The following is a 57265-nucleotide window of genomic DNA, read 5'->3' on the forward strand; positions in this document are numbered from 1 at the left end:
ACGGCGGACTTCACGGGCCAGACCAGCAGCACGATGCCGGCGATGAGGGCGAGGACGCCCGAGACGGCGAGCGTGATGCGGATCGACTTGAACAGCGATTTCGCTTCGGAGAGTGGTGCGGACATGGGGGACCCTTTCTGAGAGAATCCTGTGTGGATGACCTCAGAGTAGCGCCGTCCATCCTCGCCGTGGGGCTCATCTCGTGAGGGGACGTCGCGCAGGGTCATGCGCCGATGCGGGGCGTCATGGCAGGATCTACACGTGACTCCCGACGTGGATGCTCGCCTGCGCGAGCTGGTGTCGATGCGTAAGGTGCGGGACCGCATCGACCGCGACTACGCGAAGCCTCTCGACGTGGAGGCTCTCGCTGCCGGGGTGCACCTGTCTGTCGGGCACCTCAGCCGCCGGTTCCGGGAGACCTACGGCGAGTCTCCGTACTCGTATCTCATGACGCGCCGGATCGAGCGGGCGATGGCTCTGCTCCGACGCGGGGACTGTTCGGTCACCGAGGTGTGCTTCGAAGTCGGCTGCTCGTCGCTGGGCACGTTCAGCAGTCGTTTCACGGAGCTGGTGGGTGTCCCACCCAGCGTGTACCGTGAACGCGCCGCCCACGTCGACGGGATCCCCGTCTTCCAGGCCAAGCAGGTCACCCGGCCGATCAGGAATCGAGAAGCGCCGCCCCGCGACGCCCACCTAGCGTGAACACCATGAAGATCAGCATCCACTACGCCTTCCTCCCGCACACCGACGCCGACGCGGCTCTCGCCTTCTATCGCGACGCCCTCGGCTTCGAGGTGCGCAACGACGTCGGATACGACGGCATGCGCTGGCTCACCGTCGGTCCCGAGAACCAGCCGGAGACCTCGATCGTGCTCCACCCGCCGGCGACCGACCCCGGTCTGACCGACGACGAGCGCCGCACGGTGCTCGAGCTCATCGCGAAGGGCAGCTACGGGGCGCTCACGCTCGCCAGCGACGACCTCGATGCCCTCTTCGAGCGGCTGGTCGAGAGCGGCGCCGATGTCGTGCAGGAGCCGATGGATCAGCCGTACGGCGTGCGCGACTGCGCCTTCCGCGACCCCGCGGGCAACCTGCTCCGTATCAACCAAGCCGGCTGAGAGATCAGCCTCGTCTCCGAAGGATGCCGATGACCACCGTCGACCACCCCGCTGACAGCCACGACCTCATCCGCGTTCAGGGTGCACGTGAGAACAACCTCAAGGACGTCAGCGTCGACATCCCGAAACGACGGCTGAGCGTCTTCACCGGCGTTTCGGGATCGGGCAAGAGCTCGCTCGTCTTCGACACCATCGCCGCGGAGTCCCGCCGGATGATCGACGAGACCTACAGTGCCTTCGTCCAGGGGTTCATGCCCTCGGTTCCGCGGCCGGACGTCGATGTGCTCGAGGGTCTGACGACGGCGATCATCGTCGATCAGGAGCGCCTGGGGGCGAACCCGCGATCGACGGTGGGCACCGTGACCGATGCGAACGCGATGCTGCGCATCCTCTTCAGCAAGCTCGGCACCCCCTACATCGGCGGACCGACCGCCTTCTCCTTCAACATCCCCACGCAGCGCGCGAGCGGAGTGATGACCGGCCCCGGCGGTGAGAAGAAGATCGTGAAGGACGCGATCTACCTCGGTGGCATGTGCCCGCGGTGCGAGGGCAGGGGAGCGGTGTCCGACCTCGACCTCGCGCAGATCGTCGACGAGTCCAAGTCCCTCGACGAGGGCGCCATCATGGTGCCGGGGTACACGGCGGACGGCTGGATGGTGAAGGGGTTCTCGCAGTCCGGGTTCTATCCCGGTGACAAGCCCATCGCCCAGTTCTCCGAGAAGCAGCGCCAGCTGTTCCTCTACGGAGAGGTGACGAAGGTCAAGATCGCCGGGATCAACATGACCTACGAGGGACTGATCCCGAAGATCACCAAGTCGATGCTGTCGAAGGACCTCGATGCCCTGCAGCCGCACGTCCGTGCGTTCGTCGAGAGGGTCGCCACCTTCGCGGTGTGCCCGGAATGCGATGGGACCCGTCTGACGGAGGGGGCGCGGTCGTCGAAGATCGACGGCATCAGCATCGCGGATGCCTGCCGCATGCAGGTCACGGATCTCGCTGAGTGGGTGCGCGGGCTCGACCTCCAGGGCGCGGGACCGCTGCTCGACGCCCTGAGCGCGAACCTCGACGCCTTCGTCACCCTCGGGCTCGGGTATCTGAGTCTGGAGCGCCCGTCGGGCACGCTGTCCGGGGGAGAGGCGCAGCGCATCAAGATGCTCCGCCACCTCGGCTCGTCGCTGACCGACGTGACCTACGTGTTCGACGAGCCGACGATCGGCCTGCATCCGCACGACATCCAGCGGATGAACGGCCTGCTCCTCAAACTGCGCGACAAGGGCAACACCGTGCTCGTGGTCGAGCACAAGCCCGAGACGATCGTGATCGCCGACCACGTCGTCGATCTCGGCCCGGGCGCGGGCAGCGCCGGCGGCGAGATCTGCTTCCAGGGCACGGTCGAGGGGCTCAAGAGCAGCGGGACGCGTACGGGGGAGCACCTCGACGACCGCGCCGTGCTCAAGGACGCGGTGCGCGCGGCGGACGGGGCGATCGAGGTGCGTGGTGCGACCGCGAACAACCTCCAGAACGTGGACGTCGATATCCCCACGGGCATCCTGACGGTCGTCACGGGTGTCGCCGGCTCCGGGAAGAGTTCGCTGATCCACGGCTCCGTCTCGAAACTTGATGGAGTCGTGGCGATCGACCAGGGTGCGATCAAGGGTTCGCGTCGGAGCAATCCCGCCACCTACACCGGGCTGCTCGAGCCGATCCGCAAGGCGTTCGCGAAGGCCAATGGCGTCAAGCCGGCGCTGTTCAGCGCGAACTCCGAAGGGGCGTGCCCGACCTGCAAGGGCGCCGGTGTCATCATCACCGAGCTCGGCTTCATGGACACGATCGAGACACCGTGCGAGGACTGTGGAGGAAAGCGCTTCCAGGCCGCGGTTCTCGAGTACAGACTGGCGGGCAAGGACATCACCGAGGTGCTCGATCTGCCGGTGTCCGAAGCGCGGGTGTTCTTCTCGGAGGGTGACGCCAAGATCCCGGCGGTGACGGCGATCCTCGGCCGGCTGGACGATGTCGGTCTCGGGTATCTCTCGCTCGGACAGCCGCTCTCGACCCTGTCCGGCGGTGAGCGTCAGCGCATCAAGCTGGCGATCCAGATGGGGGAGAAGGGCGACGTCTACGTGCTCGACGAGCCGACGACCGGTCTCCACCTCGCTGATGTGCAGAAGATCCTCGGGCTTCTCGACCGTCTCGTCGAGTCGGGCAAGACCGTGATCGTCATCGAGCACCACCAGGCGGTGATGGCTCACGCGGACTGGATCCTCGACATCGGTCCCGGCGCCGGACACGACGGCGGCCGTGTCGTGTTCGAAGGCACGCCCGCGGATCTCGTGGCAGAACGCTCGACGCTCACCGGCGAACATCTCGCGGCCTACGTCGGAGTTTGATCCCCGACGAGCTGAACCGATATATCAGTCCCGTCGAGCGATGATCGTGTAGGTGCAGGGGAGCAGATCGCGCTGGTCTTCCGGCCATGCGTATCCTCCGGGCACCTCCACCATCCGCGGGCTGAATCGCCAGGGGAGTGTGCGGCCTTCATCGACGTGCACGATGCGCAGGCCAGCACCGAGAAGGGCGCCCAGGATCTCGGCGAGCGAGTGCGGCCACTCGTAGGTGCGCGTGTGCGATACGGTGCCGTCGCCCGCGTAGGTGCTCGCGTCGTCCCAGACCTGCGCCGACCCGTCGCCGAAGTACCGATAGCGCGCGGTGAGCGTCTCCGCGTCCTCGTCGAGCGTGTACAGCGCAGGATGCCCGTCGCGGATGAAGAACGTCCCGCCGGGGCGCAACAGCTTCTGGATCTGCTGGGCCCAACGGTCCAGATCGGAGAGCCAGCAGATCGTTCCGATGCTCGTGTAGACGACATCGAAGTCACCGGAGACCGCGGCCCTGGCGTCGAGCACGTCGGTTTCGACCCACTCGGCGTCGACGCCGTGCTCCTCGGCGAAGGCTCGTGCCGTCTCCAGGGCCGGCGCCGAGAAATCGACGCCGGTGACTCGTCGTGCACCGGCGCGCGCCAGCGAGACGGTGTCGGTGCCGATGTGGCACTGCAGGTGGCACACGTCGAGTCCGACGATGGATCGTGCGGGCAGGAAACGCTCGAGCACCGGGACGTCGTGGCGGACGACATCGCTGAGGTGCTCGGGGTCGTCGAACGACTCGCGGTCGTACGACACCGCGTGGAGCGGCACGCGGTCGTCCCAGTTCTCACGATTGGCATCGCGCGCCGCCGACCAGTCGATCTCCACGTGTTCGCCGTTCATGGGGATCAGCCTAGCGAAGCGGATTCCGTTATAACCGATAATGCACATTATGTCAGTTCATGTGAGAACACCCTCTCCCGACAGATTCCGTCCCCGACCCCGTCAAAGATACGGGGGTCGCAACTGGGCCTCCCGGATTCCCCATGTACCCGGAGGCATTGATGACGATCAGAGGATACGCCGCGTCCCTCGCAATCGCGTTGGTCGGGGTAGCGACTCTCTCGGGATGTTCGACGTATACCGCCCCTCTCGACGCGAAGCCGATCGAGGTCGTCGTGCCGGACACGCTCACTGCTCCCGGAGCGAGCGTCGCTGTCGGTGAGACGCTGCGGGTGCCCGGCCTCGCGTACACGGATGACGGAACCGTGTCAGACCGGGAACCCGCAGAGCTCGGCCTCACGGTCACCGACGTGTCCTGGCCCGCTGAAGCGTTGTTCGACCAGTTCGACAACGCTGACGAGTTCGCCGGTTACGAGCCCGTGGTCGTCGCCTTCCAGGTCGACTCCCCCGCTGGTGAGGATCGTCACGGATTCAGTCTCGGAGAGGTCTACGGGGTCCTCTCCGACGGCGAGTACGCCGAGCAGTTGCAGGGCGACTTCGGCATCGAGACCGGCGGGTTTCCGATAGGGCGCGACCTCGATGAGGCCTGCTATCGAGGCGAGGTGCCAGACCCTTGGACCTCCGAACTCGGTTGCGTGGTCATGCTCGTCCCCGACGGGCAGACACTCGACTCTCTCGGATGGGATGCTCTCGGCTTCAACGAGAGCAACCACTTCGCCGCTGACGACCCGAGGTTCCCCTACACGTCCGCACCATTGACGCTCGAGATCTCACAGCCCTCACACCCCTGACAGCCCATCACTAACCCCGGAAAGAGACACCCATGGACCCATACGCACTCGGACAGCTCGTCGTGATCGTCACCATCGTTGCGCTCATCGTGTGGTTGATCGTTCGCGCCATCATCAAGGTCGTGAGATTCAACGTGATCAAGAAGAAGAACGGCGCAGAAGCTGCCCAGCAGTTCTGGGACGCGAAGAAGAAACCCCGTAACTCACGTCGCTGAGAACCGCCATCCGAGAGTCCGACTCACTCGTCTGCGATGGGGACTTCTCCCCTGGTTCCTACGGGGCGTACGTCGTCGGCGTGTGGTTGACTGGCTCGCGGTTCACATTCGTATGCCGATTCATCGGCTCACTCCACGGGGGAAGAAAATGAAACGTCAGATCGCAGCCTGGACTATCGCCGTCGTCGCGGTCCTCGGAATCGCCGGATGCTCCGGCACGCCGAGTGCCGATTCCGACAGCTCGACATCGAGCGAGAGCTCCGCCCCCGCCGAGCAGACCACGGATCAGTCCGTCGCCGACGCCTGCGCATCCGTGGGAAGCCAGATCTCGGGCGTCGCGACCGAGCTGTCCTCGCTCGACATGAGCGCGGCGATGTCCGACCCCGAGGGAACCGTGGCCACGTTCACCGAGACCGTCGATGCGATCGGTGCCGCCGCGGAGTCCGTCTCCAACCAGGAGGTCAAGGATGCCGTGACCGCGGTGCACGAGGACTTCACGTCGCTGCGCGATCTTCTCAAGCGGGTCCTGGTCGATCAGGACACGTCCGCCGCCGCGGAGGCGTCGACGCTCACGACCGACATCCAGGAGTCGACTCAGGCGTTCTCGGCGCTCTGCGCCGGCTGAGCACCCAGATCCTCGGGGCCCGGCGAGCGATTGCGCGCCGGGCCCCGTCGTCTGCGTCGAGGCCGCGGTGACGCGAGTAGCGTGGAAGGGTGACGCACGCTCCCCTCTCCCCCGTCTCGAACCCCGGGTGGCGAGCCTGGCTGATCTGGTCGGTGGGCGTCGCGGCCTACGTCGTCGCCATCACGAACCGCACGTCGTTGGGCGCCGTCGGCGTCGACGCGGCCGATCGTTTCCAGGCGGATGCCTCCACCCTCGCTCTCTTCGCGGTCGTGCAGCTCGCGGTGTACGGGGGTATGCAGATCCCGATCGGTGTACTCCTCGACCGGTACGGCTCGCGTCCGATCATCACGATCGGGATGTTCCTGATGGCGGCGGGTCAGTTGGTGATGGCCTTCTCCCCCAGCATCGGCATCGCGATCTTCGCCCGTGTGCTGCTGGGTGCCGGCGATGCGGCCGTCTTCCCCGCGGTGCTCCGATTGGTCGCGGTGTGGTTCCCCGCCCAACGCGGTCCCGTGATGGTGCAGTTCACGGGCATCATCGGACAGGCGGGGCAACTGGTGGCGCTCGTCCCTCTGGCCGCTCTCCTGCACGCCACGAGCTGGACGATCACATTCGGGAGTATCGCCGGGCTGGGCGTGCTCTTCACGATCCTCGTCGCTCTGGTCATCCGCAACCGCCCCGCCGAGCAGGACACCGATGTGACGGTGAACACCGACACCGGAGTGGTGCGCGTGGTGACCTCGGCGATCGACACCGGTGTCGGCATCCGCGCCGCTTGGGCGCACCCGGGAACGAGGCTCGCGTTCTGGTCGCACTTCACGACTCCGTTCGCGGGTACGGCATTCATCCTGCTCTGGGGAATGCCGTTCCTCACTGCCGCGCAAGGTCTCACGGCGGCACATGCCGCGGGACTCATATCCGTATATGTCGTTGCGGGCATGATCTTCGGTCCGATCATCGGAGACCTCTCGCGTCGGCTCCCGAACCATCGGTCGCTCGCTCTCGTGCTCCCCGCGGTGGGACTGCAACTGATCGCGTGGTGCGCCGTGATCGCATTGCCCGAGGCCGCACCGATCTGGCTGCTCTACGTTCTCGCGATCGCCCTCGCGACCGGTGGCCCGGCGTCGATGATCGCCTTCGACCACGCCCGCACCCATAACCCCTCGCATCGGCTGAGCACCGCCACGGGCGTCACGAACGCGGGAGGATTCATCGCCGCGCTCATCGCGATCTTCCTGATCGGACTGTTGCTCGACCTCCAGGGCGCGGGCACGCCCGAGACCTATTCGCTCGACGCGTTCCGCGTTGCCTTCCTCGCGCCGATCCCGCTCTGGATCATCGGGTGCGTGTTCATCGTGATCGAGCGCAAGCGCACGCGGGTCCGGATGGGACTCGACCCGGAGCGACGTCGCCGCTAGACGCGTCGCCTCCGAACTGTCTATCTCAGACGGCGCGGAGCAGAGGGAGGAAGGTCTCGAGGATGAGCTCGACGCTCACGTGTTCGGGTACCTCGGCGTCACCGGCCTCGAACTCGGCGAGTTCGATCCCGCGCACGGAGCCCGCGGGGAGCGCCGCGAAGATCGACGCGATCTGGTGGGGCAGCATCCCCTCCCCGACGCGATAGGCGGCGGGAATGTACCCGGGCTCGAGCACGTCCCAATCGACGTGGATCCAGACGGGCCGGCCGTCGATGAGCTCGAGAACGCGCTCGGGCGTGCTGTCGGCGGGGGCGAGAACGCGCACTCCGGCGCGGGCGAGGAGGTCACCTTCGGCCGGATCGATGTCACGTCCGCCGACGACGATCACCCGGGTCGGGTCGATCCCCGCGCCGTGTCCGCTGTCCCACAGCCCCAGGCCGCGGCGAGCACCATGCCGCCGAGATAACCGGAATCGGTCGTGTCGGGCGTGTTGAAGTCGCCGTGCGCATCGATCCAGAGCACGACGGCATCCGCGTGCCGCTCCGCGACGGTCGGGAGCGTGCCGAGGCTCGCGGCGCACGTGTTGGTCGCGAGCAGCGGCACGGTCCCGGCGTCGATGGCGCCGGCGACCGCGTCCCGCAGGCCGTGCAGCGTGTCGTTCGCTTCGGGAAGAGCCGTGCTCCAGTCGTCGGTGCGGGAGGGACTCGGCGTGCCGATCGTCGTCGCAGGGGTCCGGAGCAGCGTAGACAGTGCATCGCCGACGCGACGTGCGCCCACGATTGCGCCGTCCGTGCGGTCGGCCACGCGGCCCTGGGAGACGATGAGAGAGAACGCTGCAGGCATCCTCCCACTCTCCCACGCGGCGCGGATGGGGGCCAAAACCGTCCCCGTCACCGCTTTCGTGGCGTCCATCCCGACGGCGAGGTGCCGTCCTGCAGCGCCCGCTCGCGGTCGACCGCGTCGGACCAGCCCTGCGCAGCTCCGTCGCCATCGAAGCCGCCGCGCGCGACGCGCATCCCCACATCGGGGTGATGCATCCGAGGGGCTCCCCCGCGGCGGACCGAGGCGCGCACACTCCAGGCGTCGTCGGCGAAGCCGCCCCCGCGGAACGTGCGGTACTCGTCGTAGCGTGCGGGGTCGAGCAGGTCCCAGCACCACTCCCACACGTTGCCGAGGGTGTCGAACAGGCCGTACAGGTTCGGGATCTTGCCGCCGACCGGTTGCGGGGCCGTCACGCCATCGGCGGCTGTCCAGGCGGCATCCGCGAGCGGCGCGTAGTGGGGGCCCACGGACCCCGCCCGGCACGCGAACTCCCACTCCGCCTCCGTGGGCAACCGGAACCCCTCGGACGAGACGTCCCAGCTGACGTCCTCCCCGTCGAACAGATAGGCGTGCTCGAGCCCTTCCCACTCCGAGAGCGCGTTGCAGAAGTGCACGGCCCGCAGCCAGCTGATGTCGGTCGCCGGTCGGCGGGGATGCGGAGCGGCAGCGTCGAGGACCTCGGCCATCTGCTCCTGGGTCACCGGGTAGACACCGATCTCGAAGGGCTCGAGATCCACCGGACGCTGCGTCTTCGTGCGCGCATCCTGCAGCACGATCGAACCGCCGGGGATGCGGCGCAGTTCGATGTCGCTCGTCACCCCGGAGTCCGCTCGGTCCACACCGGGTACTTCGCGGTCCGGCCATCGCCCGACGACGTGCGCGTGACCCGACGCCGGACCCAGGGGCCGACGTGCTGTCGGTAGTAGGCGAGCCCGCTCGGTCCCGCTCCCCCGCGCTCGCTCGGTGCCCACCAGGTCTCGGGCGGTTCGTACCCCAGCGCGTGCAGCACGCGCGCCGCGACCCGATGATGGCCCGCGGCGTTCATGTGCAGGCGGTCCTCGGACCAGTACGCGCTCTGCGCGAGTTCCCGATCGGGCCAGTTCAGGGCGCGCACCACGTCGGGGCGATCGGCGACGCGTCGCAGCACCGCCTCGGAGAGCTGATCTCCGCGGCGCTGGATCAGGGCCCCCATCGGAAGCTGTCCACTGGGGTTCGCGCCGGAGAGCAGGATCATCGTGACGCCCTCCTCGTCGCATCGGCGGAGAACGCGGCTGAACGCGTCGGCGATGTGCTCGAGGTCGGTGCGCGGTCGGAGCATGTCGTTGCCCCCGCCGTTGAACGACAGATGCGTGGGACGCAGCGCCAGAGCGGGTTCGAGCTGCTGCTCGACAATCGGCCACGCGAGTTTGCCGCGGATCGCGAGATTCGCGTACTGGATCGGATGCCCGGCCGCATCGGCCCACCCCTGGGCGGCGATATCGGCCCACCCGCGCTCGCGGCCGTCGGGAAGAACATCGCCGACCCCCTCGGTGAAGGAGTCCCCGATCGCCACGAAACGCACGTCTGCCATCGGACAAGCCTATTCCTGCGGGACCGGACCCCGTACCGATCCCGCAGGCCCGATCAGGCGCGCTTGTCGAGCAGAGCGCGCACGCGCGGGATGACCTCGCTGCCGTAGAGCTCGATGCTGCGCATCATCGCCTCGTGCGAGAGCGTTCCGGTGGCGTACTTCAGGTCGAATCGGCCCAGCCCGAGGGTGGTGATCGTGTCGGCGATCTTCGCGGCCACCCGGTCGGGAGAACCGGCGTAGATCGCCCCCTCCGGCCCGATGTCGTTCTGGAAGCGGGCACGGCTGTACGCGGGCCAGCCGCGTTCCTTGCCGATCGTGTTGTTCATCGCCTCGAAGCCCGAGTACGCGGCGTCCCATGCCTCCGCATCGGTGTCGGCGATGTGGCCGGGCGAATGAACGGCGATCGGGTGCTTCGTCGTTCCGAAGGAGTCGACCGAGCGGTGATACAGATCGACGAACGGCCGGAATCGCGCGGCCGGGCCGCCGATGATGGCGAGCATGAGACCGAGTCCGTGGCGTGCGACGCGCACCACGGACTCCGGGCTGCCGCCCACACCCACCCAGGTCCGCAGACCCTTCTCCGTCTTCGGGAACACATCCGCGTTCTCGAGCGACGCGCGCATGGACCCGGACCAGGTCACCGGCTGCTCCTTCAGGAGCTCGACAAAGAGCTCGAGCTTCTGCTCGAACAGTGCGTCGTAGTCGCGGAGGTCGAAACCGAACAGCGGGAAGGATTCGATGAACGAGCCGCGACCGAGCACGACCTCCGCGCGACCGTTCGACACGGCATCGAGGGTCGAGAACCGCTCGAACACGCGCACGGGGTCGTCGGAGGACAGAACCGTGACCGCCGTGCCGAGGCGGATGTTCTCGGTGCGCGCGGCGATCGCCGAGAGCACCATCTCGGGAGCCGACACCGCGAACTCCTTGCGGTGGTGCTCCCCTACCCCGAAGAAGTCGACGCCCACGGCATCCGCCATCTCTGCCTGCGCGATGACGTTGCGGATCGTCTGGGCGCCGCTGAGGAGGGTGCCCTCGGCGTCGCGGGTGATGTCGCCGAACGTGTCCAGTCCGAATTCGATGCTCATGTCATGCCTTCCTATTCAGGTGAATGAACATCGCCGGAGTGTCGGACATTCCCGTCATCGTGGAAGCAGCACACCACGCAGGGTGTCGAGACCGACGCCGCCGATGTCGAGCGCACGCTTGTGGAATGCCTTGAACGAGAAGTCCTCGCCCTCCTGCTGCTGAACGGCCTCGCGCACCTGCTCCCAGATGCGCTGTCCGACCTTGTATGACGGAGCCTGCCCCGGCCAGCCCAGGTACCTGTTGACCTCGAACTGCACGAACTGGTCGGACATGTTGACGTTCTGGCGCATGAACTCGAGCGCGTAGTCGGCATCCCACACGCCCGCTCCGTCGAGACGCGGCTTACCGAGGTGCACGCCGATGTCGAGCACGACACGTGCCGCACGCATGCGCTGACCGTCGAGCATCCCCAGCCGGTCGGCCGGGTCGTCGAGGTACCCGAGCTGCTCCATCAGGCGCTCGGCGTAGAGCGCCCACCCCTCGGCGTGACCCGAGGTGCCGGCGAGCAGGCGACGCCAGGAGTTGAGCTCGGAACGGTTGTAGACGGCCTGCGCGATCTGCAGGTGATGACCCGGCACACCCTCGTGGTACACGGTGGTGAGTTCGCGCCAGGTGTCGAACTCCGTCACACCCTCCGGAACGGACCACCACATGCGTCCGGGGCGCGAGAAGTCGTCGGTGGGCCCCGTGTAGTAGATCCCGCCCTCCTGGGTCGGCGCGATCATGCACTCGATCGTGCGGATCGCCTCGGGGATGTCGAAGTGCGAGGCGGCCAGCTCGGCGACGGCGCGGTCGCTCGTCTCCTGCATCCAGCGCTGCAGCGCATCGGTGCCGACCAGTTTGCGCGCGGGATCGGCCTCGAGATGCGCCACGGCTTCTTCGACCGTGGACCCCGGCAGGATCTCGTTCGCGATCGCGGTCTGTTCGGCGACCATCCGGGCGAGTTCCTCGCGTCCCCACTCATAGGTCTCGTCCAGGTCGATCGTGGCTCCGAGGAATCGGCGCGAGTTGAGCGCGTAGAGCTCGCGACCGACCGCGTCGACCTCGGTGGCCTCGGGCACGAGTTCCTCGGCGAGGAACCGTCGCAGTTCGCCGTATGCGACGCGCGCGGCGGCCGAGTTGTCGGCCAGGGTGCGCGCGAGGGATGCCGGAAGCTGGCCGCTCTCGGGCGTGGCATCGGCCACGAAAGCGGCGAAGAAGCCGTCATCAGCCGTGTACCGGTCGATCTGGGTCGCCACCTCGACGACCTGTCGGCGGGCCGGCGTCACTCCGCGCGCGATGCCCTCGCGCAGCGTCTCGGTGTAGCCGCGCAGCGCGTCGGGCACCGCGGCGAGGCGCGTGGCGATGACCGACCAGTCGTCGGCGGATGCCGTGGGCATGAGGTCGAATGCCGAACGCACATCCTGTGCCGGTGAAGCGATGACGTTGAGGTCGCGCAGATGCCAATTCGCCTCGTGGAGTTCCAGCTCGAGACGCAGCTCGGCGCCGAGGTCGGCCTTCGTGACCTCGTCGATCGTGTCGACCGGCTCGAGGGCCGTGAGCGCGTCGAGTGTCTGCCGTGTCGCCGCTGCGATCGCCTCGTGGCCGGCCGGACTCAGATCGCCGAAGCGGTCGTTGACCTCGTCCCGCCCGATGTAGGTGCCGAGCGTCGGAGCCAGCTCGACCAGAGTGTCGACCCAGTCCTCGGCGACCTTGTCGATGGCGGTGGGAGTGCGCGGGATGGAAGTCATGCGATCCACACTAATCCTCGGACGCCGCCGGCCGTGGTCAGTGTGCGGCCTCGTTCCAGTCGTGCCCGCGCCCCACCTGCACGTCGAGCGGCACCGACAGATCCGCGGCGTCGCCCATGCGCGTGCGCACGATGCGCTCGGCGGCATCCCACTCCCCCGGGGCGACCTCGAGCACGAGCTCGTCGTGGATCTGCAGCAGCACCCGCGAGCGGAGCCCTTCGCGGCGGATGTCGTCGTGGATGTGGAACAGCGCGATCTTCATGATGTCGGCGGCGCTGCCCTGGATCGGGGCGTTCAGCGCTGCGCGCTCGGCGTTCTCCCGCAGCACGCGGTTCGGGCTGGCGAGGTCGGGGAACGGGCGACGGCGTCCGAAGATCGTCTCGGTGTAGCCGACCTCCTTGGCCGCGAGAACGGAGGCGCGCAGGTAGTCACGCACGGCGCCGAAGCGCGCGAAGTACTCGATCATGAGCTGCTTCGCCTCGGACTGCTCGATACGCAGCTGCTTCGAGAGGCCGAACGCCGAGAGGCCGTAGACCAGGCCGTACGACATCGCCTTGACCTTGGTGCGCATCGCGGCGGTGACATCGCCCGGCTCGACCCCGAACACCCGAGCGCCGACGAACCGGTGGAGGTCCTCTCCGCTGTTGAAGGCTTCGATCAGGCCCTCATCGCCCGACAGATGCGCCATGATGCGCATCTCGATCTGGGAGTAGTCGGCCGTGAGCAGCGCTTCGTAGCCGTCGCCGACCTGGAACGCGCTGCGGATGCGCCGCGATTCCTCGGTGCGCACCGGAATGTTCTGCAGATTCGGGTCGGTGCTCGAGAGCCGCCCGGTCTGGCTTCCGGTCTGCACGTAGGTCGTGTGGATGCGCGCGTCGTCGCCGATCGCCGTGTCGAGCGACTCGATGATCTGACGCAGTTTGGTGGCCTCGCGGTGCTGCAGCAGCAGGTTGAGGAACGGGTGCGGGTTCGACTCCTGCAGGTCGGCGAGCACGGCGGCATCCGTCGAGTAGCCCGTCTTCGTCTTGCGCGTCTTGGGCAGCTGGAGATCTTCGAAGAGAACCTCCTGCAGTTGCTTGGGCGAGCCGAGGTTGAACTCGCGGCCGACGATGCCGAACGCCTCCTGAGCGATGCCCTCGGCGCGGGTCGCGAGTTCGCCGGAGAACGTCGACAGCACCTCGTGGGAGACCGCGACCCCGGCCAGTTCCATGTCGGCCAGCGCGAGCAGCGTGGGCAGCTCGATGTCGGTCAGCACGGCGGCCACCGACTCGGGGATGTCGTCGCGCAGCGCGGTCGCGACGCGCAGCGCGAACCACGCCTCCTGCGCGGGGGTCGCCCCCTCGGTCTCGGGCACGAGCTGAGACGGGTCGGCCTCGGGGAGCTTCTCACCGAGGTAACGCTCGACCAGGTCGCCGAGAGTCTTGTCGGGGAAGCTCGGGCGCAGGAGCCAGCCGGCGAGGCTCGTGTCGTACGCGAGACCGCCGAGGCGGATGCCTGCTCGGTTCAGCGCCTTCAGCTGACCCTTGGCGTCGTGCAGGACCTTGGGGCGATCGGACTCGAGCCAGGAGCGCAGCTCGTCGGCCGCGGCATCCGTCCAATCGGTCTCGCGAAGCTCAGAGTCGGACGCGACCCCCAGACGGACCGGAAGCCCGCTCTGCGTGAGCACACGGAGCGCGAGCTCGCCCTGCACGGCTTCCGCCCACGTCGCGAGTTCGGCAGCCACCACCTGCTGCGGAACCGGCAGCTCGACCACCGCGGCCGGGTCTTCGGCGACCTCGCCGGCGCCGACGGCTTCGAACACGCGCGGCAGCAGTGTGCGGAACTCGAGGCGCGCGAAGATGTCGCGCACGGCCTGCGCGTCGATGGGAGCGACTGCCAGATCGTCGGGTGCGACGGGGAGCTCGACGTCGGTGAGCAGACGGTTGAGCTTGCGATTGCGGCGCACGTCGTCGATGTGATCGCGCAGGTTCCCTCCGACGACACCCTTGATCTCCTCGGCACGAGCGAGCAGATCGTCGAGCGACCCGAACTGCGTCAACCACTTCACGGCTGTCTTCTCGCCCACCTTGGGCACGCCGGGCAGATTGTCGCTGGTCTCGCCCACGAGCGCGGCGATGTCGGGGTACTGCTCGGGACGCACGCCGTAGCGCTCCTGCACGGTCACCGGGTCGTATCGCTTGAGCTGCGACACGCCCTGCACCGATGGGTACAGCAGCGTGACGTCGTCGTTCACGAGCTGGATGGTGTCGCGATCGCCGGAGACGACGAGCACCTGATAGCCCTGCTCCGCCCCCTGCGACGACAGGGTGGCGAGGATGTCGTCGGCCTCGATGCCCTCTTTCGTGAGCACCGGGATCGACATCGCCGCGAGGCAGTCCTGCAACAGAGGGATCTGACCGCGGAACTCCTGCGGCGTCTCGGACCGCGTCGCCTTGTACTCGGGGTACTCATCGGTGCGGAACGAGTGCCGCGAGGTGTCGAACGCGATCGCCATATGCGTCGGCTGCTCGGCCTTGATGAGGTTCACCAGCATCGACAGGAACCCGTAGATCGCGTTCGTGTGCTGGTTGTCCTTGGTCGTGAAGTTCTCGACCGGCAGCGCGAAGAAGGCGCGATAGGCGAGCGAATGGCCGTCGACGACCATGAGGGTAGGCTTTGCGGAGTCCGTCACCCTGTCAGCCTAACGAGGACCACGGACACGCGCTGAGGAGGATGCATGAGCGACGTCGCGACGAGCGAAGGACTCGAGTGGGCCACGGCCCGTGGAATGGGCGCCCTGGCCGAGAAGATGGGCATCGAGTTCACCGAGTTCAGCATCGAGCGCTCGGTCGGCACGATGCCGGTCGAGGGCAACACCCAGCCGGTGGGCCTTCTGCACGGCGGCGCATACGTGGTGCTCGGCGAGTCACTGGGGTCGATGGCGGCCAATCTGCACGCGGGCCCCGGGCGGCTGGCGGTCGGTGTCGACATCAACGCCACGCACACGCGTTCCGCGACCTCGGGGATCGTGACCGGGGTGTGCACGCCGATTCATCTCGGACGCAGCATCGCGGTGCACGAGATCGTGGTGACCGACGATCAGGGACGCCGCTGCTCGACCATCCGCATCACCAACATGATCAAGGACGCCCCGAAGGCTCGGTGATCCCCTCATCCAGCAGCCGCTGGAAGAGGACGTGGTCTTGCCACTCCCCCGCGATCTCCAGATAGCGCGGGGCGATGCCGATGCGGGTGAAGCCGTTCGCGGCGAGTACCCGCTGGGACGCGGCGTTGTGCAGCAGCGTCGCCGCCTGTACGCGGTGCAGTCCCAGGGAATCGCGCGCGTGGCGGAGCACCGCGGCGACCGCGCGCGTCGCGAGTCCGCGTCGCGTCGAGTCCGCGGCGATCCAGTAGCCCAGATCCCCGCTGAGGAACGGCCCGCGCACGATGCCGTTGAGGTTCATCCTGCCGACGATCCGCTCGTCGGGTGCCGTCACCACGAATCGGATGCTGCGCCCCGTCTGCGCTTCGGCGACGGTGCGGCATACATCCCGCTCCTGCCACTCCTCCGTGAAGAACTCCTCGGAACGAGCGGGTTCCCAGGGAGCGAGGTGGGCGCGATCGGCCGCGTACGCGCGCGCGAGAGCAGCGCCGTCGCCCGTGCGGACCGGACGGAGAGTGTGCTCGGGATCGAGCCGGAACACTACTTCTTCGGAGCGAGCTGCTCGATGATCGCCTTGGCGACGTCCTGCATCGTGAGACGACGATCCATCGACGCCTTCTGGATCCAGCGGAACGCCTCGGGCTCGCTGAGCCCCATCTTCTCGTTCAGCAGGCCCTTGGCGCGATCGACGAGCTTGCGGGTCTCGAAGCGCTCGACCATGTCGGCGACCTCGGCCTCGAGCGTGATGATCTGCTCATGACGCGCCAGTGCGATCTCGATCGCCGGCAGCAGGTCGTTCGGCGTGAACGGCTTGACCACGTAGGCCAGGGCGCCGGCCTCGCTCGCGCGCTCGACGAGCTCCTTCTGGCTGAAGGCGGTCAGCAGCACGACCGGGGCGATGTTGCCCTTGTGCAGCTTCTCGGCGGCGCTGATGCCGTCGAGCTGAGGCATCTTGACGTCCATGATGACGAGGTCGGGACGCAGTTCGGTCGCGAGCGCGACAGCGGTCTCGCCGTCGCCGGCCTCTCCCACCACGTCGAAGCCGTTGTCGCGGAGGATCTCGACGATGTCGAGACGGATCAGCGATTCGTCCTCGGCGACGACGACGCGTCGGGGTGCGGATGACGTGGGCTGTTCAGCCAGTTCTTGCTCGGTCACGTACCCATCCTACTGGAGTGCGTCTCCGCCACGGCCGTGCGCGTCGGCACGGCGTCGGGACGGCTCCTTCTGCGCTACAGTCGTAGTCGCGATACACGGGCCGGCGTGGCGGAATGGCAGACGCGGAGCACTCAAAATGCTTTGTCCGAAAGGGCGTGTGGGTTCGAGTCCCACCGCCGGCACACAGACAGATCGACTCATCCTGCCATGAGTTCGAGTTCCTCGACGACCCGCGGATCGGCGAGGATCCGGAAGTGCCCTCCGGTGTCGAGTCGGACGTTCTTGGCGCCCGGCAGCTCGCTCCCCTCAGGGATGTGCGGGTCGAATCCCGCGTAGATCGAAACGATCCGCGCGTTCGCATCGACACTGCGGGAGAGCGCGACGATGCCCGGATCCTCGGGCGAGAACGCACGCAGGGTGCGCGAGGGGATCCGCCTCGCGTAGCGCGAACCGCGGAACGGCGTCGCGACCGCGAGCATCGCTCGAACGCGAGCGCCCTCCCGCCCGGTCATCACCATCTTCCCGGCCAGTCCCCCTTTGCTATGGGCGACGAGGATCACGTCATGCAGATCGTTCTCGTCCAGATAGCCCTCGACGAGCGCCGCCATCTCTGCGACCGGACGCTGGCTGCGCTCCAGCGTCTCGAGCACGTGAACCCTGTGTCCTCGGTCGTTGAGTCGAGCGACCAGCGGCTCCAGGAATCGCCACGTCTCATAGACACCGGGGAGGATGACCAACGGTGCACGCTCCCCCTCGGCGTAGGCCTCCGCGCTGCTCCGACTCAGGAACGCGCGCGCCTGCCAGTACCCTGCGTAGGCGTAGTCGGCCGCCCACCAGGCTGCCTTGCGGATCGCGCAGTCCGTCATCGCTCCCCGTCATCGCTCGCGAGCGCGCGGGCGCGAGCAACGCCGGCGTGGTCGAGGATCGCTGAGCACACCGCCCGTGGTTCCGAGCGATGCACCACGTGACGACCGCCGGGGATCTCGACGAGATGCGAGACGACCGCTCGGTCACGAAGGCGGCGGCACCACGCCGACCCGGCGATGGGATCGTTCAGGCCTCGGATCACCAGCACCGGCATGAGAAGCCCTCCGACGACGTCCTCCAGCGCGTACCGCAACATGTGCCGCGCCTGTGCGAGGTACCACGGCACCCCGCACCGCAGGTAGTCCGCGAAGACGAGGGCGTTCGTCGCCGGGCTCTCCCCCACGCTGTCGAGCGCGAGCGCGAACGCCTGGGCAGGGAGCGAACGGTGCTCGTCGTCCGCGACCGGGCCGATCAGCACCAGGGAACGGACGAGATGCGGCGCGAGGTGGGCGACCTCTGCAGCCCATTGCGCGCCCATCGAGTGCCCCACGAGGATCACGGGGCCGCCACAGAGGATCGGGAGGAGTTGTATCAGCAGCCGGGCCATCCGACCGATGTCGACATCCTCACGGGGTTTCGGCAACCCGCCGAACCCCGGCAGATCCACCGCCACGACGGGGGCTTCCGCGGACAGCATCCGCAGAAGGCGTCGATGGTACCGGTGCGACATGCCGATGCCGTGCACCAACACCACCGTCGGGACCGGCGCGGTCGGGACCAGCGGGTGGTGCCGGGTCGTACCCGTGACGATTCCGAAGACGGTTCCGTCGAGAACGAGACGGCGACGGCGGAGATCCATGTTCGCACGCTACCCGTGCGAGGCGATGTGCGTCACCGGGTTGACGTGGCGGACGACGAAGGGGCGGAGCCGAAGCCCCGCCCCTTCACGACCCTCGGGTCAGACGCCTTCCTTGTAGATGGGAGCAGCGCCGTTGACGGCGTCTCCGACCTTGTGGACGCGGATGTCGTTGGTCGAACCCGCGATTCCGGGAGGGGACCCGGAGATGACGACGACCTTGTCGCCCTCGACGGCGAGGCCGTTGGAGAGCAGGTAGTCGTCGACCTGCAGGTACATGAGGTCGGTGTGCTGCACCATCTCGACGAGCGTCGACTGGATGCCCCAGGTCAGCGCCATACGACGACGGATGTCGGGCTCCGGCGTGAACGCGAGCATCGGGATGCGCGAACGCAGGCGCGACAGGCGACGAGCGCTGTCACCGGACTGCGTGAACACGCAGAGGAACTTCGCCTCGACGAACTCCGCGACCTCGAGGGCGGCGAGCGTGATCGCGCCGCCCTGCGTGCGCGGCTTGGTCGTCAGCGGCGCGATGCGCTCCAGGCCGTGCTCTTCGGTCGACTCGACGATGCGGGCCATGGTCTCGACGGTGACGACCGGATAGTCGCCGACGCTGGTCTCGCCCGAGAGCATGACGGCATCCGCACCGTCGAGCACGGCGTTGGCGACGTCCGAGGTCTCGGCGCGCGTCGGGACCGGGCTGTTGATCATCGACTCGAGCATCTGCGTCGCGACGATGACGGGCTTCGCGTTGCGGCGAGCGAGCTCGACGGCGCGCTTCTGCACGATCGGCACGGCTTCGAGCGGCAGCTCGACACCCAGGTCACCGCGGGCGACCATGATGGCGTCGAACGCGTCGACGATGCCCTCGAGCGCGTCGACCGCCTGCGGCTTCTCGACCTTGGCGATCACGGGGACGCGCACGCCCTCCTCCGCCATGATCTCGTGCACGCGCGTGACGTCCTCCGCGTTGCGGACGAAGGAGAGGGCGATCAGGTCGGCGCCGATGCGCAGACCCCACCGGAGGTCCTCTTCGTCCTTCTCGCTCAGCGCCGGAACGTTGACCGCGACGCCGGGGAGGTTGATGCCCTTGTTGTTCGAGACGGCACCGGCGACGACGACCTTGGTGGTCACCGTCACGCCGTCGGTCTCGACGACCTCGACGCGCACCTTGCCGTCGTCGATCAGGAGGTAGTCTCCCGGCTTGACGTCCTGGGGCAGGCCCTTGAAGGTCGTGCCGGAGATGTCCTTGTTGCCGACGATGTCTTCGGTCGTGATCTTGAAGATGTCGCCCTGGGCGAGCTCGTAGGGGCCGCCCTCGAACTTGCCCAGACGGATCTTCGGCCCCTGCAGGTCGACGAGGATCGCGACCGCGCGTCCCGAGTCCTCTGCGGCGCGCCGCACGTTCGCGTAGTTGTTCTCGTGCACGGAGTAGTCACCGTGGCTGAGGTTCAGGCGCGCGACATCCACACCGGCGTCGATCAGCGCACGCACGGTCTCATAGGTGGAAGTTGCGGGGCCCAGGGTGGCGACGATTTTCGCGCGTCTCAACAGATTCTCCAGGGGATAAAGGGATAGAACTCGGGCGACACTGCCGGCCTCAGCCTACGCGGGCTGAAGGCCGATAGCGACATCGTGCGGCTGAACGGGAGACGGCAGAACGGTGCTGCCCATCAGGTACAGGTCGACGCTCGCGGCCGCGGCGCGGCCCTCGGCGATGGCCCACACGATGAGCGACTGTCCGCGTCCGGCATCACCCGCGACGAACACGCCCGGGATGGTGGACTCGTAGGTCGCGTCGCGCCGGAAGGCACCGCGATCGGTGAGCTGCGGACGGGTGTCCTCGGTGAAGCCGTCGGTCTCGGGACCGGTGAAGCCCATTGCGATCAGCACGAGGTCCGCGGGGATCTCGCGCTCCGTGCCGCTCTTGGGCACGCGGCGTCCGTCGATGTACTCGGTCTCGGCGACGCGCAGTGCGCGCACCTCTCCGACCTCGTTCGAGAGGAACTCCACGGTCGACGCGAGGAACACGCGCTCCCCGCCCTCCTCGTGGGCGGAGGAGACCTCGAACACGGTCGGCATCATCGGCCACGGCTGGTGGTCGGGGCGCGTGTCGCTCGGCTGCTTACCGATCGCGAGGTTGGTCACGCTCAACGCACCCTGGCGGTGCGCGGTGCCGATGCAGTCGGCTCCGGTGTCTCCACCGCCGATGACGATGACGTGCTTGCCCTCGGCCGAGATCTGGTCGGTGACCGTGTCTCCGGCGACGGCATGGTTCGACTCGACGAGGTACTCCATGGCGAAGTGCACGCCGTCGAGGTCGCGGCCCGGGATCGACAGGTCGCGGGGAACCGTCGAACCGGTGGCGATGACGACCGCGTCGTACCGGGCGCGCAGGTCGGCCCACGAGATGTCCTTGCCGATCTCGACGCCCGCGCGGAAGCGGGTGCCCTCCTCCTGCATCTGGCGCAGGCGCGACTCGAGCTGCCCCTTCTCCATCTTGAAGTCCGGGATGCCGTAGCGGAGCAGGCCGCCGATGCGGTCGTCGCGCTCGAAGACGGCGACGGTGTGCCCGGCGCGCGTGAGCTGCTGCGCGGCGGCGAGTCCGGCCGGGCCGGAACCGACGACCGCGACGGTCTTGCCGGTCAGGCGCTCCGGAGGCTGCGCCTCGACCCATCCCTTGGAGAAGGCCTCGTCGATGATCGAGACCTCGATCTGCTTGATCGTCACGGCGGGCTGGTTGATGCCCAGCACGCAGGAGCTCTCGCAGGGCGCCGGGCACAGACGGCCTGTGAACTCCGGGAAGTTGTTCGTCGCGTGCAGGCGGTCGATCGCCGCGCGGCCTTCGCCGCGCCACGTCAGGTCGTTCCACTCCGGGATCAGGTTGCCCAGCGGGCACCCCGAGTGGCAGAACGGCACGCCGCAGTCCATGCAACGGCCCGCCTGGCGGCGGAGCACCGCCTTATCGCCCGGCTCGTAGACCTCTTTCCAGTCCATGATGCGGACGGGAACCGGACGGCGGGCGGGGAGCTCGCGCTCGGTTACCTTCAGAAAGCCTTTGGGATCAGCCACCGGTCACCTCCAGGATGCGGTTCCAGACGATGTCGCCGTCGGGGTCGATCCCCTCGGCCACTGCCTCCTCGCGCATGCTGCGCACGGCGGCGAAGTCACGCGGGAGGACCTTGACGAACTCCGCCGAGACCTCGGCGAAGCGGTCGAGGAGTTCGGTGCCGAGCGGCGACGCAGTGCGTTCGACGTGCTCGACGAGGAGACTGCGCAGCACCTCGAGATCGGCGCGGTCGAGCGGCTCGAGGAGCAGCTCGCCGCTGCCGAGGGACTGCGCGTTGATCTTGGCGGTGTCGAGCGCGTGCACGTACGCCACTCCCCCGGACATACCGGCGCCGAAGTTGCGGCCCGTCGAGCCCAGGATGACGGCCAGACCACCGGTCATGTACTCGAGCGCGTGGTCGCCCACGCCCTCGACGACGGCGGTGGCACCGGAGTTCCGGACGAGGAAGCGCTCGCCCACGACGCCCGAGATGAACATCGTGCCCGCGGTCGCTCCGTAGCCGATGACGTTGCCGGCGATCACGTTCTCCTGCGGAGCGATCTGCGAGCCGCGGGGCGGCCGGATCGTGATGTCGCCACCGGAGAGGCCCTTGCCGACGTAGTCGTTCGCGTCGCCCTCGAGCCGCAGCACGATGCCCTGCGGCATGAAGGCGCCGAGCGACTGCCCGGCGGTGCCGTGCAGAGTGACGTCGATCGTGCCGCGGGGCAGCCCGGCCGCGCCGTGACGCGCCGTGACCTGGTGGCCCAGCATCGTGCCGACCGCACGCTCGGTGTTGGCGATGGGCAGCTCCACGACGACGGGCTCTCCGTTGAGGAGGGCGTTCTTCGCGATGTCGATGAGCTGCACGTCGAAGTGCTTCTCCAGCTCGTGGTCCTGCGTCCGGCCGCTGCGACGCGGCTCGCCGGCCGGGAAGACCGGTCCCTCGAGCACGGGCGTCAGATCGAGGCCGTCGGTCTTCCAGTGCTCGATGGCCGCGTTCGTCTCGAGCAGCTCGGCGCGTCCCACGATCTCGTCGATCGAGCGGAATCCGAGCTCTGCGAGCAGCTCACGCACCTCTTCGGCGATGAACTCCATGAAGTTCACGACGAACTCGGGCTTTCCGGTGAACCGCTCGCGCAGCGCCGGGTTCTGCGTGGCGACGCCGACGGGGCAGGTGTCGAGGTGGCAGACGCGCATCATGATGCAGCCGCTGACGACGAGGGGCGCGGTCGCGAAACCGAACTCCTCGGCGCCGAGCAGCGCGCCGATGATGACGTCACGACCGGTCTTCAGCTGCCCGTCGACCTGCACGACCACGCGGTCGCGCATGCCGTTGAGCATGAGGGTCTGCTGGGTCTCGGCGAGACCGAGCTCCCACGGCGTTCCGGCGTGCTTGAGGGAGTTCAGCGGGCTGGCACCCGTTCCCCCGTCGTGGCCGGAGACGAGGATGACGTCGCTGAGCGCCTTCGCGACGCCGGCCGAGACCGCGCCGATGCCCGACTGGCTGACCAGCTTCGTGTGGATGCGCGCCTCGGGGTTGGCCCTCTTCAGATCGAAGATGAGCTGCTTGAGGTCCTCGATCGAGTAGATGTCGTGGTGCGGTGGCGGCGAGATGAGGCCGACACCCGGGGTGCCGCCGCGTGTGCGCGCCACCCAGGGGTACACCTTCTGCGGCGGCAGCTGACCGCCCTCGCCGGGCTTGGCGCCCTGCGCGAGCTTGATCTGGATGTCGTCGGACTCGGTGAGGTACTGGCTCGTCACGCCGAAGCGACCCGAGGCCACCTGCTTGATCGCGCTGCGGCGCTCCGGGTCGAGCAGACGCTCGGAGTCCTCACCGCCCTCACCGGTGTTCGACTTGCCGCCGATGCGGTTCATCGCGATCGCCAGCGTCTCGTGCGCCTCCTGGGAGATGGAGCCGTAGCTCATCGCTCCGGTCGAGAAGCGCTTGACGATGGCGGAGACGGGTTCCACCTCGTCGATCGGAACCGGCTTGCGGGTTCCGGTGCGCAACGTGAACAGACCGCGCAGGGTCTTGAGCTCCGCCGCCTGGTCGTCGACGAGCTTGGTGTACTCGCGGAAGATGTCGTAGCGGCGGGTGCGCGTGGAGTGCTGCAGCTTGAACACCGTCTCCGGGCTGAAGAGGTGGGGCGAGCCGTCGCGGCGCCACTGGTACTCGCCGCCGGTCCACAGGCGCTCGTGCGCACGGGCCGCGGCATCCTCCGGATAGGCGTAGTCGTGACGGGCCTGGTTCTCGGCGAAGACCTCGTCGATGCCGATCCCGCCGAGCTTCGACTCGGTGCGGGTGAAGTAGGCGTCGATGAACTCCTGGCTGAGGCCGACGGCCTCGAACACCTGCGCGCCGGCATACGACGACACCGTGGAGATGCCCATCTTCGACATGATCTTGAGCACGCCCTTGCCGAGCGCGTAGATCAGGTTGCGGACGGCCTTCTCCGGCGAGATGCCGGTGATGTAACCGGTGCGCACGAGGTGCTCGACCGTCTCCATCGCCAGGTAGGGGTTCACGGCGGACGCGCCGTACCCGATGAGCGTGGCCACGTGATGGACCTCGCGCACGTCTCCGGCCTCGACGATCAGGCCGACCTTCATGCGGTTCTCGCGACGGATGAGGTGGTGATGCACCGCCGCGACCATCAGCAGCGACGGGATCGGGACGAGATCCTTGTTCGAGTCGCGATCCGACAGGATGATGAACTCCGCGCCCGCCTCGATCGCCGCATCGACCTCTGCGCACATCTCATCGAGACGATCGGTGAGCGTCTGGGGCCCGGCGTCGAAGTGGTAGAGACCGCGGATGGTGACGCTCGAGCGGTCGGGCAGCGCCTTGTCGATGTGGCGGATCTTGGCGAGCTCGTCGTTGTCGATGACCGGGAAGTCGAGCGACACCGTGCGGGTGTGCTCGGGGCCCCACGACAGCAGGTTGCTCTCGGGACCGAGTCCGAGCTTGAGGCTCGTGACGACCTCTTCACGGATCGAGTCCAGCGGCGGGTTCGTCACCTGGGCGAACTGCTGCGTGAAGTAGTCGAACAGCAGACGAGGACGCTTGCTGAGCACGGCGATGGGCGTGTCGGAGCCCATGGCACCGAGCGGCTCCGCGCCGTTCTGGCCCATCGGGGTCAGGAGGATGCGGACCTCTTCCTCGGTGTAGCCGAACGTGCGCTGGCGGCGCGTGATGGATGCCGGCGGGTGCACGATGTGCTCACGCTCGGGCAGTTCGGCCAGACGCACGGAACCCGCGTCGAGCCACTCCTGCCACGGCTGCTGAGTGGAGAGCTCGCGCTTGATCTCCTCGTCCTCGACGATCCGGCGCTGCGCGGTGTCGACGAGGAACATCTTCCCCGGGCGCAGGCGACCGCGGCGCTTGATGCGCTCCGGCTCGAAGGTGAGGACGCCGGTCTCGGAGCCGATGACGATGAGACCGTCGGTGGTCTCCGTCCAGCGCCCCGGACGCAGACCGTTGCGGTCGAGCGTCGCGCCGACGAGCGTGCCGTCCGTGAAGATGAGTGCGGCCGGGCCGTCCCACGGCTCCATCTGGTTCGAGTGGTACTCGTAGAAGGCGCGCAGCTCCGGCGTGATGTCGGTCTGCTTCTCGTACGCCTCGGGAACCATCATCATGATGGCGTGCGGCAGGCTGCGGCCGGTCAGCGTGAGCAGCTCCAGAACCTCGTCGAAGGAGGCGGAGTCGCTGGCGCCGTCGGTGCAGATCGGCAGCAGGGGGCGCACGTCACCGAGCAGTTCGGACTCGAGCTGCGACTGACGGGCGCGCATCCAGTTGCGGTTGCCGCCGACGGTGTTGATCTCGCCGTTGTGGGCGAGCATGCGCAGCGGCTGCGCGAGCGGCCACGACGGGAAGGTGTTTGTCGAGTAGCGGGAGTGCACGACCGCGAGCTCGGAGGCGAAGCGCTCGTCCTGGAGGTCCGGGTAGAACGGCTCGAGCTGGAGTGTCGTGACCATGCCCTTGTAGCCGAGCGTGCGGCTCGACAGCGACACGAAGTAGGCGCCGAGCTCATGGCCTGCGCGCTTGCGGAGACGGTAGGCGACTCGGTCGAGCGCGATGTCCGTGAGGGGCGCATGCGCGTGGGTCGTTCCCCCGGCGCTCACGAAGAGCTGCTCGAAGGCGGGACGGGCCTCGTCGGCCAGCTTGCCGAGGTGCTCGTTGACCGTGGGGACCTCGCGCCAGCCGAGGACGCGCAGGCCCTCGGCGCGGGCGATCTTCTCGATGCCGGCCTTCTGCTGGCGGCGATCGCTGGAATCGCGGGGCAGGAACGCGAGCCCCGCGGCGTACTCCCCCACCGGCGGCAGGTCGAAGTCGGTGACCGCGCGGAGGAACGCATCCGGCATCTGGGTCAGGATGCCCGCTCCGTCACCGGTGCCGGCATCCGAGCCGATCGCACCGCGGTGCTCGAGGTTGCGCAGCGCCTCGAGCGCGAGCGCGATGATGTCGTGCCCGGCGTAGCCGCGCAGCGTCGCGACCATGGCCAGGCCACAGGCATCCTTCTCGAACGCCGGGTTGTACATGCCCTGCTTCGGGGGATAAGCGCCGGAGGCGCCGTAAGGGGGCTGGAAGTACACCAGTTACCGTCCTCAGATATTCAAGTGACACCGGGGACGACGTTGGCCCGCTCGTTCAGTGCAATGGTTCTCTCGCGCCACGAGGTGGCGGCTATCGGGAGCCGTTCTCGCTCGTGGGAGCGGTGCTTGTGGCGGTAGCTCCTGCGGTGACGTCGTCTGCCGGAGGCTCGCTCACGTCCACGAAGTCAGAGGGATTGTCCTGCGATTGTACATCAGCGTCGTCCTGGTCCTTCCGCGACCGGCCGGGCACGTACGGCGACGGCTCGAGTCCGGGGTGGCGACGCGTCTGCACGACGAGGATCACGAGACCCACGATGATGCCGAGGATCGCGGCTGCGACGTTGCTTCGCAGGCCGAGGATGATCTCGCTCGGATCGATGCGGATCGACTCCCAGACGACGCGTCCTGCGCTGTACCAGATGAGGTAGATCGCGAAGAGGCGGCCCCACTGGAAGAACAGCTTGCGACCGAGCCACAGCAGCACGATGACGCCCAGGCCGTTCCAGATGACCTCGTAGAGGAAGGTCGGGTGGAAGAGCGTGCCCTCCGGGAGTCCGGGCGGGAAGGCGCTGTTCGTCGACTCGATCTCGAGTCCCCAGGGCAGATCGGTCGGGAGGCCGAAGAGCTCGTGGTTGAACCAGTTGCCGAACCGGCCCATCGCCTGCGCGAGGAGCAGTCCCGGCGCGAGGGCGTCGGCGAAGGTCCAGAACCGGATGCCGGTCCACTTGCAGCCGAGGTACGCACCGACTGCACCGCCGATGAGGGCGCCGAAAATGGCGATGCCACCCTCCCAGATCGCCCAGACGGATCCCGGCTGGAACGGGTTCCAGGTGTTGATGCCCTCGCCGAAGTAGTCGTTCGGGTGGGTGGCGACGTGGAAGATCCGCGCACCGATGATGGCGAGCGGGACCGCGAGGATCGAGATGTCGATGACGACCCACGGCTCCGCTCCGCGCTTGGTGAGGCGGTGGTTGGTCAGCAGCGTGGCGACGATGATCCCCGCGATGATGCACAGCGCGTAGTAGTGGATCGTGAGCGGCCCGAGAGTGAAGGACGACACGGGCGGGCTCGGGATGCTGGTGAGCACGCCGGTGAGGGTGCTGTGGAGCGCGAGGGACATGAGTGCGATCCTACTTCTCGGTGACGGGGCGCGACGACGACGTGCCGTCCGCCAGGGTTCGGGTGACCTCGGCGAGAGCGTCGAGGCCCCCGTCGCGGAGGGCGCGGACGAGCGCCGTACCGACGATCGCACCGTCGGCGTACTCGGACACCGCGGCGATCTGCTCGGGCGTGGAGATGCCGATCCCGACGCAGGCACGGGTGGCGCCCTGTGCGCGCAGGCGCCCGACGAGGGTACGGGCGGCGCGGTCCAGTTCGTCCCGCTCCCCCGTGATTCCCATGGTCGAGACGGTGTAGACGAAACCGGTGGACGAACGCACGACCAGGGCGAGTCGTTCATCGGACGAGGTCGGCGCGGCGAGGAAGACCCGGTCGAGGCCGGTGCGCTCGCTCGCGGCGACCCACTCGTCGGCGACCTCGGGCGTGATGTCGGGGGTGATGAGCCCCGCCCCACCGGCGGCGAGCAGGTCGTCGGCGTACCGGTCGACGCCGTACTGCACGACCGGGTTCCAGTAGGTCATGACGAGGACCGGAACATCGGTGGCCGCGGTGATGGCGCGCAGCGCGGTGAAGAGATCGGCCGTCCGGAAGCCGGCGGCCAGCGCGGCGGTCGTCGCCTCCTGGATGACGGCGCCGTCCATGACCGGATCACTGTAGGGCGGTCCGAGCTCGATGATGTCGACCCCGTTGCGGGCGAGGGTGATCGCCGCCTGGATGCTCGTCTCGAGATCGGGGTAGCCGACCGGGAGGTAGCCGACGAAGACCTTGCGTCCCTCGGACTCCGCCTTCTCGAAGGCGCGCTCGATGCGACTCACTGATCTCCTCCATCGGTCGTCGAGGCGTCGTAGAGGTCGAAGTAGGTCGCGGCCGTCGCCATGTCCTTGTCCCCGCGTCCCGACAGGCACACCGCGATGACGGCATCCGGTCCGAGTTCGCGTCCGATGCGCAGCGCACCGGCGAGAGCGTGGGCCGACTCGATGGCCGGGATGATGCCCTCGGTGCGGCTGAGCAGGCGCAGCGCCTGCATCGCCTCGTCATCCGTGGCGGGGATGTATGTGGCTCGCCCGATGTCGGCGAGCCACGAGTGCTCCGGCCCGACCCCCGGGTAGTCGAGGCCGGCCGAGATCGAGTGGGACTCGACGGTCTGGCCGTCGCCGTCCTGCAGAACGTAGGTGCGCGAACCGTGGAGCACACCCGGACGGCCGCGCTCGATCGACGCCGCGTGCCGCGGGGTGTCGACGCCGTCGCCCGCGGCCTCGACGCCGTACAGTCGCACGCCTTCGTCGTCGAGGAACGCGTCGAACATGCCGATCGCGTTGGAGCCCCCGCCGACGCACGCCACGACGGCGTCCGGAAGGCGTCCGACCTCGGAGAGGAGCTGCTCGCGCGCCTCTTCGCCGATGATCTTCTGGAAGTCTCGGACCATCGCCGGGAACGGGTGCGGACCCGCGGCGGTGCCGAAGATGTAGTTGGTTGTCTCGACCGAGGCGACCCAGTCGCGGTAGGCGTCGTTGATCGCGTCCTTGAGGGTGCGCGAGCCCGAGGTCACCGCGACGACCTCTGCACCGAGCAGCCGCATGCGCGCGACGTTCAGTGCCTGGCGCTCGGTGTCGACCTCGCCCATGTAGATCGTGCACTCGAGTCCGAAGAGCGCCGCGGCGGTGGCAGTGGCGACACCGTGCTGCCCCGCACCGGTCTCGGCGATGACGCGGGTCTTGCCCAGGCGCTTCGTCAGCAGCGCCTGCCCCAGAACGTTGTTGATCTTGTGCGAACCCGTGTGGTTGAGGTCCTCGCGCTTGAGGAAGACGCGCGCTCCCCCGGCGTGCTCGGCGAAACGCGGCACCTCGGTGAGGATCGACGGGCGCCCGGCATAGGAGGTCAGGAGCGCGGCGAGTTCCGCACGGAATTCCGGATCGGCGACTGCGGCCTCGTAGGCCGCCGTCAGTTCGTCGATCGCCGCGATGAGCGATTCCGGCATGTACCGGCCACCGAAGCTTCCGAAGTACGGACCATGCTGTTCACGCAGGCTCATTCGCCGGCCTCCAGGAAAGTGGTGAGTGTCGCGACCGGGTCCCCGGTGACGAGCGCCTCGCCGATGAGGACGACGTCGGCGCCCGCACCCCGGTAGTGAGCGACGTCGGCGGGTGTGAGGACCGCGGACTCGGCGATCTTGATCGCGGAGTCCGGGATGCGGTCGGACAGTCGTCCGAAGAGATCGCGATCGAGCTCGAGCGTCGTCAGGTCGCGTGCGTTCACCCCGATGAGCGGTGCACCGAGATCGATCGCCGCCTCCAGCTCGTCGGCGGAGTGCGTCTCGACGAGCGGCGTCATACCGAGCTCGCCGATGAACCCGAAGAGCTCCCGCAGCACGGCAGGCTCCAGTCCGGCGACGATCAGCAGCACCAGGTCGGCGCCGGCGGCGCGTGCTTCGAGCACCTGATAGCGGGTGGCGATGAAATCCTTGCGCAGCACCGGCAGCGATACGCGGGCGGTGACGGCCTCGAGGTCGGCCAGACTGCCACCGAAACGACGCTCCTCGGTCAGCACGCTGATCGCCGACGCACCGCCGGTCTCGTACAGCGAGGCCTGGAGTGCCGGATCGGGGATGTCGGCGAGTGCCCCGCGCGACGGACTCGCACGCTTGACCTCGGCGATGATCTTCACTCGCTCCGCGGGGGCGAGGAACGACAGCGCATCCTTCGCGGCGGGCCGCGCGAGGGCTTCGCGCTCGACCTGCGCCAACGGACGCGACAGGGCGCGACGCTCGGCGTCTGAGACAGCGCCGGCCGTCAGGTCGGCGAGAACCACTAGTGCGCCTTCGGCGAGTACTTGGGGCCCTTCACGCCGTAACCGGCCTTGGCGAGGATCCAACCGACGAGCGCACCGATCGGGATCAACGCGGCCGTGATCCAGACGAGGGTCGGCTGCTCGAAGCAGAACGCGACCGTGGCGGCGGTGAAGCCGATGAGCATGATCACGACAGCGGTCCAAGCCGCAGGCGAGTGTCCGTGGCCGGGGTCGGCGATCGGGTTGGTCATGGTCTCCTCCGGGGAACGACAGCGGGATGGGATTCAGTCTATCGGGGTCATCGGGTCGGATCGGTTCCGCGGGACAGGTCGTCCCAGGAATCGATCGCATCGACGGGGCCGTCGGTGTGGGCGGGGACATCGTCTCCCGTGCGGTACCGACGCCCGCCGCTCTTCCAGCGTCGCCACGTGCACAGCGCGAACACCGCGGCGGCGAGGAGCAGCACCCACCCGACCAGTGCGATGACCGGCCAGGCTGAGGGGGTGATCGACGCGACGACCGTCTCGACGGCGGAATCACCGGCGAGACCCGTCGCCTCGGTCACCGTCGGAGCCACGGCCGACAGCGGCACCCCGACGAGCAGCTGGAGCGTCGACCACCCGAGGAACACGGCGGCCACGGCGGCGAGCACCGCGAAGATCAGGCGCAGTACCGGGCCGGCGATCGACAGCGCCGCGCCGAGCGCGAGCACGGCGAGACTCAGCGGGGCGAGCAGCACCAGCGCGGATGCTCCGGGGACGAGGATCTCGGCCCCGGCATCCGCTCGCTGCACGGTCAACCAGGTCTGCGTCGACGAGATGATCCCGATCGCACCGGCGAGAAGGAACCCGAGGAGGGTGATCGAACGTCCGCGTCGCGCCACGTTCATTCGGACGCGCCCCCGGCCACGGCTTCGAGATCGGTCGTGTCGAAGCACGTGCGCGTCCCTGTGTGGCACGCGGGGCCGGTCTGATCGACCGAGAGCAGGATCGCGTCGCCGTCGCAGTCGAGTCGGGCTCCGTGCACGACCTGGATGTTGCCGGAGGTGTCGCCCTTGCGCCAGTACTCCTGGCGCGAACGCGACCAGTACGTCGCACGACCGGACGTGAGGGTGCGCCGCAGGGCCTCCTCGTCGACCCACGCCATCATGAGCACCTCGTGCGAGTCGTACTGCTGCACGATCACCGGGGCGAGCCCATCGGAGTTCCAGGCCACCTGGGCGACCCTGGCATCGAGATCGGTCATCGGACCAGCACTCCTTCTGCGCGCAGCGCATCCTTCACATCGCCGACGGTCAGCGCGCCCGTGTGGAACACGCTCGCGGCGAGCACGGCATCGGCTCCCGCGTGGATCGCCGGGGCGAAGTGCTCCACGGCACCGGCACCACCGGAGGCGATCACGGGGACGGTCGCGACCTCACGCATGAGGCTCACCAGCTCGAGGTCGAAACCGTCGCGCGTGCCATCCGCGTCGATCGAGTTCACGAGAAGCTCTCCGGCCCCGCGCTCGGCAGCTTCGCGCGCCCACTCCAGGGCATCGAGCGTCGTCTGCGTGCGGCCTCCGTGCGTGGTGACGACGAAACCGGAGGCGGTGTCCCCCGCGCGCTTGACGTCGAGCGACAGCACGAGCACCTGTGCGCCGAAGCGGTCGGCGATCTCGCCGATGAGGTCGGGCCGCGCGATGGCCGCGGAGTTGACGCCGACCTTGTCCGCACCAACGGCCAGAAGCCGAGCGACGTCGTCGACGGTGCGCACTCCCCCGCCGACGGTCAACGGCACGAAGACCTGCTCCGCCGTGCGCTGCACGACGTCGTAGGTCGTCGCACGGGCGTCGACCGTGGCCGTGACATCGAGGAAGGTGATCTCGTCCGCGCCCTGAGCGGCGTAGTGCCGGGCGAGTTCGACAGGGTCCCCCATGTCGCGGAGGTTCTCGAAGTTCACGCCCTTCACGACGCGGCCGTCGGCGACGTCGAGGCACGGGATCACGCGCCGCGCGAGAGCCATCAGAGCCTCGCGGCGTGGATGGCGGTGACGAGGATCGCCCGCGCTCCGAGCGCGTAGAGGTCGTCCATCACCTGGTTCACGCGCTTGCGCGGGATCATCACCCGGACGGCGACCCAGGCGGGATCGCGCAGCGGCGAGATCGTCGGAGACTCTCGCCCCGGAGCGATCGCGACGGCCTGATCGACGAGTTCGGCCGGCAGGTCGTAGTCGACCAGCACGTAGCGGCGGGCGACCATCACCCCGCGCAGGCGACGCAACAGCGTGTCGGTGCCATCGGCATCGCCGTCACGGCTGATCAGTACGGCCTCGGACTCGAGGATCACCGGGCCGAAGATCTCCAGACCCGCCTGACGGAGGGTCGTACCGGTCGAGACCACATCGGCCACGGCATCCGCCACTCCCAGGCGCACGGCCGACTCGACGGCACCGTCGAGCTGCACGAGTTCGGCGGTGACACCGTGCTCGCGCAGGAAGGCGCCGACGAGGCCCGGGTAGGCGGACGCGACGCGCACGCCCTCGAGGTCCTCCAGCGAGGAGAATCGCCCCGGAGGGCCCGCGAAGCGGAACGTCGAGCCACCGAATCCGAGCTGCTCGATCTCGCGCGCGGGCTGCTGCACGTCGAGGAGGAGGTCACGACCGGTGATCCCCACGTCGAGCGCGCCGGACGCCACATAGGTGGCGATGTCACGCGGGCGGAGGAAGAAGAACTCGACGTCGTTCTCGGCGTCGATCACGTGCAGGGTCTTGGGGTCGCGCCGGCCGGCGTATCCGGCCTCCGCGAGCATCTCGGCGGCGGTCTCGGAGAGAGAGCCCTTGTTGGGAACGGCAATGCGCAGCATGTCTGACTTTCAGATCGAATCGGGATGGGCGGAGCGCATCACAGATGTCGATAGACGTCCTGCAGGGAGAGTCCCTTCGCGAGCATCATCACCTGAACGTGGTAGAGCAGCTGGGAGATCTCCTCGGCGGCGGCCTCATCGGATTCGTACTCCGAGGCCATCCAGACCTCGGCGGCCTCCTCGACGATCTTCTTGCCGATGGTGTGCACGCCGCCGTCGAGCTCGGCGACCGTGCCCGATCCCTCGGGTCGGGTCTCGGCCTTGACGCTGAGCTCGGCGAACAGCTCGTCGAAAGTCTTCACGCTTCCAGGCTACCGGCTCCCGCGAGGCCCCTGAGCCGCGTGACGGCGGCTTCGACGTCGTCGGCACCGTACACCGCCGATCCCGCGACGAAGGTGTCGGCCCCCGCGGCTGCGGCGATCTCGATCGTGCGATCGGAGATCCCCCCGTCCACCTGCAACCACACATCGGATCCCCGACGCCGCGCCTCGTCGGCGAGTCCGCGCAGCTTCGGCATCGTCTCGGGTATGAACCCCTGGCCGCCGAAGCCGGGCTCGACGGTCATCACGAGGATCTGATCGAACTCGTCGAGGATGTCGTAAAGACTCTCCCCCGCGGTCCCCGGCTTGATCGCCACGCCGGCACGCGCACCGATGTCGCGCAGACGGCGGGCGAGCGCCACCGGATCGGCGGCGGCCTCGAGATGGAACGTCACGCTCGCGGCCCCCAGCTCGGCGTAACCGGGAGCCCAGCGGTCGGGATCCGAGATCATCAGATGCACGTCGAGCGGGATCGGACTCGTCGCCTGGATCCGCTCGACCATCTGCGGTCCGAACGTGAGATTCGGCACGAAGTGGTTGTCCATGACGTCGACGTGCGCGAAGTCGGCGGAGGCGATCTTCGCGAGGTCCCTCTGCATGTTGACGAAATCGGCGGCGAGGATGCTCGGGTTGATGCGCGGCGCGCGGGGAAGCTCCACGGTCACTCTCCCTTCGGTACGCGCTGCAGGAGCGCGAGGAACATGGCGTCGGTGCCGTGACGGTGCGGCCACAGCTGGACGGAACCGGACTCGGCGCGGCCGTCGGATGCGAGATCGATCGGCGAACGGGAGATCTCGGAGATCACGGCCCGGGCATCGAGCTCGACGAGGTCCTCCCTCCCGCGGAGAACCTCCTGCACCACTCCGGTCGTCTCGGCGAGGTGAGGTGAACAGGTGACGTAGGCCACGATGCCGCCGGGCGCGAGGGCGTCGACCGCCGCCGACAGCAGCTGCTCCTGGAGCGGAACCAGCTCGGCGACATCGGCGGGTGACTTGCGCCAGCGTGCCTCCGGGCGTCGCCTCAGCGCACCGAGACCGGTGCAGGGAGCGTCGACGAGCACGCGATCGAACTCGCCGGGGCGAGAGGCGGCGAGCACACGGCCATCCTCTTCGTGCACCGGGATGTCTCCGGGGACCGGACGCAGCGCGCTGCGCACCAGCCCCGCGCGGGTCGGGACCACCTCGTTCGCTTCGAGCACGGCACCGGTCTCGTGGGCGATCGCGCCGAGCAGGGCGGTCTTGCCGCCGGGGCCCGCGCAGAGGTCGAGCCACTTCTCTCCGGGGGCGATCGGCTTCGCCGCGGCGAGAGCCAGCGCGACGAGCTGTGAGCCCTCGTCCTGCACGCGGACGGTTCCGCGCGCATCGGTGATGATGCGGTGGGGATCGCCGCCGGGCGATCCGAACGCGGTCGCGGCATACGGGCGACGGGGTTCCGCCGGCTCGGCGAGCCCGGGAAGGGCGACCAGCGTCACCTCCGGAGAGGCATTGTCGGCCTCGAGAAGCGCATCGAGTTCCGACACCCGGCCCTCGGCGTCGAGCGCTCGGCGAAGCGCACGGATCACCCAGACGGGATGCGCGCTGCGCAGTGCCAGGCGCTCGTCATCGGACCGCGCGGACGACTCGATCTTGTCCTGCCACTCGCCCGGCGTCTCGCGCGAGACGCGGCGGAGCACGGCGTTGGCGAAGCTCGACGCTCCCCGGCTCACCTCGGTGGCGACGATGTTCACCGACTCGTTCACCGCGGCGTGCGATGCCACGCGCGTGGCGAGCAGCTGATGCACGGCCAGGCGCAGCGCATCGAGGACCGCAGGATCGATCGAGTCGACCGGACGATCGGCAGCGGCGGAGATGATCGCGTCGTAGGTGCCGCGACGGCGGAGCGTGCCGTAGGTGAGCTCGGTCGCCAGCGCCGCGTCCTGCGGAGTGAGTCCGGCTTCGCCGATCGCGTGCGGCAGCGCGAGGTTCGCGTAGGCGTCGTCCTCGGACACGGCACGAAGGACTCCGTAGGCCACCCGTCGTGCGGGCTGCACGGTGCGGGCCTGCACCCGCTGCCCGCTGCCCCGTGCAGATCGCTGCGTGGCATCGGTCCGGGGACGGGAGGGACCGGGCTTGCCCGGGCGCCGTCGCTTGTCGTCGCTCATGATCCCGCACGCATCCCTTCGGCGTCCCGCTGTCCGCGCCACCAGTCGGCGGCGTTCATGGCTCCCTTGCCCGCGGGTTGCACGCGCGTGACGGCGAGCGGGGCGGACGCGGTGCCGATCAGCACCGCCGTCTTCGTCGCGCTGATTTCTCCCGGTGCGAGCTGAGCGCTCTCAGTAGCAGGAGCGGCTTCGAGGATCTTCACCCGCTGTCCGCCGACGGTCGTATGCGCGCCGGGTTCGGGGGTGACCCCGCGGAACCGCGCGAAGACGGCCTCGACCGGGGCCGACCAGTCGAGGGCGCCGTCCTCGAGCGTGAGTTTGGGGGCGAAGGTGGGCGCTCCCGTCTGGGGAACGGCGCGGGCGCTGCCGTCGGCGATCGCGGCGACCACGTCGGCGGTGAGCGCCGCACCGTCGTCGGCGAGTGCCGCGAGGGCGACGTCTGCGGTCGACGAGTCGGGAAGCGCGATCTCCCGCGTCGCGAACACGTCGCCCGCATCGAGCTCTGCGACGAGCCGGAACACGCTCGCACCGAGCACGGGATCGCCGGCGATCAGCGCGCGCTGCACCGGTGCGGCGCCGCGCCACGCGGGCAGGATCGAGAAATGCAGGTTGATCCAGCCCTCGCGGGGCGCCGAGAGGAGCGGCTCCCGCACGAGGCCACCGTAGGCGACAATCACGCCGAGCTCCGGTTCGAGGGCGAGGATGCGTTCGGTCGCCTCGGTGTCGAGACGGGCAGCGGCGATGACGGGGATGCCGAGCTCGACAGCGGCCTGGGCGACCGGGGACGGCGTGAGCACCCGTTTGCGTCCGAGCGGCGCATCGGGTCGTGTGACGACACCGACGACATCGTGCTCGGTCGCCAGGCGGCGGAGCGTGGGAACGGCGGCGGCCGGTGTGCCGGCGAAGACGAGGCGCATGAAAGGTTCTCCGGAGGGATCAGAGTTCAGGATCGAGGATATCGAGGCGGACGGTGAGGCTGCTCCGCGGATTCTTCCCGCGACCGCGGCGGCTGGCGACCGCTTCGGCGACGACGGCGGCGCGCAGCGCGGTTACCACCCGTGTTCCGGCGCCGTACTCGAACCGTACGAGCGCGCGCACGCGGGCAGGGATGTCGTCGGACTCGACGGGCACGGGTCCCAGCACGGCATCCGAGGGCAGCGCGAGCTCTCCGAGCGCGATGAGCGCGCGCGAGACGGCGGCCGCCGACCCCTCGACGAGAGCGACCCGCGTCGTGGGCGGCATGTGCAGGGGTGCGCGGCTCTCGAGCTCGGAGCGGGCGTAACCGCTCTGGTTCCAGGTCGCCAGCGCGCGCGCGGCCTGGCCGTTCACGCCGACGAGGTGGATGGGTGCGCCGTGAGCCGCGAGAGCCGCAGCATTCGACCACCAGCGCAGACACGACTCGCCGATACGAAGGTCCGGCGATTGCAGCATCCGCGGGCCGTCGAGCAGGACGACCGCTCGATACCCGCCGTCGGCTGCGGGTTCGGCACCGCGCGTCGCCACGACCAGCGCGGGCTTGGCATCGACCCGCTCGACGGGGTGCGCACCGTCCGCCACGATCACTCGGACTCCCGGGAATGCGCGACCGAGTTCATCGGCCGTGCGTTCACTGCCCGAGGACGCGAGGCGCAGCTTCGTCGACGAGCACGTCGGGCAGGTCCAGGCGCGTGCGCTCCGACCGCACCAGCCGCACACCGGCACCGCGCCCCGATGGCGTGCGCCGAGGGGACCGCCGCAGTGCGCACAGCGCGCGGGCGCCCGGCACTCGGCGCACACCAGGGAAGGAGCGAATCCGGGGCGCGACACCTGGACGAGCACCGGTCCCTCCGCCGTCGCCTCACGGGCGGCGAGGAAGGCCGACGAGGGCATGCGCTGCGCGGTGGGCTGCTCCATCTCCTGCGGCGTGCTCAGGATGACGCGGGGAAGGACGCGGCGTGTCGCTCGGATGTCGCGGAGCCACCCGAGGGCGACGAGACGTTCGACGTCGGTCGTGCGGGTGTGCCCGGCGAGGAGGAGAGCGGACCCCTCTTCGCCCTGGCGGAGGAGGGCCGCGTCGCGCGCGTTGACGTACGGGGCCAGCGGCTCGCCGAGCAGCGGGTCGCCGTCGTCCCAGATCACGACGAGTCCCGCCCGCACGGGCGCATAGACGGCGGAGCGGTTGCCGACGACGATGCAGGGCGCGTCCTCGAGCGAGCGGAGGAATGCGCGGTAACGATCCGGGTTCGTCTGGCGCGAGTCGTAGCGCACCACCTGCTCCGCCGGGACGAGGTCGGCGAGGGCGGCGAGCACCCGATCGAGATCACGGTGATCGGGAACGACCAGGATCGATGATCTCCCGGCGGCGAGAGTGCGCACGGCGGCGCCGGCGAGAAGCACGGCCCATGCCGGTCGGCCGTCGTCGAGACCCGGAATGGCCTCGACCGCCGCACGTCCTCCGTCGCTCAGGGTCTCCCCCAGTCCGTCGTACAGGGAGACGACGGCCTCCGCTGCGGCGACGACCTCGGCGGACGGCTCGAACGGCGAGGAGTCGGCGGTCCAGGCCTTCTCGACGCGCACCTGCCGCTTCGGGATGACGAGGCGGAGGATGTCGGATGCCGAACCCGCGGCGCGATCGGCGACCGCTCGGGCGAGCCGGTGCAATCGCTCCGGCAGCACCTGGACCGGAGAGACGACGGTGTCGACCTCGGACAGCGGCCGGTCGGCGTCGTCCTCGGTGCCGACCTCGACGACGTAGCCGTCGATCACCCGCCCCGCCGTGCGCAGCGGCACTTTCACGCGCACACCGGGCGCGACGTCGCCGAGCTCGGCGGGAACCGCGTAGTCGAAGAGACGGTCGAGCTGCGGCAGCGGCGAGTCGAGCAGCACGCGCGCGATGCGCCGGCTCTCGGCGCTCATGGGAGGTGGCGTTCCGTCACAGGCCGGCGGCGCGGCGCAGCTCGTCGACCCGATCCGTGCGCTCCCACGTGAAGTCGGGCAGCTCTCGGCCGAAGTGACCGTAGGCAGCGGTCTGCGCGTAGATCGGGCGCAGCAGGTCGAGCTGTTCGATGATCGCCTGCGGTCGCAGATCGAAGACCTCGTTGATGGCCCGGGTGATGATCTCGTCGGAGACCTTGCCGGTGCCGAAGGTCTCGACGTAGAGGCCCACAGGGCGCGCGACGCCGATCGCGTAGGCGACCTGCACCTCGAGCCGGTCCGCCAGTCCGGCCGCGATCGCGTTCTTCGCGACCCAGCGGGTCGCGTACGCGCCCGAGCGATCGACCTTGGACGGGTCCTTGCCGCTGAACGCTCCCCCGCCGTGGCGCGCAGCCCCGCCGTAGGTGTCGATGATGATCTTGCGTCCGGTCAGGCCGGCGTCGCCCTTGGGGCCACCCGTGACGAACGGGCCCGCAGGGTTGATGTAATACGTGACGTCATCGAGGTCGAGGCCCGTGGTCTCGAGCACCGGCGCGATCACGCGCTCGCGCACGAGGGACTTGAGCTCGTCCTGAGAGATGTCGGGGTGGTGCTGGGTCGACACGACGACCGCGTCGACGGTCTTCGGGGTGAAGCCGTCGTAGCCGAGCGTGACCTGCGTCTTGCCGTCGGGGCGGAGGAAGGGGAGCTCGCCGCTGCGGCGGACCTCGGTGAGGCGTTCGGCGATGCGATGCGCCGTCCACGCCGCCATGGGCATGAGCTGCGGCGTCTCGTTCGTCGCGAACCCGAACATGATGCCCTGATCGCCGGCTCCGAGGCCGTCGAGCGGGTCGACGGAGGAACCGTCGCGGTGCTCCTGCGCGTTGTCGACGCCGTGCGCGATGTCGGTGGACTGCTCGCCCACGGAGACGCTCACGCCGCAGGAGTCGCCGTCGAAGCCGGTCTCGCTGGAGGTGTAGCCGATGCCGTTGACCACCTGGCGGACGATCGTCGGGATGTCGACGTACGCCTCGGTACGGATCTCGCCGGCCACGTGCACGAGGCCGGTGGTGACGAGGGTCTCGACTGCGACGCGGGAGTCCTGGTCCTTCGAGAGCAGACCGTCGAGGATGCTGTCCGAGATCTGGTCGCAGATCTTGTCCGGGTGCCCTTCGGTGACGGACTCGGACGTGAACAGACGCAGGGCGCTCATCGGGGACTCCAGAACGGGATCGGAAGGGGAAGGGCTGATGAACCCATTCTGGCCCGCGCCACCGACAGAGCGGGTGCGCGGGCCGCGAATATCACTCTGCGTGACGCAGGCGGAGCTTGTCCTCGTTGATCTCGTGCAGCGCGATCGTGAGCGGCTTGTCCTCGACCGAGGAGTCGACGAGCGGGCCGACGTTGTCGAAGAGGTTGCCCTCGTGCAGATCGGAGTAGTAGTCGTTGATCTGACGTGCGCGCTTCGACGCGTAGATCACGAGCTCGTACTTCGAGTCGACGCGGTCGAGCAGGTTGTCGATGGGGGGATCGATGATGCCCTTGGTGTGGTGTCCGGCCATGATGAGACCTCCTGATCAGGCGACGGGATCGTCGCGAAGACGGTGCGATGGGCGCGCGAGAGCACTCAGCGCGCAGAGCTTGAAGACAATTCTACGACCTCGTCGGCCGCAGCGGCGACCGTCTCGTTCACGATGAGGTGGTCGAACTCGTTCTGCGCGGCCAGTTCGACCTTCGCGGTGCGCAGTCGGCGCGCCCGTTCCTCGGGGCCCTCGGTGCCTCGTCCGACCAGCCGCTGCACCAGTTCGTCCCAGCTCGGCGGCAGCAGGAAGATGAGCGTGGCCGACGGTTCGGCGGCCCGCACCTGGCGCGCGCCCTGCAGATCGATCTCGAGCAGCACCGTCCTGCCCTCGGCCAGTGCGGCGTCGATCGGCGCCCGCGGCGTGCCGTAGCGGGAACGGTTGTGCACGACGGCGTACTCCAGGAGCTCACCCTCGGCGATGAGCCGATCGAACTCGGCGTCGTCGACGAAGTAGTAGTGCACCCCGTCGACCTCGCCCGGTCGCGGAGCCCTCGTCGTGGCCGAGACCGAGAGGTGGATCTCGGGGTGGTTCTCGCGGATGTGCGCCGCCACGGTGCCCTTGCCGACAGCCGTCGGGCCCGCGAGGACGAGCAGTCGGCTGCGTGCCCCGCGCGGCTCCGGAACCGGGAAGCGGCCGTCGAGCCACTCCGAGAGCGCGGCGCGCTGACGCACGCCCAGTCCGCCGAGGCGCTTCACCGGGGAGATCCGCAACTCGTCGAGGACGCGATCGCGCTTGCCCGCCCCGATCGCCGGGAGCGCCAGCAGGAAGTCGGTGATCCGCAACGAACCCTCGACCGAGTCGGCATCCTCCGTCGCGCGTCGCAGCACCGTCTGCGGCGTCACCACGCGCGTGGTCAGATCGCGCTTGAGCGATGCGCGTGCACGCCGGCGTTCGACCGCCTTGCGCGCCGCCGCGGCGCGGTCGACCTCGGGAACCACCCGGACATCAGACATTCAGGGACTCCTCGTACTCTGCGACGCGCGCGGTCACGGCATCGGCCAATCCGTTCGGCCCGGCGGCGAGAACGCTCCGGCTCTCACTCGCGATCACGCAGGGCGCCATGGTGCCGAAACGCGGGCGCAGATCCTGCGGGGTCGCGCCCTGCGCTCCGAACCCCGGGGCGAGGATGGGCGCGGGTGGGGCGAACGCCGCGATCGCGGCATCCGTCCAGTCCACGGTCGCACCGATCACGAAGCCCGCGCTCCCCCACTCGCCGTCGGAGACGGCGGAGGCGTTGCGCGTGGACACCTCGTCGATCACCTGCGCGGAAACGGTCGAGCCGCCAGAACCCGTGGACGCCTGCAGCGACCGCGCCTCCGGGTTGCTGGTCGCCGCCAGGACGAACAGCCCCTTCCCGTGCGTGTGCGCCAGAGCGAGAGCGCCGTCGAGCGCCCCCACACCGAGATACGGGTTCACCGTCAGCGCGTCGGCTTCGAGCGGCGAGCCCGGGGTCAGCCAGGCGGCCGCGTACGCATCCATGGTGCTGCCGATGTCGCCGCGCTTCGCATCGGCGATCACCAGCAGGCCCGCTCGCCGTGCAGCGGCCAGCACGTCCTCGAGGGCCGCGAAGCCCGCCGAACCGAAACGCTCGAAGAACGAGACCTGCGGCTTCACGAAGGCGACGCGCTCGGCGACGGCGTCCACCGTGCGAAGACCGAACTCCCGCACGCCTCGGGCGTCGTCGGCCAGACCCCACGACGCCAGCAGCGCCGCGTGCGGATCGATGCCGACGCAGAGCGGGCCGCGCGCGAGGATCCCCGCGCGCGCCCGCTCACCGAAACCTGCACTCACACCGTGGCCTGACGGTCGAGCGCATACTCCTGCAGGCTCTTCACCTGGAAGCCCTCGTCGGCCGCGTCCATACCGCTCACGGCAGCGCCGAGCACGGCCATGGTCGTGAACAGCGCCTTGTCAGCGGCGACGGCCGCCGCGCGGATCTCGTAGCCGTCGGCACGCGCCGTGCCACCCGAGGGGGTGTTCACGACGATGTCGATCGCTCCGTCGTTGATCAGGTCGACGATGTTCTGCGCGCCCGACTCCTGGGTCTCGCTGAACTTCTCCACGACCTGCACCGCGATGCCGTTGCGGGAGAGGATCTCCGCCGTACCCTCGGTCGCGACGATCGTGAAACCGAGCTGCTGCAGCCGGTGCGCGGGCAGGATGACCGCCCGCTTGTCGGAGTCGGCGACCGAGATGAACACGGTGCCCGAGGTGGGCATGCCCCCGTATGCCGCCGCCTGGCTCTTGGCGAAGGCCGTCGGGAAGTCCTTGTCGATGCCCATGACCTCACCGGTCGAGCGCATCTCCGGTCCGAGCACGGAGTCGACGATCTTGCCGTCCTTGGTGCGGAAGCGCTTGAACGGGAGCACGGCTTCCTTCACCGCGACGGGGGAGCCGAGCGGCACCCGCGAACCGTCGTTCTCGGGCAGCATGCCCTCGGACTTCAGCTCGGCGATCGTGGAGCCGGCCATGACGCGGCTGGCCGCCTTCGCGAGCGGGATCCCCAGCGCCTTCGAGACGAACGGGACCGTGCGGCTGGCGCGCGGGTTGGCCTCGATCACGTAGAGCACGCCGGCGCTGATCGCGAACTGCACGTTCAGCAGGCCGCGGACTCCGACGCCCTGAGCGATCGCGAGCGTCGCGGTGCGCACTCGATCGATGTCGCTGCGTCCGAGCGAGATGGGCGGAAGGGTGCAGCTCGAGTCACCGGAGTGGATGCCGGCCTCCTCGAGGTGCTCCATCACGCCGCCGATGTAGAGCTCGGTGCCGTCGAACAGCGCGTCGACGTCGATCTCGATCGCGTCGTCGAGGAAGCGGTCGACGAGAAGGGGCTTGCCCTCCTCGATGACGACCTCGCCGGCGGTGCGCACGAAGTAGTCGCGCAGGCTCTCGGTGTCGTAGACGATCTCCATGCCGCGACCACCGAGCACGAAGCTCGGGCGCACGAGAACCGGGTAGCCGATGTCCTCGGCGACCGCCACGGCACCGTCGACGTCGATCGCGGTACCGTGGCGCGGGGCCACGAGCCCGGCGGCGTCGAGGATGCCGCTGAACAGCGCCCGCTCCTCCGCGAGGTCGATCGCGGCAGGACTCGTGCCGAGGATCGTGTACCCCGCCGCCTCGATGCCCTTCGCGAGCCCCAGCGGGGTCTGGCCGCCGAGCTGGCAGACGACACCCAGGATGGTGCCGCTGGCGGCCTCGGCGTCGAGGACCTCGAGGACGTCTTCGAGCGTCAGGGGCTCGAAGTACAGACGGTCCGAGGTGTCGTAGTCGGTCGACACGGTCTCCGGGTTGCAGTTGACCATGACGGTCTCGTACCCGGCATCCGACAGCGCGAACGACGCGTGCACGCACGAGTAGTCGAACTCGACTCCCTGTCCGATGCGGTTCGGTCCCGAGCCGATGATGACGACCTTGGTGCGTTCGGAGGGCTCGACCTCGGTCTCGAAGTCGTAGCTCGAGTAGTGGTACGGCGTGAGGGCGGGGAACTCGCCGGCGCAGGTGTCGACGGTCTTGTAGACCGGGCGGATGCCGAGGCCGCGGCGCACGCCGCGGATCTCGTCCTCGCTCTCGCCGCGGATCTCGGCCAGCTGCGCGTCGGAGAAGCCGTGCTCCTTCGCGTAGCGCAGGGTGGCGGCGTCGAGCTCGGGAGCGGTGCGCACGATCTCGGCGACCTCGTTGATGAGGACGATCTGGTCGAGGAACCAGGGGTCGATCGCGGTCGCGTCGAAGGCCTGCTCGATCGTCGCGCCCTTGCGCAGCGCCTGCTGCAGCACCACGATGCGACCGTCCGTCGGCGTCTTCGAGATCTCGAGGAGCTCTTCGACGGAGCGCTCCTCCGGACCCCAGTGGAAGCTCGAGCCGCGCTTCTCGAGGGAACGCAGCGCCTTCTGCAGGGCCGTGGCGTAGTTGCGACCGATGGCCATCGCCTCGCCGACCGACTTCATGGTGGTCGTGAGGGTGACGTCGGCGGCCGGGAACTTCTCGAACGCGAAGCGGGGCACCTTCACCACGACGTAATCGAGCGTGGGCTCGAAGCTCGCCGGCGTCACGCCGGTGATGTCGTTCGGGATCTCGTCGAGGCGGTAGCCGAGGGCGAGCTTCGCCGCGAGCTTCGCGATCGGGAATCCGGTCGCCTTCGAGGCCAGCGCGCTCGAACGCGAGACGCGGGGGTTCATCTCGATCACGATGATGCGCCCGTTCTCGGGGTTCACCGCGAACTGGATGTTGCAGCCACCGGTGTCGACGCCGACGGCGCGGATGATGTCGATGCCGATGTCGCGCAGCTTCTGGTACTCGCGGTCGGTGAGCGTGAGCGCCGGAGCGACGGTGATCGAGTCGCCGGTGTGCACGCCGACCGGGTCGACGTTCTCGATCGAGCAGACGACGACCGTGTTGTCGGACGTGTCGCGCATGAGCTCGAGCTCGTACTCCTTCCAGCCGAGGATCGACTCCTCGAGGAGCACCTCGTTGGTGGGCGAGTCGTGCAGACCCGCGCCGGCGATGCGCCGCAGGTCCTCCTCGTCGTAGGCGAATCCGGAGCCGAGGCCGCCCATGGTGAAGCTCGGGCGCACCACAAGCGGGTACCCGAGCTCGTCGGCGGCCGCCAGCACCTCGTCCATGGTGTGCGCGATGCGCGAGTCGGCCACGTCGGCGCCGGCGTCGAGCACGAGCTGCTTGAAGATCTGGCGGTCCTCGCCCTTGTTGATCGCCTCGAAGTTCGCGCCGATCAGCTCGACGTCGTACTTCTCGAGGATGCCGTGGTTGTGGAGCTGGATCGCCGCGTTGAGCGCGGTCTGGCCGCCGAGGGTCGGAAGGATCGCGTCGGGGCGCTCCTTCGCGATGATGGTCTCGATGACCTCCCAGGTGATCGGCTCGACGTACGTGGCGTCGGCGAAGTCCGGGTCGGTCATGATCGTCGCGGGGTTCGAGTTGACGAGGATGACGCGCACGCCCTCCTCGCGGAGCACGCGGCACGCCTGGGTGCCGGAGTAGTCGAACTCGCAGGCCTGGCCGATGACGATCGGGCCGGAGCCGATGACGAGGACGGAGTTGATGTCGTCGCGCTTGGGCATTACTTGGCGTCCTTCTGGCTGGCGATGACCAGGTCGCGGAACCGGTCGAAGAGGTAGTTGGCGTCGTGCGGTCCTGCCGCGGCCTCCGGGTGGTACTGCACCGAGAAGGCGGGGATGTCGAGAGCGCGGAGGCCCTCGACCACGTTGTCGTTGAGGCCGACGTGGCTGACCTCGACCTTGCCGTAGCCGTTCGGGCTGTCGAACGCGCCGTCGAGCGGAGCGTCGACCGCGAACCCGTGGTTGTGCGCGGTGATCTCGACGCGCCCGGTGGACTTGTCGAGCACGGGCTGGTTGATGCCGCGGTGTCCGAACGGCAGCTTGTAGGTGCCGAGGCCGAGCGCGCGCCCCAGCAGCTGGTTGCCGAAGCAGATGCCGAAGAACGGCAGGCCGTCGTCGAGCACGGCGCGCAGGAGCTCGACGTGGTCGCCGGATGCCGCGGGGTCACCCGGGCCGTTCGAGTAGAAGACGGCGACGGGGTCGATCGCGCGGATGTCGTCGATGGTCGATGTCTGCGGCATCACGTGCACCTCGAAACCGCGGGAGGCGAGGTTGTCGATCGTGGCCTGCTTGACCCCGAGGTCGAGGACGGCGAGGTTGCCGACCCGCTCCCCCAGCGCCGTCGTGATCGTGACGGCGTCGACCGAGACCTCGGCCGACAGGTTCTGACCCGCCATCTGCGGCGCTTCGCGCACGATGCGCACCTGCTCCTCGGCGTCGAGCGCGGCATCCGCTCCCGAGAAGATGCCGCCGCGCATGGAGCCGGCGGAACGGATGTGGCGCGTGATGGCGCGGGTGTCGATACCGCTGATGCCCACGATCCCGTCCTGCACGAGGACGTCGTCGAGCGAAGCGTTCGCGCGCCAGTTCGAGACGACGCGCGAGGGGTCGCGCACGATGTAGCCGGCGACCCAGATGCGGCGGGACTCGGGGTCCTCGTCGTTCATCCCCGTGTTGCCGATGTGGGGTGCGGTCTGCAGCACGATCTGGCCGGCGTACGACGGGTCGGTGATCGTCTCCTGGTATCCGGACATTCCGGTCGAGAAGACGACCTCGCCGAGGGTGGTGCCGCGCGCGCCGTAGGCGCGGCCGGTGTAACGGGTGCCGTCCTCGAGGACGAGCACGGCGGATTCGGGAAGAGCGGTCATTCTGTGGCTCCTGTGTCGTGAGCGGCGGGGATGAGCCGTCGCAGGTCGGAGATGAGGTTCTGGGGATCGCCGGTGGCGAGTCGCAGGTAGGAATCGACGACGGTGTGGTCGTCGGCCCGCCAGTCGATCCGCACGAGTCCGCCCGGCTCGACCACGCGGTCGATGGTGACGGTCGCGCGGCCGATGTCGACCAGGCGGGAGGAGGCGAGGAACACGGTCGGTGCTCCGTCGAGGCAGAGCGCCACGCCGCGGTCCGTGATCGCGAGCTCACCGCGTGCGCGGTAGGCCAGCGGCGAGATCGCGAGGCGCTCGAGGGGCTGGTCGTGCTTGGTCGTCGAGACGTAGAGCACTTCATGACGCGACGCGACCTCGGCGTGCTCGGGCACTCCCAGCGGAGCGACGATCGCCGAATCGCGTCGCTGCCGTCGTCGCCACGAGAGCAGCATCGTCAGCAGGATGAGGAGGGCGACGGCGATGGTGATCGCGATCGCGATGTCCCGTGCGCTCATGCGTTCAGGTCCTCGACCAGCGAGCCGGCGTCGACCGTCAGCCGTCCGCCGTGCACCGTGTACTCCACCCGACCGGGCAGGGCCCGACCGAGGTAGGGAGAGTTGGTGCTGCGCCCGTGCAGGTCCCCCTCGCTGAAGACGCCCTCGACCGAGGCGTCGTAGAGCGCGAGCTGCGCGGGCTGTCCGGCGAGGAGCGGTGTGCCGTGACCGGTGAGACGACCGATCCTGGCCGGGGTCGCGCTCATCACCCGAGCGACGTCCTCCCAGCCGAGCAGTCCGGTCTGCACCATCGACTGGTGCACGACGCGCAGGGCGCTCTCGAGCCCCACCATGCCGTTCGCGGCGGCCTGCCACTCGCACGCCTTCGCCTCGCTCGGGTGCGGCGCGTGATCGGTGGCCACGATGTCGATCGTGCCGTCCGCGAGGCCCTCGCGCACGGCGAGCACGTCCTCCTCGCGGCGCAGCGGCGGGTTGACCTTGTAGCGGGCGTCGTATCCTCGCACGAGCTCGTCAGTGAGGAGCAGGTGGTGCGGGGTGACCTCGGCGGTCACCGCGATCCCGCGCTTCTTGGCCCAGCGGATGATGTCCACCGACCCCGCCGTCGACAGATGGCAGACGTGCAGGCGCGACCCGACGTGCTCTGCGAGCAGCACGTCGCGCGCGATGATCGACTCCTCAGCGACCGCGGGCCAGCCCGTGAGCCCGAGCTCCGCCGAGACGGTGCCCTCGTTCATCTGGGCGCCCTCGGTGAGGCGCGGATCCTGTGCGTGCTGGGCGATCACGCCGTCGAAGGACTTCACGTACTCGAGCGCGCGCCGCATGATGAGCGGATCGAAGACGCAGAAGCCGTCGTCGCTGAAGACGCGTACCCGGGCGCGCGAGGAGGCCATGGCGCCGAGCTCGGCCAGCCGCTCGCCCTTCTGCCCGACGGTGACCGCGCCGATCGGCTGCACGGTGGCGTAGCCTGCGGCCTCGCCCAGGGCGAGTTCCTGCTCGACGACGCCGGCGGTGTCGGCGACCGGCGAGGTGTTCGGCATCGCGAAGACGGCCGTGAACCCGCCGGATGCCGCGGCCCGCGTGCCGGTGAGGATGGTCTCGGATGCCTCGTAGCCGGGCTCCCGCAGGTGGGTGTGGAGGTCGACCAGGCCCGGCAGTGCGACCAGGCCGTCGGCGTCGATGACTCGAGCGCCGGCGCGGCTGAGACCGCTGCCGATCTCGGCGATCAGGCCGTCCTCGATGATGATGTCGGCACTGTCCGTGCCGAGCAGCTTCGCACCGGTGATGACGAGGGTCTCGCTCACAGGTCTCCCCCTCGTTCGTCGTCTCGTTCCCCTGCCAGCAGCAGGTACAGCACCGCCATGCGCACGGATACTCCGTTGGTGACCTGCTCCAGCACCGTGGAGCGAGGCGAATCGGCCGCTTCGGAGGAGATCTCCAGTCCGCGGTTCATCGGTCCGGGGTGCATCACAATGCTACCGTCCGGAAGACCGGCCACACGCCGTGCGTCGAGTCCCCAGCGCCGTGAATACTCCCGCTCAGTGGGGAAATACGCGGCATTCATCCGTTCGAGCTGGATCCGCAGCATCATGACCGCGTCCGGTTCGCCGGCCAGCGCCTCGTCGAGGTCGTAGACCACGCGGATCGGCCACAGCGATACGTTCTGCGGCACGAGCGTCGGCGGCGCGACGACGGTGACGTCGGCGCCGAGGGTCGTGAGCAGCCAGACGTTCGAGCGCGCGACCCGGGAGTGCAGCACGTCGCCGACGATCACCACACGCACGCCGGAGAGGTCGCGGCCTCGGCTGTCGGCACCGAACCGCCGCTTGCGGATCGTGAACGCGTCGAGCAGCGCCTGAGTGGGGTGCTCGTGCGTTCCATCGCCGGCGTTGACGACACCGGCGGAGATCCATCCGCTCGTCGCCAGGGTCTGCGGGGCGCCGGAGCCGGGGTGGCGGATGACGACCGCGTCGGCGCCGATCGCCTCGAGGGTCTGGGCCGTGTCCTTGAGGCTCTCGCCCTTCGACACGCTGGAGCCCTTGGCGGCGAAGTTGATGACATCGGCCGAGAGGCGCTTGGCGGCGGCCTCGAACGAGATGCGCGTCCGCGTCGAGTCCTCGAAGAAGAGGTTCACGACGGTCTTGCCCCGCAGGGTCGGGAGCTTCTTGACCTCGCGGGACTGCGTATCGGACATGTCCTCGGCGACGTCGAGGATGCGCAGGGCGGTGGCGCGATCGAGGGTGCGGGTATCCAGGAGGTGCCTCATTCGCCGATCGTCACCTCCTCGGCCCCGTCGTTCTCGACGAGACGCACGTTGACGCGCTCGGTGCGCGCGGAGGGGATGTTCTTGCCGACGAAATCGGGGCGGATCGGCAGCTCGCGGTGGCCGCGGTCGACCAGGATCGCCAGTCGCACGACGGACGGCCGGCCGATCGACTGGATCGCGTCGAGCGCGGCACGGATGCTCCGCCCGGAGAAGAGCACGTCGTCGACGAGCACGACCGTGCGCCCCTCGATACCGCCGGAGGGGATCTCGGTCGGACGCGGGGAACGCGTCGGATGCTTCGCCAGATCGTCGCGGAAGAGCGTGACGTCGAGCGCGCCCACCGGAACGGGACGCTGAGCGATCTCGCTGATCAGAGCGCCGAGGCGATGGGCGAGCGTCACTCCGCGGGTCGGAATGCCCAGCAGGACGAGGTCATCGGCCCCTCGATTCGATTCGAGGATCTCGTGCGCGATACGGGTCAGAGCCCGCGAGATATCGGCTTCGTGCAAGACGGTGCGTGCACTCATCAGCCGCTCCCTTCTCCGCCTCACAGGACGGTGTTAAAGGTTGCTTTCCTCACCAGTCTAGCGGGGTGTCAGCGCCAGCCGAGCACGTCGCGGGCCCTCGCGTCCGAAGCGGGGCATTCATCCTCTGGTGCGGAGCGGAGGCGCTCGTGTGAAAGCATCGCCGACTCGGCACCGGCCGCAGAGGTGATCGCCGCGAGCGCGGCTGCGATAGGAGCCGCCGCCGTCTCGACGATCGCGGGAGCACTCTCCGGGGCGGCGTGCGGATAGACGACGAGCTCGGCTATCCCGTTCGACACGCGCCGTGCCGTCGCGATGATGACGAGCTGCGGCGTGTCGGGCCGAGACGATTCCTCCCGGCGGCCGGCCAGGAAGCTCGCCAGGCGACTCCGCCGGTGCGCAGCCGCCCCTCGTCCGCTCGCTTCGAGGGCGACCGCGATCCATCCCGCCTCGTCCGCGGTATCGGCGAACGCGGACTCTCGCACAGCGAAACCCTGCTCGGCGAAGAAGTCCGTTGCGATGCGCAGGAGTCGATCGGTCGTCGAACGCACCACCCACCGCGCGCCCTCGAGGGCCGGGAGCGTCACGCGGTCAGCTCGCCTCGGCGAGCACGTCGCCGGCCGGCTCCTCGAGCTTCGAGGAGCGGATCGGGTGACCGCTCGTCGACAGGCAGCGACCATTCTTCAGGTCCCACTTCCAGTCGTGCATGCTGCACGTGAGGATGCCGTCGCCGTCGACCGTTCCGGTGCGGGTGAGGTCGGCGCGCAGGTGCGGGCACCGACGCTGCACGAGCCAGTCGCCGATCTCGGCGTCCTCGGTCTGGTCGGTCTGCTCCTGGTACCAGTTCTCGACGTACTCGATGCGGTCGACCGACAGGCACTTGAGGAACGTCGTCAGGAACTCGTTGAACTTGCCGCTGCGCCCGACCTGGAACTGCATCGACAGGAAGATCGAGTTCGACCAGTCGATCTCGTGATCACGGATGTTCGTCGAGACGAGGTCGGCGGGGATCGTGTACCAGTAGACGCACTCCTCCCCCGCGTACTCGCGCACCTTGGCGCGCGGGAAGTCGACCACCATGTCGAGGTCGCCGATCCGGAACCGCACGTTGCCGCCGACGCCGAGACGGATCGTGCGCGACTTCTTCAGCAACGGCTCCCACCACTCCTTGATCGCCGCGAGGATCTCCTCCGCGGGCAGCGCCTCGGCGCGCGAGGCCTCTTCGTCGCGGATCTCCTGCTGACGACTGGCGCGCTGCTCCTCGAGGTAGTCCCACTTCTCGTCGAAGATGTGCGAGATCTCGGCATCCGTGTACAGCGTCTGCTCTGTCGTGACGTCACCCGAGGCGACCGTGACGACCGTGCCAGGGATGAAGAGCTGACCGTCGTACTGCGGCGCCAGCTCCTTCATGTGCGCGAGGAACTGCTTCTGGTCGGTGAAGATCGATTCGCCGTTGCGCCCCGTGCCGTTGAAGTCGAAGAGCTCGTCGCGCAGGAACATGGGCGGGCCCGCCATCGGGAACACGTGCGGCGCATCGACCTTCTCGATGTAGTACATCGCGCGCTTGTTCTGCGCCTCACGCTTGAGCTGGGCGAAGTTCTGCTTCGCATCCATCGGGAGGTCGTAGACCATCGGCCACCAGATCGCGCCCGAGACCTGCGTGAAATACGCGTCGGGCTTGCCGAAGTGCAGCAGGCTGTCGAGGTCGAGCGGGTGCGAATCGTTCTGGTTCAGCACCGACCCGGTGCCGTCGTCGACGCTGAGCGAGGAGTCGCCGATCGGGCCGTCACTGGGGGCGCGCAGCGGGGTGATCATGATCTTGAGGTCGCCGCGCTCGATGATCTCGCCCGCGGGCGCGTACGTGATGTTGGTGTAGCCGAGGGCGCGGATGTCCTGCTCGAGGTCATCGATCGGGTACTCGGGCAGCAGCACCTCGATGTCCTTGCGGATGTACCGCTCGAGCAGCTTCGGGTCGAAGTGGTCGCGGTGCCGGTGCGAGATGTAGAGGAAGTCCGCTTCCCTCCCGAAGCGCTCCCAGTCGAGCGCGCGGTTGTCGGGGAAGGGGAACCAGGAGCCGAAGAAGGACGGTCCGAGCACGGGGTCGCAGATGATGTTCCCGCCGACCGTCTCGATGAACATCCCGGCGTGGCCGAGTCCCGTGATCCGCATTGCGCTCCTCCTGGTGCATCCCGGACGCCCCTGTTCGAGCGCCCTCCTGGACGGCACCGATTCTACCCGCGCCCCGCTGTGCGTCCGCGGCGACCGGGCCGTGGATAACCCGGTGTCGGAGACTCAGTCGTCGAAGAGTCCGCGGATGTCGTCCGCGGTGAGCGCCTGGGCGAAGAGGGCCTCGTCGTCCATCACGGCCGAGAAGAGCCGTGCCTTGCGTCGCTGCAGGTCGAGCACCTTCTCCTCGATCGTGCCCACCGAGATCATGCGATAGACGAAGACCTGCGAGGGCTGTCCGATGCGGTGCGTGCGGTCGACGGCCTGCGCCTCGGCGGCCGGGTTCCACCACGGGTCCAGCAGGAAGACGTAGTCGGCCTCGGTGAGCGTCAGGCCGAACCCACCAGCTTTGAGGCTGATGAGGAAGACCGGCTGCGTGCCGTCCCGGAAGCCGTCGACGATCTCCTGTCGGCGCAGGGACGCTCCGTCGAGATGCGCATACGGGATGCCGGCGGCGGTGAGCCGTTCGGCGGCGAGGTCGAGGAACGACGTGAACTGGCTGAAGACGAGGGCGCGGTGACCCTCCTCCTGCAGTTCGGCGACCCTCTCCAGCAGAACGTCGAGCTTGCGCGACCCGATCCGGCGATCGTTCGCATCGATGAGGGCCGGCGACAGGCTCAGCATCCGCAGCAGCGTCAGCGAACGGAACACGATGAACCGGTTGCGATCGAGATCGGGCAGCAGACCGAGCACCTTCTGACGCTCGCGCTGCAGCACGGCCTCGTACAGCGCGCGATGCGAGGCGCTGAGCTCCACTTCGAGGATCTGCTCCTGCTTCGAGGGGAGGTCGGGGGCCACGTGCTCCTTGGTGCGCCGCAGCACCAGAGGGCGGATCCGTCGCCGCAGCTGCGCGAGACGACGCTGACGGTAGGGGCCGCCCTCCTCGTTCTCGGGGACCTTGCCCTGCTCGATCGGCTGAATGTAGCGCTCACGGAACTTTCGGGCGGAGGGGAAGAGACCGGGGGCGGTGAGCTGGAGGAGCGCCCAGAGCTCACTGAGGCTGTTCTCGAGGGGGGTTCCGGTCACGGCGATCTTCACGTCCGAGCGGAAGCCCGCGATCGCGCGGTGCAGTTTGGTCGCGGGATTCTTGACGAACTGGGCCTCATCGAGCACGATCCCCGCCCACTCGACCGCGGCGAAGGCATCCGCGTCGAGACGGGCGATCGCGTAGGTGGTGACGACCACGTCGGCGCCGAACGGCTCGGCCAGACCGGACGATCGCGTCGCGCCGCGCGCCTGCACGGTCAGCCCGGGGGTGAACCTGGCCGCCTCGGACTGCCACGTTCCGGCGACCGACGTCGGCGCGATCACGAGGAACGGCCGGCGCTCCCCCATCTCACGGGCATGCGCGATCAGAGTGAGGATCTGGAGTGTCTTCCCCAGGCCCATGTCGTCGGCGAGGATCCCGCCCAACCGGTGCTGCCAGAGGAAGGCGAGCCAGTCGAATCCCTCCTTCTGATACGGACGCAGCTCGGCGGTGATCCCCTGCGGCATCGGTGCGGACGGCACACCCGTGGCAGCGCGCAGCCCTTCGGCCGTGGCCCGCCAGGTGACGGCGGGGAGAGCCTGATCGGCGAGATCCTCGAACTCCTCCCAGAGGTCGGTCTGATGACGGCTGATGCGGGGCCCGGTCTCCCACTCGTCGAGGTCGGCGGCCTCCTCGAGCAGTTCGCGCAAGCGATCCAGCGCAGGATGCTGCAACGAGAAGTAGCTCCCGTCGACGAGCAGGAGTTTCCTACGCCCCTTCGTCAGAGCGGTGAAGAGCGGTTCGAAGGGGATCAGTCGGCCGTCGATGCGCACGAGCACGCCGAGATCGAACCAGTCGGGGTCGGCGGACTCGACCGTCGACACCGTCACCTCCGGCTCGCCCGTGAGCTCGCGATAGGTCTTGCGTCGACCGGACACCTCGACGAGCACCCCCTCGACCTCGAGACGGGGGACGAGATGCGTGACGAACTCCGCGGCTTCGACGTCGTGGAACGTCCCCGTCGACGTGAAGCGCTCCCCCGTCGCCCGCTGCCAGACCGTGACGATCGGTTCGAGGACTGCCATCTCGGCCGCCCGATCTCGCACGCCATGGGCGGACTCGTCGAGAGGCACGCGACCGAAGCCCCGGTACTCCCATTCGAACGCGAAGGCGATCGTGTCGCCGCGACGGAACGTGAGCTGGAGCACAGGAGTCGGCAGGGGCAACGGCGGAAGATCGACCCGCGCGCTACCGCGCACTTCGATGCGCCGCGCCAGCAGCGGGTACGCCTCGCGCAGGAACGCCTCTTCGTCCGCGCGCGGGACAACGAGAGCGCGAGAAGCGGTGATCAGCGCGTGCACCGAGTCGCTGAGCGGCATCTCGGCCAGGACCACCCGTACCCGGTGGCCGTGAGAGGTCACGGCGTAGACGCCGCTGCGTCCGATCGGGCGGATGTCTGCGTCGCCGATCGTCTCGCCGTCGAACTCGACCACGGCCGACACCTCGAGGTCGTCGTCGTCGTTCCTGGCGATGTCCGCGCGCACACCCGCACGGTCGGCCAGCACGACCTCGACATCCTTTTGCGTCGGGACGAGCGGGATGCCGAGTGCCGCGCCCGCGCGGAGGTGGGACCACAGCAGACGGGATTCGAGGTGGTCGACCAGCAACCAGTCACCCGCGGTCCCCGAGAGCAGTGAATCGCGCGCGATGCTCAGGAGATCCGCGAACCAGCGTGATCGCTCACGCCCGTACCGCGCCGACGACCGCCGAACGGCATCCCACGTTGCGCCGCCCTGTACCCAGGCGCCACTGGCCGCGCTGCGCTCCAGGGGACGGATGCCGAGGAGGATCTCTCCCGTGCGCCGTGCGACGTCGCGAGGCGTCGCCGCACGGAGCGGGCGGGCCGCCCAGGGATTGCCCCCGCGGACCTCGCGGTAGCGGAGCTCTACACCGAGCGCGAGCGGGGCGAGGTCGTCGTCAGCGTCGTCGCGCGAACCGAGCAGCGCGCGCCATCCGTCGTCCGGACGCGACGGTTCGCGTCGCGCGGGATCGATCGGGAGCGCCATGGACCTCATCCTCCCCCGCACCTCCGACAGCGGCGGAGGTGCGATCAGAGCGTTCAGGCCGCGCGGGACACCCGACCGAGGACGCCGTGCACGAACGCGCCCGAGTCATCGGTCGAGAACTCCTTGGCGAGCTCCACGGCCTCGTCGATCGCGACGGCCGTCGGGACCTCGTCGTTGTGCAGGATCTCCCAGACGGCGATGCGCAGGAGTGCGCGGTCGACCGCCGGCATCCGCTCGATCTTCCACTCACGGCTGTGCGTGGTGATCTGCTCGTCGATCTCGTCGCGGTGATCGATGATGCCGTCGACGATCTCGCGGGCGTACAGCCAGGAGGCCTCGCGAGCGGGTTCGCTCGCCGCCCGCTTGGCCTCGGCCGCGAGGGCGATGGCGACGTCGTCTCCGCGCACGTCGGCGGAGAAGAGGATGTCGAGTGCGCGCTTGCGCGCCTTCGTCCGAGCGCTCACGCCTTACTTCTCGCGACCCAGGTACTCACCCGTGCGGGTGTCGACCTTGATCTTGGTGCCGGTCTCGAGGAACAGGGGAACCTGCATCTCGTAGCCGGTCTCGAGGGTGGCGGGCTTGGTGCCGGCCGACGAGCGGTCGCCCTGCAGACCGGGCTCGGTGTACGTCACCTCGAGGATGACCGATGCCGGAAGGTCGATGTACAGCGGGTTGCCGTTGTTCAGCGCGATCGTGACCTGCTGGTTCTCGAGCAGGAAGTTCTTCGCATCGCCGACCGTGGCTGCGCCGACCGTGAGCTGGTCGAAGTCGGTGGCGTCCATGAAGACGAAGCCGTCGCCGTCGTTGTACAGGTAGGTGAAGTCACGGCGGTCGACGTTCTCGATGTCGATCTTCGCGCCCGCGTTGTACGTGCGGTCGACGACCTTGCCGGAGACGACGTTCTTGAGCTTGGTGCGCACGAACGCACCGCCCTTTCCGGGCTTCACGTGCTGGAACTCGATGACGCTCCAGAGCTGCCCGTCGATGCTGAGGACGACGCCGTTCTTGATGTCTGCGGTAGATGCCATGCGCTGAGAGTTCCGTTCCTGTGTGGTTTTCGCGGCCGCCCTCGCAGGGCGCGGACCCGGCCGACAGTAGATTCTACGGGATGAGGGCGGTGAGCCGTCGCACGGCCTCGGCGTACCCCTCCACGCCGCGCCCGATCACCCGCACGGCGGCGACGTCTTCGAGGTAGGAATGGTGGCGGAACTCCTCGCGCGCGTGCACGTCAGAGATGTGCACCTCGGCGAAGGGCAGGGCGACCCCGGTCAGTGCGTCACGCAGCGCCACGGACGTGTGCGTGAGTCCGCCGGGGTTGATCACGATCGCGACGCAGTCGTCGCGGGCGGCCTGGATCGCATCGATCAGGACGCCCTCGTGATTGCTCTGGATCGCCCGGATCTCGTAGCCCGCGGCGGCGGCGGCATCGGTCGCGAGACGCTCGACGTCGGAGAGCGTCGCCGTGCCGTAGACCTCGGGCTCGCGCGTGCCGAGCAGATTGAGGTTGGGGCCGTTGACCAGCAGGATCCGAGCGCTCACGCGCCGACCTCCTGGTAGGCGGCGAAGAGCAGCGACTCGTCGGGAGCCTGGAGAACGGTCGGCTTGGCGATGTCGTCGAGCAGGATGAAGCGGAGCATTCCCCCGCGGCTCTTCTTGTCGCGCTGCATCGTGGCCAGGAGTTGCGGCCAGGCGCCCGCGCGGTACGAGGTCGGGAGACCGAGCGACTCGAGAACCGCGCGGTGGCGCAGCGCCGCCTCGTCGGACAGGCGCCCGGCGAGACGCGAGAGCTCGGCGGCGAAGAGCATCCCCACCGAGATCGCCGCGCCGTGGCGCCAGCGGTATCGCTCGGCATGCTCGATGGCGTGTCCGAGCGTGTGGCCGTAGTTGAGGATCTCGCGCTGCCCGGCCTCTCGGAAGTCCTCCGAGACGACGGCGGCCTTCATCCCGATCGCGAGCTCGACGGCGCGGCGGAACTCGTCCGAGGCCGGATCCACGGCGCGTGCGGGATCCGCCTCGACGATGTCGAGGATCTCCGGTGCCCAGATGAAGCCGGCCTTCACGACCTCGGCGAACCCGGCCGTCGCCTCGTTGGCGCTGAGGCTGCGCAGCTCGTCGAGGTCGCCGATCACCGCACGCGGGGCCCAGAACGCCCCGACGAGGTTCTTGCCCTCCGCGGTGTTGATTCCGGTCTTGCCCCCGACGGAGGCGTCGACGAGACCGAGGACGGTGGTGGGCACCTGCACGAGCTGGATGCCGCGCAGCCAGGTCGCGGCCACGAAACCGGCGAGGTCGGTCACCGCTCCCCCGCCGTAGCCGATCACGGCATCCGTGCGCGTGAAGTCCGCCTGACCCATCACCTGCCAGCAGAAGGCCGCCACCTCGATGCGCTTGCCCTGCTCGGCATCCGGGATCTCTGCGAGCAGAACCTCGCGCGGACCGTTCTCGGTGTCGGCGAGGAGCCTGTCGCGCAGTTCGGCCGCCCGCGCGGCGAGCGTCGGAGGGTG

General features: G+C 68.8%; 55 protein-coding genes and 1 tRNA gene (2 of these 56 cut by a window edge). 9 read left to right on the plus strand and 47 right to left on the minus strand.

Translation table 11 applies throughout. The features are described 5' to 3' along the window. Positions 1–125 carry the 5' end (the start) of an HdeD family acid-resistance protein gene (locus tag ACTJKK_RS03540; protein ID WP_247622488.1) on the minus strand. 472 nt of this gene lie to the left of the window's left edge, so 125 of the gene's 597 nt are visible here — the first part of the coding sequence; its start codon is at positions 123–125; the stop codon falls past the left edge of the window. Between the two features lie 100 nt (positions 126–225). Between ACTJKK_RS03540 and ACTJKK_RS03545 the strand changes: the two genes are divergently transcribed. The 3 genes from ACTJKK_RS03545 to ACTJKK_RS03555 are packed head-to-tail and all read left to right on the plus strand — an operon-like array spanning position 226 to position 3505. Continuing rightward, positions 226–702, plus strand: a complete 477-nt coding sequence (locus ACTJKK_RS03545; RefSeq protein WP_440747026.1) for a helix-turn-helix transcriptional regulator — start codon at positions 226–228, stop codon at positions 700–702. Between the two features lie 5 nt (positions 703–707). Next, positions 708–1118, plus strand: a complete 411-nt coding sequence (locus ACTJKK_RS03550; protein WP_247956155.1) for a VOC family protein — start codon at positions 708–710, stop codon at positions 1116–1118. Between the two features lie 29 nt (positions 1119–1147). Then, positions 1148–3505, plus strand: a complete 2358-nt coding sequence (locus tag ACTJKK_RS03555) for an ATP-binding cassette domain-containing protein (RefSeq protein ID WP_440747027.1) — start codon at positions 1148–1150, stop codon at positions 3503–3505. 24 nt (positions 3506–3529) lie between these two features. Here ACTJKK_RS03555 and ACTJKK_RS03560 read toward each other — a convergent pair whose 3' ends face one another. Then, the gene (locus ACTJKK_RS03560) at positions 3530–4378 is read right to left on the minus strand and encodes a class I SAM-dependent methyltransferase (RefSeq protein WP_440747028.1); all 849 of its coding nucleotides are present in this window, start codon (positions 4376–4378) and stop codon (positions 3530–3532) included. A gap of 275 nt (positions 4379–4653) precedes the next feature. On the opposite strand from ACTJKK_RS03560, the gene ACTJKK_RS03565 reads away from it, so the two are divergent. The 4 genes from ACTJKK_RS03565 (at position 4654) to ACTJKK_RS03580 (ending at position 7487) form a co-directional block, all read left to right on the plus strand. Beyond that, on the plus strand, positions 4654–5229 hold the full coding sequence (locus ACTJKK_RS03565) for a hypothetical protein (RefSeq protein WP_440747029.1): 576 nt from the start codon (positions 4654–4656) through the stop codon (positions 5227–5229). A 32-nt stretch (positions 5230–5261) separates the two neighbouring features. Continuing rightward, the gene (locus ACTJKK_RS03570) at positions 5262–5444 is read left to right on the plus strand and encodes a FeoB-associated Cys-rich membrane protein (protein WP_440747030.1); all 183 of its coding nucleotides are present in this window, start codon (positions 5262–5264) and stop codon (positions 5442–5444) included. A 148-nt stretch (positions 5445–5592) separates the two neighbouring features. Then, positions 5593–6069, plus strand: a complete 477-nt coding sequence (locus tag ACTJKK_RS03575) for a hypothetical protein (RefSeq protein WP_440747031.1) — start codon at positions 5593–5595, stop codon at positions 6067–6069. 89 nt (positions 6070–6158) lie between these two features. Next, positions 6159–7487, plus strand: coding sequence for an MFS transporter (locus tag ACTJKK_RS03580; protein ID WP_440747032.1), 1329 nt, complete (start codon positions 6159–6161; stop codon positions 7485–7487). A 25-nt stretch (positions 7488–7512) separates the two neighbouring features. Here the strand turns inward: ACTJKK_RS03580 and ACTJKK_RS03585 are convergent, their stop codons facing one another. From ACTJKK_RS03585 to polA, 7 genes are read right to left on the minus strand one after another with little or no spacing between them, the layout of a single operon-like run. Continuing rightward, positions 7513–7875: an arginase family protein gene (locus ACTJKK_RS03585; protein ID WP_440747033.1), complete on the minus strand. Its 363-nt coding sequence runs from the start codon at positions 7873–7875 to the stop codon at positions 7513–7515. Further along, positions 7872–8330, minus strand: coding sequence for an arginase family protein (locus ACTJKK_RS03590; protein WP_440747034.1), 459 nt, complete (start codon positions 8328–8330; stop codon positions 7872–7874). The genes ACTJKK_RS03585 and ACTJKK_RS03590 overlap by 4 nt, the downstream gene beginning before the upstream one ends. 47 nt (positions 8331–8377) lie before the next feature. After that, on the minus strand, positions 8378–9127 hold the full coding sequence (locus tag ACTJKK_RS03595) for a formylglycine-generating enzyme family protein (RefSeq protein WP_440747035.1): 750 nt from the start codon (positions 9125–9127) through the stop codon (positions 8378–8380). Further along, on the minus strand, positions 9124–9879 hold the full coding sequence (locus ACTJKK_RS03600; RefSeq protein ID WP_440747036.1) for an SGNH/GDSL hydrolase family protein: 756 nt from the start codon (positions 9877–9879) through the stop codon (positions 9124–9126). Before ACTJKK_RS03600 ends, ACTJKK_RS03595 begins: the two co-directional genes overlap by 4 nt. Positions 9880–9932: 53 nt before the next feature. Next, entirely contained in the window at positions 9933–10967 is a 1035-nt protein-coding gene (locus ACTJKK_RS03605) for an LLM class flavin-dependent oxidoreductase (RefSeq protein WP_247632215.1), read from the minus strand. Positions 10968–11021: 54 nt separating this feature from the next. Beyond that, positions 11022–12698, minus strand: coding sequence for a DUF885 domain-containing protein (locus ACTJKK_RS03610; protein ID WP_440747037.1), 1677 nt, complete (start codon positions 12696–12698; stop codon positions 11022–11024). 37 nt (positions 12699–12735) lie between these two features. Continuing rightward, positions 12736–15369 (minus strand): DNA polymerase I, encoded by a 2634-nt coding sequence (gene polA, locus ACTJKK_RS03615; protein WP_247956163.1) that lies wholly within the window; start codon positions 15367–15369, stop codon positions 12736–12738. A gap of 45 nt (positions 15370–15414) precedes the next feature. Between polA and ACTJKK_RS03620 the strand changes: the two genes are divergently transcribed. Then, positions 15415–15843 (plus strand): hotdog fold thioesterase, encoded by a 429-nt coding sequence (locus tag ACTJKK_RS03620; protein ID WP_247632212.1) that lies wholly within the window; start codon positions 15415–15417, stop codon positions 15841–15843. On the opposite strand, the gene ACTJKK_RS03625 is transcribed toward ACTJKK_RS03620, so the two are convergent. Further along, the gene (locus ACTJKK_RS03625; protein WP_440747038.1) at positions 15818–16381 is read right to left on the minus strand and encodes a GNAT family N-acetyltransferase; all 564 of its coding nucleotides are present in this window, start codon (positions 16379–16381) and stop codon (positions 15818–15820) included. The genes ACTJKK_RS03620 and ACTJKK_RS03625 overlap by 26 nt on opposite strands. Next, on the minus strand, positions 16381–16998 hold the full coding sequence (locus tag ACTJKK_RS03630) for an ANTAR domain-containing response regulator (RefSeq protein ID WP_247622473.1): 618 nt from the start codon (positions 16996–16998) through the stop codon (positions 16381–16383). The genes ACTJKK_RS03625 and ACTJKK_RS03630 overlap by 1 nt, the downstream gene beginning before the upstream one ends. Before the next feature lie 99 nt (positions 16999–17097). Here ACTJKK_RS03630 and ACTJKK_RS03635 point away from each other — a divergent pair. After that, positions 17098–17180: transfer RNA gene (locus ACTJKK_RS03635), tRNA-Leu, on the plus strand. 15 nt (positions 17181–17195) lie between these two features. On the opposite strand, the gene ACTJKK_RS03640 is transcribed toward ACTJKK_RS03635, so the two are convergent. From ACTJKK_RS03640 to aroB, 36 genes are all read right to left on the minus strand, one after another. Continuing rightward, positions 17196–17864 carry an esterase/lipase family protein gene (locus ACTJKK_RS03640; RefSeq protein WP_440747039.1) on the minus strand — a complete coding sequence of 223 codons (669 nt, stop codon included), beginning with the start codon at positions 17862–17864 and terminating at the stop codon, positions 17196–17198. Beyond that, positions 17861–18664: an alpha/beta fold hydrolase gene (locus ACTJKK_RS03645; protein ID WP_440747040.1), complete on the minus strand. Its 804-nt coding sequence runs from the start codon at positions 18662–18664 to the stop codon at positions 17861–17863. The genes ACTJKK_RS03640 and ACTJKK_RS03645 overlap by 4 nt, the downstream gene beginning before the upstream one ends. Before the next feature lie 99 nt (positions 18665–18763). Continuing rightward, entirely contained in the window at positions 18764–20212 is a 1449-nt protein-coding gene (gene pyk / locus ACTJKK_RS03650; protein WP_247632209.1) for a pyruvate kinase, read from the minus strand. Between the two features lie 54 nt (positions 20213–20266). Continuing rightward, on the minus strand, positions 20267–21733 hold the full coding sequence (locus ACTJKK_RS03655; protein ID WP_247632208.1) for a glutamate synthase subunit beta: 1467 nt from the start codon (positions 21731–21733) through the stop codon (positions 20267–20269). After that, positions 21726–26249, minus strand: coding sequence for a glutamate synthase large subunit (gltB, locus tag ACTJKK_RS03660; RefSeq protein WP_247957605.1), 4524 nt, complete (start codon positions 26247–26249; stop codon positions 21726–21728). The genes ACTJKK_RS03655 and gltB overlap by 8 nt, the downstream gene beginning before the upstream one ends. A 145-nt stretch (positions 26250–26394) precedes the next feature. After that, a complete protein-coding gene (gene lgt / locus ACTJKK_RS03665) occupies positions 26395–27423 on the minus strand; it encodes a prolipoprotein diacylglyceryl transferase (RefSeq protein ID WP_247956167.1) in 1029 nt (342 codons plus the stop codon). Between the two features lie 10 nt (positions 27424–27433). Further along, positions 27434–28237, minus strand: a complete 804-nt coding sequence (trpA, locus tag ACTJKK_RS03670) for a tryptophan synthase subunit alpha (RefSeq protein WP_440747041.1) — start codon at positions 28235–28237, stop codon at positions 27434–27436. After that, on the minus strand, positions 28234–29454 hold the full coding sequence (trpB, locus tag ACTJKK_RS03675) for a tryptophan synthase subunit beta (RefSeq protein ID WP_440747042.1): 1221 nt from the start codon (positions 29452–29454) through the stop codon (positions 28234–28236). The genes trpA and trpB overlap by 4 nt, the downstream gene beginning before the upstream one ends. Beyond that, entirely contained in the window at positions 29451–30230 is a 780-nt protein-coding gene (gene trpC, locus ACTJKK_RS03680) for an indole-3-glycerol phosphate synthase TrpC (RefSeq protein WP_440747043.1), read from the minus strand. The genes trpB and trpC overlap by 4 nt, the downstream gene beginning before the upstream one ends. Further along, positions 30230–30460 (minus strand): HGxxPAAW family protein, encoded by a 231-nt coding sequence (locus tag ACTJKK_RS03685; RefSeq protein ID WP_247622464.1) that lies wholly within the window; start codon positions 30458–30460, stop codon positions 30230–30232. Before ACTJKK_RS03685 ends, trpC begins: the two co-directional genes overlap by 1 nt. Positions 30461–30507: 47 nt before the next feature. After that, positions 30508–31098, minus strand: coding sequence for a Trp biosynthesis-associated membrane protein (locus ACTJKK_RS03690; RefSeq protein ID WP_247622463.1), 591 nt, complete (start codon positions 31096–31098; stop codon positions 30508–30510). Beyond that, positions 31095–31454, minus strand: coding sequence for a phosphoribosyl-AMP cyclohydrolase (gene hisI / locus ACTJKK_RS03695; RefSeq protein ID WP_247956170.1), 360 nt, complete (start codon positions 31452–31454; stop codon positions 31095–31097). The genes ACTJKK_RS03690 and hisI overlap by 4 nt, the downstream gene beginning before the upstream one ends. After that, positions 31451–32212 (minus strand): imidazole glycerol phosphate synthase subunit HisF, encoded by a 762-nt coding sequence (hisF, locus tag ACTJKK_RS03700; protein WP_440747044.1) that lies wholly within the window; start codon positions 32210–32212, stop codon positions 31451–31453. Before hisF ends, hisI begins: the two co-directional genes overlap by 4 nt. After that, complete coding sequence (gene hisG, locus ACTJKK_RS03705) at positions 32212–33051, minus strand: ATP phosphoribosyltransferase (protein WP_247632201.1); 840 nt, start codon at positions 33049–33051, stop codon at positions 32212–32214. Before hisG ends, hisF begins: the two co-directional genes overlap by 1 nt. Before the next feature lie 38 nt (positions 33052–33089). Then, the gene (locus ACTJKK_RS03710) at positions 33090–33353 is read right to left on the minus strand and encodes a phosphoribosyl-ATP diphosphatase (protein ID WP_017202142.1); all 264 of its coding nucleotides are present in this window, start codon (positions 33351–33353) and stop codon (positions 33090–33092) included. Continuing rightward, positions 33350–34030, minus strand: coding sequence for a ribulose-phosphate 3-epimerase (rpe, locus tag ACTJKK_RS03715; RefSeq protein ID WP_440747045.1), 681 nt, complete (start codon positions 34028–34030; stop codon positions 33350–33352). Before rpe ends, ACTJKK_RS03710 begins: the two co-directional genes overlap by 4 nt. 2 nt (positions 34031–34032) lie before the next feature. Beyond that, positions 34033–35511, minus strand: a complete 1479-nt coding sequence (locus ACTJKK_RS03720; protein WP_440747046.1) for an RsmB/NOP family class I SAM-dependent RNA methyltransferase — start codon at positions 35509–35511, stop codon at positions 34033–34035. Continuing rightward, a complete protein-coding gene (gene fmt, locus ACTJKK_RS03725) occupies positions 35508–36428 on the minus strand; it encodes a methionyl-tRNA formyltransferase (RefSeq protein WP_440747047.1) in 921 nt (306 codons plus the stop codon). Before fmt ends, ACTJKK_RS03720 begins: the two co-directional genes overlap by 4 nt. Before the next feature lie 19 nt (positions 36429–36447). Next, positions 36448–38406 carry a primosomal protein N' gene (locus ACTJKK_RS03730; protein WP_440747048.1) on the minus strand — a complete coding sequence of 653 codons (1959 nt, stop codon included), beginning with the start codon at positions 38404–38406 and terminating at the stop codon, positions 36448–36450. A 16-nt stretch (positions 38407–38422) separates the two neighbouring features. Continuing rightward, complete coding sequence (metK, locus tag ACTJKK_RS03735; protein WP_440747049.1) at positions 38423–39616, minus strand: methionine adenosyltransferase; 1194 nt, start codon at positions 39614–39616, stop codon at positions 38423–38425. Between the two features lie 91 nt (positions 39617–39707). After that, complete coding sequence (gene rpoZ / locus ACTJKK_RS03740) at positions 39708–39965, minus strand: DNA-directed RNA polymerase subunit omega (protein WP_247622455.1); 258 nt, start codon at positions 39963–39965, stop codon at positions 39708–39710. Positions 39966–40030: 65 nt separating this feature from the next. Further along, positions 40031–40939, minus strand: coding sequence for a guanylate kinase (gene gmk / locus ACTJKK_RS03745; protein ID WP_440747050.1), 909 nt, complete (start codon positions 40937–40939; stop codon positions 40031–40033). Beyond that, entirely contained in the window at positions 40932–41777 is an 846-nt protein-coding gene (gene pyrF / locus ACTJKK_RS03750) for an orotidine-5'-phosphate decarboxylase (protein WP_247632196.1), read from the minus strand. The genes gmk and pyrF overlap by 8 nt, the downstream gene beginning before the upstream one ends. Next, positions 41774–45061, minus strand: a complete 3288-nt coding sequence (gene carB, locus ACTJKK_RS03755; protein WP_404596382.1) for a carbamoyl-phosphate synthase large subunit — start codon at positions 45059–45061, stop codon at positions 41774–41776. The genes pyrF and carB overlap by 4 nt, the downstream gene beginning before the upstream one ends. Then, positions 45061–46206, minus strand: coding sequence for a glutamine-hydrolyzing carbamoyl-phosphate synthase small subunit (carA, locus tag ACTJKK_RS03760; RefSeq protein ID WP_336640347.1), 1146 nt, complete (start codon positions 46204–46206; stop codon positions 45061–45063). Before carA ends, carB begins: the two co-directional genes overlap by 1 nt. Then, positions 46203–46715 (minus strand): PH-like domain-containing protein, encoded by a 513-nt coding sequence (locus ACTJKK_RS03765; RefSeq protein WP_400438847.1) that lies wholly within the window; start codon positions 46713–46715, stop codon positions 46203–46205. The genes carA and ACTJKK_RS03765 overlap by 4 nt, the downstream gene beginning before the upstream one ends. Further along, positions 46712–48016, minus strand: coding sequence for a dihydroorotase (locus tag ACTJKK_RS03770; RefSeq protein WP_440747051.1), 1305 nt, complete (start codon positions 48014–48016; stop codon positions 46712–46714). Before ACTJKK_RS03770 ends, ACTJKK_RS03765 begins: the two co-directional genes overlap by 4 nt. Continuing rightward, positions 48013–48978, minus strand: a complete 966-nt coding sequence (locus tag ACTJKK_RS03775; protein WP_247622448.1) for an aspartate carbamoyltransferase catalytic subunit — start codon at positions 48976–48978, stop codon at positions 48013–48015. Before ACTJKK_RS03775 ends, ACTJKK_RS03770 begins: the two co-directional genes overlap by 4 nt. Further along, a complete protein-coding gene (gene pyrR, locus ACTJKK_RS03780; RefSeq protein WP_440747052.1) occupies positions 48975–49505 on the minus strand; it encodes a bifunctional pyr operon transcriptional regulator/uracil phosphoribosyltransferase PyrR in 531 nt (176 codons plus the stop codon). Before pyrR ends, ACTJKK_RS03775 begins: the two co-directional genes overlap by 4 nt. A gap of 68 nt (positions 49506–49573) precedes the next feature. Next, the gene (locus tag ACTJKK_RS03785; protein ID WP_440747053.1) at positions 49574–50089 is read right to left on the minus strand and encodes a hypothetical protein; all 516 of its coding nucleotides are present in this window, start codon (positions 50087–50089) and stop codon (positions 49574–49576) included. A 4-nt stretch (positions 50090–50093) separates the two neighbouring features. Continuing rightward, complete coding sequence (locus ACTJKK_RS03790; RefSeq protein WP_440747054.1) at positions 50094–51671, minus strand: Rieske 2Fe-2S domain-containing protein; 1578 nt, start codon at positions 51669–51671, stop codon at positions 50094–50096. A 123-nt stretch (positions 51672–51794) separates the two neighbouring features. After that, positions 51795–54761, minus strand: a complete 2967-nt coding sequence (locus ACTJKK_RS03795; RefSeq protein WP_440747055.1) for an SNF2-related protein — start codon at positions 54759–54761, stop codon at positions 51795–51797. 53 nt (positions 54762–54814) lie between these two features. Beyond that, positions 54815–55225, minus strand: coding sequence for a transcription antitermination factor NusB (gene nusB, locus ACTJKK_RS03800; RefSeq protein ID WP_247622443.1), 411 nt, complete (start codon positions 55223–55225; stop codon positions 54815–54817). A gap of 3 nt (positions 55226–55228) precedes the next feature. Further along, positions 55229–55789 carry an elongation factor P gene (gene efp / locus ACTJKK_RS03805; RefSeq protein ID WP_247622442.1) on the minus strand — a complete coding sequence of 187 codons (561 nt, stop codon included), beginning with the start codon at positions 55787–55789 and terminating at the stop codon, positions 55229–55231. A gap of 73 nt (positions 55790–55862) precedes the next feature. Beyond that, a complete protein-coding gene (aroQ, locus tag ACTJKK_RS03810; protein ID WP_440747056.1) occupies positions 55863–56300 on the minus strand; it encodes a type II 3-dehydroquinate dehydratase in 438 nt (145 codons plus the stop codon). Next, on the minus strand, positions 56297–57265 hold the 3' portion of the coding sequence (gene aroB, locus ACTJKK_RS03815) for a 3-dehydroquinate synthase (protein WP_247622440.1). It continues 120 nt past the right edge of the window; the window shows 969 of its 1089 coding nt (coding positions 121–1089); the start codon falls outside the window, past its right edge; the stop codon is at positions 56297–56299. Before aroB ends, aroQ begins: the two co-directional genes overlap by 4 nt.

The organism is Microbacterium sp. 22179 (assembly GCF_052045715.1).
GTDB lineage: Bacteria > Actinomycetota > Actinomycetes > Actinomycetales > Microbacteriaceae > Microbacterium > Microbacterium galbinum.

Coding starts and splice junctions, on each gene's coding strand:
- ACTJKK_RS03570 (WP_440747030.1), top strand. CDS start 5,262: ATGGACCCATACGCACTCGGACAGCTCGTCGTGATCGTCACCATCGTT.
- gmk (WP_440747050.1), bottom strand. CDS start 40,939: ATGTCTGATGTCCGGGTGGTTCCCGAGGTCGACCGCGCCGCGGCGGCG.
- hisG (WP_247632201.1), bottom strand. CDS start 33,051: ATGCTGCGCATTGCCGTTCCCAACAAGGGCTCTCTCTCCGAGACCGCC.
- ACTJKK_RS03775 (WP_247622448.1), bottom strand. CDS start 48,978: ATGAGGCACCTCCTGGATACCCGCACCCTCGATCGCGCCACCGCCCTG.
- ACTJKK_RS03620 (WP_247632212.1), top strand. CDS start 15,415: ATGAGCGACGTCGCGACGAGCGAAGGACTCGAGTGGGCCACGGCCCGT.
- ACTJKK_RS03640 (WP_440747039.1), bottom strand. CDS start 17,864: ATGACGGACTGCGCGATCCGCAAGGCAGCCTGGTGGGCGGCCGACTAC.
- ACTJKK_RS03720 (WP_440747046.1), bottom strand. CDS start 35,511: ATGAGCGACGACAAGCGACGGCGCCCGGGCAAGCCCGGTCCCTCCCGT.
- hisI (WP_247956170.1), bottom strand. CDS start 31,454: ATGACCGATCTCGATGCCAGGGTCGCCCAGGTGGCCTGGAACTCCGAT.
- ACTJKK_RS03730 (WP_440747048.1), bottom strand. CDS start 38,406: ATGAGCGCCGAGAGCCGGCGCATCGCGCGCGTGCTGCTCGACTCGCCG.
- ACTJKK_RS03545 (WP_440747026.1), top strand. CDS start 226: ATGCGCCGATGCGGGGCGTCATGGCAGGATCTACACGTGACTCCCGAC.
- ACTJKK_RS03600 (WP_440747036.1), bottom strand. CDS start 9,879: ATGGCAGACGTGCGTTTCGTGGCGATCGGGGACTCCTTCACCGAGGGG.
- ACTJKK_RS03590 (WP_440747034.1), bottom strand. CDS start 8,330: ATGCCTGCAGCGTTCTCTCTCATCGTCTCCCAGGGCCGCGTGGCCGAC.
- ACTJKK_RS03575 (WP_440747031.1), top strand. CDS start 5,593: ATGAAACGTCAGATCGCAGCCTGGACTATCGCCGTCGTCGCGGTCCTC.
- ACTJKK_RS03645 (WP_440747040.1), bottom strand. CDS start 18,664: ATGGATCTCCGCCGTCGCCGTCTCGTTCTCGACGGAACCGTCTTCGGA.
- gltB (WP_247957605.1), bottom strand. CDS start 26,249: ATGTACAACCCGGCGTTCGAGAAGGATGCCTGTGGCCTGGCCATGGTC.
- ACTJKK_RS03765 (WP_400438847.1), bottom strand. CDS start 46,715: ATGAGCGCACGGGACATCGCGATCGCGATCACCATCGCCGTCGCCCTC.
- ACTJKK_RS03610 (WP_440747037.1), bottom strand. CDS start 12,698: ATGACTTCCATCCCGCGCACTCCCACCGCCATCGACAAGGTCGCCGAG.
- carA (WP_336640347.1), bottom strand. CDS start 46,206: ATGACCGCTCTTCCCGAATCCGCCGTGCTCGTCCTCGAGGACGGCACC.
- ACTJKK_RS03550 (WP_247956155.1), top strand. CDS start 708: ATGAAGATCAGCATCCACTACGCCTTCCTCCCGCACACCGACGCCGAC.
- hisF (WP_440747044.1), bottom strand. CDS start 32,212: ATGGCTCTCGCGCGGCGCGTGATCCCGTGCCTCGACGTCGCCGACGGC.
- pyrR (WP_440747052.1), bottom strand. CDS start 49,505: ATGAGTGCACGCACCGTCTTGCACGAAGCCGATATCTCGCGGGCTCTG.
- trpB (WP_440747042.1), bottom strand. CDS start 29,454: ATGAGCCTGCGTGAACAGCATGGTCCGTACTTCGGAAGCTTCGGTGGC.
- fmt (WP_440747047.1), bottom strand. CDS start 36,428: ATGCGCCTCGTCTTCGCCGGCACACCGGCCGCCGCCGTTCCCACGCTC.
- ACTJKK_RS03605 (WP_247632215.1), bottom strand. CDS start 10,967: ATGAGCATCGAATTCGGACTGGACACGTTCGGCGACATCACCCGCGAC.
- ACTJKK_RS03560 (WP_440747028.1), bottom strand. CDS start 4,378: ATGAACGGCGAACACGTGGAGATCGACTGGTCGGCGGCGCGCGATGCC.
- ACTJKK_RS03555 (WP_440747027.1), top strand. CDS start 1,148: ATGACCACCGTCGACCACCCCGCTGACAGCCACGACCTCATCCGCGTT.
- ACTJKK_RS03690 (WP_247622463.1), bottom strand. CDS start 31,098: ATGAACGTGGCGCGACGCGGACGTTCGATCACCCTCCTCGGGTTCCTT.
- rpoZ (WP_247622455.1), bottom strand. CDS start 39,965: ATGGCCGGACACCACACCAAGGGCATCATCGATCCCCCCATCGACAAC.
- efp (WP_247622442.1), bottom strand. CDS start 55,789: ATGGCATCTACCGCAGACATCAAGAACGGCGTCGTCCTCAGCATCGAC.
- carB (WP_404596382.1), bottom strand. CDS start 45,061: ATGCCCAAGCGCGACGACATCAACTCCGTCCTCGTCATCGGCTCCGGC.
- lgt (WP_247956167.1), bottom strand. CDS start 27,423: ATGTCCCTCGCGCTCCACAGCACCCTCACCGGCGTGCTCACCAGCATC.
- ACTJKK_RS03790 (WP_440747054.1), bottom strand. CDS start 51,671: ATGCGGATCACGGGACTCGGCCACGCCGGGATGTTCATCGAGACGGTC.
- ACTJKK_RS03685 (WP_247622464.1), bottom strand. CDS start 30,460: ATGACCAACCCGATCGCCGACCCCGGCCACGGACACTCGCCTGCGGCT.
- metK (WP_440747049.1), bottom strand. CDS start 39,616: ATGAGCGCCCTGCGTCTGTTCACGTCCGAGTCCGTCACCGAAGGGCAC.
- ACTJKK_RS03795 (WP_440747055.1), bottom strand. CDS start 54,761: ATGGCGCTCCCGATCGATCCCGCGCGACGCGAACCGTCGCGTCCGGAC.